Genomic DNA, 49,666 nt, shown 5'->3' with positions numbered 1-49,666 from the left:
GGCTTATCAGCCCAAGTCGTCATGGCCGACGCCGCCTATGACGCCGATCATTTGCGCCAAGCCATCGCCGCCAAAGGCGCGCTCGCCGTCATCCCCAACAATCCGTCGCGCGCGCTCAAATACCCTCTCGACAAGCATTTCTATGCCCAGCGCCATCTCGTCGAATGCTGCTTCTCAAAGCTCAAGCAGTTCCGACGCGTCGCAACACGCTTCGAAAAGACGGCACGGAACTATCGCGCCGTCGTCACTCTCGCTGCCATTGTTCTATGGATGCGCTAATGTCCACACCACCTAGAGCATGCCGCACAACGATGGATGTGAAGGCAATTCGGAAGAAGGTCGGACTAACGCAGGAGGAATTTGCCCCGCGCTGCTCTGTAAGATTGGCCAGCCTGCGAGATTTGGGAGCAAAGGCGATATGCTCCCGATCAGACCGCGCGCGCCTATCTGACGATTGTCCATCGTGATCCGGTCGCCGTGGAGCGCTGGCGCAAGAGTGTGAAGCTGCTTGAGTGGCTTAAGGGGCGCCCGCCTCGCGCACGCCCGACGTGAGGAGGCTTTCACGGCGTACACTCGACGACCTGCACCGGCTGATCTGTGCATCTGATGTCGAATTTGCGCTGACCGGATCGGCCCTTATTCATGACGACAGCACCGTTTATCGACCGATCACTCTGACCGTTTGGCCATGGCCTTTTCGATTTGGTCGGCAAGCTGCAAAACGGCCGCCGAGATGCTCGTACAGATCGCGCTTCTTCTCGTCAGTCGCACTTTTTGCTACCGCATATCCGGCTTCGGCATGAAGCTTCTTCACACTCGCCTCCATGTCCGCCATGGCGCCACCGACCCTTCAGATTACCCCCTAGAGGTTGCGCTGTAGGGCAGGTGTCGATCCGCTGGCGCCGCGGTGCATAACGCTATTCCTCGACGGTAGCACCAGCTGAGCACAACTGTAAGGCGCCTAAAGGCGGATACTTATCGCGGCAGATCGAGTAAGGAGGGAAACGGGAAGCGTCGACTTCATAGCTCCTGCGTCTTCGTCCCGGAGCCTCCAAAAGAAGCGATTTCTAGCGCTGTAAGGACTTCCGGGTGCGGGGGATCGCTGCTTGAGCCAGAAGTGAAAGGTCGGCAACAAGGCAATCGGTGAGCGCTCATTTGTGCGGCTCGGCCGTGGGTCCGAGAGTTGAGCCCGATCCCCGCGGTTGCCAAGTACCAGTTCTCCACCGGAAGGAGAAATGGAGAGTGAGCCTCGTGGCTACGAGCCGGGTTACCTACAAGCTAATTGGGTTTTTTCGGTAAGGTGGGTGATGGCGTGGCGCTTAGCTGCTCGGTGTGTGGCGGCGGCGTCGTGACCGATGGGACAGGGGACGACTGGGCTTCGCCAAGGGGGGCGCGGCCGACGATAATGGTGAGCAGGCCCTGGCCCCACAGTCGCTGCGCGACCCGCTTGGCGTCCTCCAACGTCACGGAGTCGACGACGGCGTTGTGCTTTTCGAAATAGTTGATCGGTAGCTTGTCAAGCTGATGCTGCAGCAGCGTGCGCGCAAGTTTTGATGATGAGTTGAGCGCCAGCATTTGCGAGCCCTTCAGGTAACACTTTGCGTCATCGAGTTCCTGCTGGGTCGGCCCTACCTCGGCGATGTGGCGGGCTTGCTTCTCGATCTGTTCGACCGTCTCGCCGGTGCGATCGGCTCGGGTCGCGCATTTGCCGACGAACATGGCCGAATGAGTCCTCCAGACCAGGTGCTCACGTACGAAATAGGCTAGCCCGCGCTTCTCGCGGACTTCGCGGAACAGCCGCGACCTCAGACCTGCACCGCCGAGGATGTGGTTGACGACATAGGCGGCCATGAAATCGGACTCGCTGCGGCGAACGCCGGGACCGCCGAAAGCCATGACTGTTTGCGGCACATCGAACGGAATGAATGCGCGCTGCGGCGGCTTTGCCACGATCACGTCGGGTACCGGCGTCGAGTCCGCCTTGGCTGGCAAGCCGCCAAAGGTCTTGTCGAGAAGCTTGCAGAGAACCTCTGGATCGACGTTGCCGACCACCGCGATCTTGAGCGTGTCTCTTGCGATCACGCGTCGGACATGGCTCTTGAGATCCGCGACTTCGATCTTCGGCACGCTTTCGACCGAGCCTGCGGTTGGGCGGGCATAAGGATGATCGTTGAAGGCGACCTCAAAGAACTTGCGACCGGCGAGTGATGATGGATCGGTCGAGTAATGCCGAAGGCGCGCAAGTACGCTGGCGCGGATCCGTTCGACATCGGCGGGGTCGAAGCGGGGCGAGATTAGCGCCATCCTTAAAAGGTCGAAGGCCTCGTTCCCGTTGTCCTCGAGGGTGCGCAAGCCACCGCAGAAGTGATCGTGGGTCGATCCAAAGCTTAGCTCGATCGCGCGGCGGTCGAGTCGCTCATGAAAGGCCTTGAAGTTGAGATCGCCGGAACCTTCGTTGAGCAGGCCAGCAACCATGTGGCCAACCCCGGGTTTGTCGGTGGGATCTTGGGTCGCGCCGCCCCCGAAAGCGAATTCCATCGCGATCAACGGGACGGTGGAATCTCGGACGAACCAGGCTTCTATACCGCAAGGCGAGACCAGACGCTGGATCTTGGTCGTGATGGCGGCAAGCGAAGGTGGCGAGGTGAGCATCGCGATTGAGAGCGACGCGCCGCCGAGGAGAACCTCACGTCGTGTGCAAGAATAGGTCACTGCAGCTTCTCCCCGTGCTGTGGCGCTGACTCTTTGATGAGATAACCGGTCACCGAGCGTCTCTTGTCGAGCCATTTGCGCGCGGCCTCCTGCACCTGCTGGGCGCCGACGGCGCGGATGCCGTCCGGCCAGCCTCGGATATCGTCGATGCTCCGTCCCGTCGTCAGGCCGCGGCCATACCAGCTCGCGACCATTTCGTGATTGTCTTGGGCGTAGATTGCTTGCGCAATCAGCCGGGTCTTGACCCGCTCGAGATCTTCGGCCGTCGCCGGATGATGCGCAATGTCGGCGATCACCTCGTCGGCGGCGCGCTCAATCCTGGCGAACTCGACGCCAGGTTTTGGTGTGACGGAAATCCCGAATTGCGAGGGGTCGAATGCGGTAGCGTGGTAGCCCGCCGATGTACTGACCGCGAGCTGCTTGTCGATTACCAGCGCGCGATAGAGATATGAGTTGACGCCACTGCCCATCAGTTTCCCAAGCACCTCGAGCGCTGGGCTCTCCCCGGCGGCCGCGGTGCGAGCCGACGGTACGAGATAGCAGCGGTGCAAGGCTGGTTGCTCGACACGGGGATCGGCCAGCGTCACGGTGCGCAGCGCGGCCGGGGACGGCTCCTGCGGTCGCAGGCGTTGAGCGGGGATCGACGGCTGCGGGGGGATGTCGCCAAAACTCTTCTCCACCATCGCGTGGATCTCAGTGGCTTCGACGTCGCCCGCGATGATCAGGATGGCGTTGTTCGGTGCGTAGAAACGCTTATAGAACGCGAGCGCATCCTCGCGCTGGAGCTTTTCGATCTCCTGTCGCCAACCGATCACAGGACGGCCGTAGGGATGGTTGAGGTAAAGCGCCGCCATCATCTGCTCGGCGAGCCGCGCACCCGGATCGTTTGCGACCCGCATATTGAATTCCTCGAGCACGACGTCGCGCTCGGACAGCACGTTCTCATCTTTTAGCATGAGACCGGTCATGCGGTCAGCTTCAAATTCCATCATCTTGCCGAGGTGCTCACGCGGCACATGCTGGAAATAGCTGGTATAGTCGGTTCCGGTGAACGCATTTTGGTTGCCGCCGACGCGCAACACGGTCTGGGAAAACTCATCCGCCGGATGTTTGGAGGTGCCCTTGAACATTAGGTGTTCGAGGAAATGCGCCAGCCCCGATTTGCCCGGCGGCTCATCGGCGGCCCCGACCTTATACCAGATCATCTGAGTCACAACGGGTATCCGATGATCCGGAATCACCACCACCTGCAGGCCGTTATGAAGCACAAAGCTAGCCGGTCGATCTGACGTGACCGTGTTCTGGGCGAAGACGCTCTCCTCCTCGGGAAAGTATAGGTTACCATCCGTGCTATCATCCGTTCGGTGTTCGATCGCCAGGGCGGTGCGCGTCATCGAACCGATGGCGTCAGTGGCGATACCTCCCGCCGTGGCGGTGACCGAACGCCCGTTCTTCATGGCATCGCCTTCCATTCAATAGAGATTCACGTGCTGTGGCGGACAGACCGGCAAAGCGGGAAGCTGCACACTGTTTGGCAAGCAATAGAGCAAAGGCCGGGCCAATTGCCCGATGGCCCGAGCAAGGCCGAACGACGCGCCAACCGGACGCAAAACAAACCCGGCCCGGTTGTTCTGGCCAAACATCAAGCGCCGGCATGTCGTGAGCACGACGTTGCGCACGAAAGCCCACAACGGTTGGCGCCAATTAGCAACTTACAGGGAAGGACGGATTGAGCCGCGATGATGCCGAATCAACTTTCGCGAGGGCTCGCTGGTAGAATCTCGCTCTACACCGCAAGTGGCTTGGCAATATTTCTCATGGTTGCGAGCCGTGAATTAGCGATGAGCTCCTTGGAGTACACTGTGCCGAAGTAGTCCAGGACGAAGGTGCCAGAATAGCGTAGATTTGCGCTCGCGCGGATTAGGCTATCGAGAATTGGGCCGACTTGCCCAATGCGGTCGCGATAGCGCGCGCGGATGACGTTAACAGCGTTCATCGAGTGAACCGCCTCGTCGGCAATGACCTCCCGCAGCCAATGATGAAATTTGGTGTTCCCAAGACCGTCATAAAACGGCTTTTCTGCTGCGTAGGCGCGGCTCTGCTGCGTAGGCGCGGCAAGTGCACATCTCGTCAAATGCGATCATAACCATGAGGGAGAATTCGTCCGTTAGGTGCTCAGTGATCGGACCAAAATCATGCGGTCGAGCGTCCAATCTCTCTCGAAGATCCCTCTCGGATCCATGAGCGACAAGTTCAATGATGCGGATGAAGCCATCGGTGTGGCGCTCTTCATCGATCGCCCAGGCGTCGAGAAATGCCGCAGCTTCATCGGTAGCGATGAGGTTTCGGTCGGCTAGTTCTTGTTTCAAATATCGGGCGTCATACTCCGTATACAGATCAGGCCACAATTTATCCCAGCGTGCGCGTATGGCCGATGGTTCGGCGGTGAACATCGCAGGCGTAAGAGCGTTGAACAATTCGTTTGGATTCCAGTTCCGTCGAACCGGCGTGATCATCCGAGTCCCCTCGTCGCGAGTGCTCTGGCGGACAATTGTCTTCTTGTCTTCCCGAACCCTGGTAGAACCATGTTAGCTACATACGGGCACGTCGTCGCCTCCAAGTTTTGGTAGGGGCTATTCCGGGCATACACTTCTCGGCGTAATCCAGCGTCCCCGTTAAACAGCCAGCACAAGCTCATCGCAGTGCGAAGCAAGCCGATATACTCATGATGACCGCTGATTGGCTCGAACGCCTTCTCCGCGAAGCCGACTGGACCAGGCGCACTGATCAATACGCATGGTATCGCTAGGCCACCATCGGCCGACTGCTCGGGCGCGCTATATCTTGAACCGCTACCAGTTTTCTGTCGCGCAGCTTCGAGCAATGGGGCACGCGCCCAGGCAGCGTATTGTGCTAGGATGCTGGTCAGCTGTTAAATAGATCCGAACATCGGAACGATGAGAAATTGCTCCCCGTCGATCATCATCACTGTTCGGCACGAGAGCTGCCATTCGCCCTCCACTGCTGTCGCTCTGCCGTGTCCGATTTGATACTTTCATGTCTCGACGGCGACGCCGCATTAGCAGGGGGTCCGGAGCGCTGTATCAAGCACATGTCTTTCCTGTTCGTGGACGGCAGCCTCTCAGGGATCTTTTATGGCACGTCGTTTGCTCGTCGAGCAAAGGGACCAGATTGGCCCCGCAATTGTAGGCGAGAGCACAGACGTGCCAATTGGTGACCACGAATTACACGCGGGGGCTCTGCTCAGGCGTCGTCGTCCATATACAACGACAAAGGAGATGATGATGACGAAAGGGAACGGAATAAACGATGACATCGGCATTGCAGCCGGCGCGTTTCAGGACTTCACCAAGCGAGTCATCGGAACGCAAAACGAGCTTTTGAAAAAGTACTCAGAGGCCTATTGGCACTGGCAGGAGCGCCTTCAAACCGAATCGACACAATTGACGGAGTTCTTCAAGGAAGTCTCCTCCACGACTTCAGCGCCTGACCAGATCGGCGTTCTTCAGGCCTGGATGAACGGCGCCAAGCAGCGGGTCACGGAGGATTTTATCTATTCAATTGAAACCGCGAAGGCTCTCACTAATGTCGGATTGCAGGCTTGACTGGTTCCCGGCCATCGCAAGGTAGCGGCCTCGTAAACACCTGGAAGATAGCCTGGCGATTCGTGTACCTATCGACCACATATTGTCTCTTCCTGAGTCTTAGCGGCGGCTTATAGTCAGCCTAGTTCCGACAGCCGCCGCTCAGGCATCAAGCTGGCCGCGCTATCGTGATCGGGCCACGGCGTGCCTGCCGTCGCTCTGCGGTTGTGGGCGAGCGTCGGTCTCCGTCTTCCCTTCTAGCGCAAGCGACAGCACGAGATTGTTTCGCAACATCGCAACAGCCGTTCCTGGGGTGCGCGAAGTCCCGCGCAACATTCGGCTATGCCATTTCGAGACCGAATGAAGAGATGCGAACGGACTCGTTGCGCACGCGCGTGATTGCAGATCGTCTCACGACCTGCACGCGAAGGAGGAGGACGCACGGCGAGTTCCAACTTGCTGGCAAGTCTCGCCGATGCAATCCCCTGATCCGAGACAATGACATGGCTGTCTTCGGGCACAAGGATGGCCCTTCAGCGCGCTGTCTCATTTTCATCGGCCTCGGAAACACTTGAGAACTATTGCGTGCTGAGTCGCTAATGCGGTTATACGTCGCGATTCCCATTCTACCGAAGACAACACTTCCCAAGAATTCGGTCCTCGAGCGTCGCGGCGAATAGTCGACCTTCGCTATCGGTAGGCGATGGGGCTGGCGTCAAGCATCCGTGCTTTGCTCTTGGTCGCTGGTCTATTTCGATCGGGCCAATGCCTGTCGGACGTCCGCCTGCGGTCGGGAGCTGGCGTTCTCTGGCTCTGTCTTGCCCTCAAGTGCGAGCGATAGCGTGAGATTGTTGCGCAACATCGGATTTGCCGGTTCGGTCGCGAGAGCTTTGCGGTATAGCGCTTGGGCCTCCTGATGGCGGCCCTGGTGATCGAGGACGACGGCTTTGGCGTTCAGTGCGCGCAGGTCGCCGGGTGACGCCAACAAGACGGTGTCAAGTACCTCAATCGCCTCGCCGGGGCATTTACGAGCCAGCAGTGCCCGCGCCAGAGGAATCGCCGCATCGGCGTTGTCTGGTCTTTGCTTCAACGTATCGCACAAATGCTGCTCGTCAGTGTCTCGAACAAGGGCGTGAGCGATGCGCTCTCGCATAGCGGGATCGATCTCCGCAACGCCAACCAACTCTGCTGTGGGCGTCTGCTGCGATGAAAGATCCGGGTGGTCCAGGTTAGCGCAGCCTGCGAGCAGCAAAACGGCGAGAATTGGGAGAAAGGCTGAGCACGAGTGCGGTCGAAAGCCGCGCCGGCACCGCGGAACGTCAATCTCATATAATTTCATAAGCTATCTCACATCCACAGCTGTGCTCGTCATCTGGCCGCACGGAGCAGATCGCGATGCTCTCCCGTGGGGGCCTTGTCCTTGCCAACGGAAAGTTTGACGGAGCCAATCGGCTGGACCGTGAAGTCGGCGGCCAGATCCTGATACGAGAGAACTGGCAGATCTATCCCGTTGCGAGTGAGAAAGCCGCGGACGAAGCGCCGGATATCCATCGAGCCAAGAATGACCGGCTGGCTCTGACTCCGCGCGAGGCTTGAATGGATCTGATGGAATTGTGCGAGCAGCATCTCGCTTTGCCGATTCTCCAAAACAAGATAGGGGCCGACAGCGGTTTCGCGCACGGCACCACGCACGATATCCTCGGTTTCGCGCTCGACGATAAAGGCAGCGACAACACGATGGGCGTTGGCATAGCGATGACAAATCTGGCGCTTCAGACCGGAGCGAACATATTCGGTCAGCAGCACGGCATTCTGCTCCCGTTCGCTCCATTCTGCGAGCGCCTCCAGGACTAGGCGAGTGTTGCGGATCGGGATGCCCTCGTCCAGCAAGCGGCGCAGAACGTCCGCGATGCGGGGGATCGGCGTCGTGCGCAGCACCTCCTTCACGAGATCAGCATATTCTTGCTCCATCCGTCCGAGCAGCTGACGGGTTTCTTGAATGCCCACCAGGCGTTGAGCATAGCGCCTCAACGTCGACTGGACCCGCAAGGCGATCACATCGCTTGCACGGTGATGCCCGATTCCGGCTGCTTTGAGAGCAGGAGCATGAGCTTGTTCGATCCAGATCCGGTTCGTGTCTGGGTCCTGCCGAAAGGGGATTCCGCTCAATTCAATGTTTACCGCGTCGTCGTTGAGCAAGACTTGTGTCGGCTTAAGGCTGTCCGCTTCGACGGGCACTCCCTCGACATCCACCCTGAACTGCGAATCCGCCAACTGCTGGTCGACTTGGGTTGGAATGCGCGGAATTGTGATGCCAAGATCAGATGAGACCAGTGCCGAAACCCGTTCGATGCCCTGATCGAGGTCTGCTTTGTTGATCGCCTGTATCAGGTTAGGTGCTAGCAAGAGCGTGATCGGAAGTGCTTCGGCAGGGACGGTTTGCTTCTGACGCTGTGCGGAAGTGGGAGCCGAACCGGTCGAACTGGCACCTGTCTTGATGTCCGCTTTGCCATGCTGCACGCCAACTTTGAGAAGGCTCGCCGCACCGAAGAGTGCGGCCAGCATGAAAAAGGGAGGTAGAGGGAAGCCGGGAACAAGCCCCATCACGACGAGGACGCAGGCGGCCAGCCGTAGCGCTTGTGTGCTGGCAGTAAGCTGGTTGACGATATCGGCGCCAAGATTAAGCCTGGAGGGCCCGTTGACGCGAGTGACGATGGTTGCAGCTGTAATTGAGAGCAGCAAAGCCGGAATCTGCGAAATGAGCGCATCACCGATAGTCAGGATGGTGTATTGATGCATCGCCTCCTCAAGGGACATGCCCTTCGAAAGCGAACCGATCGTGATGCCGCCCAGCATGTTGATGCAGATGACGATGAGGCCGGCGATGGCATCGCCCTTGACGAATTTCATAGCGCCGTCCATGGCCCCGTGAAGTTGGCTTTCTCGCTCCAGCGCGCTGCGCCGGCTACGGGCTTCGTGCTGGTCGATGTGGCCGTTGCGCAACTCTGCGTCGATTGCCATCTGCTTGCCGGGCAGGGCGTCGAGCGTGAAGCGCGCCGAAACCTCCGCGACGCGTTCGGCACCCTTGGCGAGAACCATGAACTGCACCATGGTCACGATGAGGAATATGACAATTCCGACGGCGATGTTGCCCGATATGACGAAATCGCCAAACGTATGGATGATGCTGCCGGCATCGCCTTCGGCGAGTATCAGCCGCGTCGTTGCAACGGTAAGAGCGAGACGAAAGACGGTGGAGATAAGGATGACGCCCGGCAGCGATGAAAAGTCGAGAGGCGTATTGAGATAAAGGGCAACCATCAGCAGCAATATGGCAAAGCCCAGATTGAAGCCGATCAGCATATCGAGCACCACGATTGGGATCGGCATGATCATCATTCCGATCGCCAGAAGCAGCATCAACGCGACCATCAAATCCGGGTGAGACGGCGCGCGGGCGACGAGATTTCGTAGGTGCGTGGCCATGTAAAGCCTTATTGTTTGACCGGAGCCGTGCTGCCCCGCAATGAAACATAGCGCTTGAAGGTGGCCTGCGCCTCGACCATGCGGCCAGCCTGACGCAGAGCATGGCTGCGTAGCAGCAGCAATGGCGGGCGCGACGATGGCTGATCATCAAGCATGTCCAGCCTGTCCAATACCGATAGCGCTTCCTCGCCGAGGCGCTCTGAGATGAGAGCGTAGGCGAGGATACGAAGCAGCTCGACATCTTGAGAATGTTCGTGAACCACGGGCCGTAAAAGAGCCAGACTGTGTGCGCTCTGTCCGCACGCAAGGTGGACATAGGAAAGCGCGCAGAGCAAATCGCGCTCGGGCCCGGAGATCGGCACCATCCCATCGGCTTTGAAAACATTCGACGACCGGGTAGGTGTGAAGTGTTGCACTTCGCGCGGATCTGGCATTGCTAACCTTGGATCAAGCCGTTGTGATTCTGCCGGAGCAGGATTAACCGCCGTAGCTCCAGCCGCAGAAGCGCGGCCCCTTCGCGTGCCACCGAGCCCTCTGGCGCGGCCGACAGCGCATCGGCCAGGCGCTCGAGGAGAAGGCCGTGTTGCTCTGGACGCACAACATGCGAATGACGCAGGCGGGGCGTGACGAAGGAGAGCAGGCTATCCGCGAGATTGGGGCCGTTCAGCCATGCAAGTTCCGAATTCGTTCCGATCTTATCTGCGTGCTCGGTGGCTTCGGTGGGATTGATCCGCGAGATTGGATCGATTGACTTGAGTTCGAGCGCGTTATCGATCGTGTTGCCAGCCAACCGCTCCTGCGCCGCGCGGTCTTGGACAACTGACGTGTGAGCGTTGCCGCCTTTTCCATGGATCTTGTCGATGCCGATGCCACTGGCCTGAGGTGTGGCCGGGGCGACGACAGGTGCATGCTGCTCGTTGTTGATTCCCTGAAAGGCGGTGCCAAGCTCTACGGACCGCTGCGGCAGCCTAGTCATGAAACGTTCCTTCGTTGCCCGAGGGCTAAAACTTTAATAAGACAGAGCAGCAAGCTGGCCATTGCGTGTCAGCAGCACACGTCCGTCCTCGATCTCCTTTACGGTCCATCCATTGCTCAAGATCGCGCCCACGAAATACTTTTGACCAGAAATGACCAGATAAGGGTCGTTTCCGCGCCAAACTGCCTGGACGGCAATCGCGGGGGGCGTCTTCTCATCCTTGATGGCGACCGCGCTGACGAGCGTATAACCACCATTGCTGTCGACATCGAATCGCTGCTGGACTTCCCGCCATTTAGCGAGCGAGGCAGGCGTAATGGTGCCATCGGCCGTCACAACGCCCGGCCCAGAACCGACTTTGATACCGAGCAGGCCCGCTGCATCAACTTCCCCTTGCAGCCGTCGAGCAGCTGCGTCGGCGGCCGGAGCATCAGGGGCGGCGAGCGCGACTTTGGGGCCAATGTCCGCGGCGGAGGACGAAGTGCTCGGTACTGCGGCGCCGTCGGACTGGAGAAGGCCCGTTGAGACAGCGCCAACTGCCGCAGAGCTGATAAGGACCAAGGCGAGCACGGTAATCGGTACATGCCGGCGACTAGTGGAGCCGGCTTGTTGAGAGCCATCGATCGACAAGCGAATGGACATCGCGCCCATACGGATGACGGCAGGAAGAGGGAGAACAACGATCTCATTTGGCGAAATAGAGTCGCGGCCCTCGATCGCGACGTCTGCGGCAAGGGCCTCGATCTCGATCGAGCTGACATGCCAGCTGACGCGAAGATGGTGCGGTTCGAGGCCTTGCTCGACGAAGACCAAATCAGCATCGAGGCTGCTGCCAATCAAGCACGAGCCGCCCCCCGCCTTGCCGGTCAGCCCGGAATAAGACCCCGACAACACTTCGAAAAGCGGGGAAGCTGGTTCATTCACGGTCGCCTCCTGAATGAAGAACGAGACCGTACGGCAAGCCGTACGGTCTGTTGCGACTTCACAGATTATGCGGCCCGCAAAAGCGGGAAGGACATAACGGCGTCCCGCTTCATCCGTTACTGCACCCGCTCGTCGGCCACCTTCTTGACGGTCGAGAGCTCTGTCGTGACGACGCGAAGTTCCACATCCCTTTCAGCAGCCTTCGTGCTGGTGGCAGTCAGTGCGGCGAGTTGCCTGTTGAATGCCGCTTCTCCGGCAGCTTCAGCTGCGGTGGAACCTGCGGCTGCAGCAACAGTACCAGCTGCGCCACCTGCAGTCGAGGAATGGGACGCACCAACCTTATCAGCCATATTGTCTCTCCTGTTTGTTCGAACATTGCCGCGACTTGCGGCTCTGATTTTCCTGACGCCGCAACATGCGAGGTCAGGAATCCTCCTCTGTCTCGGCCATGGTATCGTCGAGCTTGCCCATTGCACTACTTGCAAATTGGAAAAGGACGGCGCCGAGAGCGACGTTGAACGCTTGCTGCATAGCGGCGGCTTGCGAGCCAGCATCTGGACTAGACGTGCCGCCATCTACGGGAGCTCCTGCACCAGTCGATCGACCATGATCATCGTGCTCACCAGGGGCCCGGGATCCCTTTTTGGCGCCGCCAGCCGCATGGAGGTCGGAATCAAGGTGCCCAGCGGCGCTTGAGCTGGAAATACGCATCGGGTTTCTCCTACTTCAAACTTCGTTCGTGCGGTGGAAGGAGTCTCCATCATGTTTACTATGCAAGCGTTAGCTTTCGACAAGCTGACGAGCCGCAGAAAATACAGTGAGCCGATCTCATTGACGCTGCTTCTGCTCAGGTCGCCTCATATGTCGGCACTAGGCCGGCGAAAGCTGCAGATCAGAGAGTTGGTACAAGAACCTCGCTGATGTGGCACTTGATCAGGCAAGCCCGCTGTTCCTTCAAGCGCAGCTTTAATGAGCGGAATGTAAGCGTCCAGGACGGATAAAATGGGCTTGATCTTGATGTGGTCCAATCTCAGGGGACCCAGGCGGGACTACTCGCACCTCATTCGGCAATTTACTTTCCTCGAGCCACTCAGCGACTTGTCTCCATCCTGCCCCAAGGCGGGGCGGCAGGTTAAAGTTGCTTATGCGAGTCAGCAACGAAGAGCGATCCTCAGTTCCGCTCGTGGCAGACCATAAAAATTGGTCCACTTTGTCGGACACGATCAGACAAGGACCTTGAGCCTCACGAATCACTAATGTGCTCTCGACCCGACGACGTAAACTGGTGAGGTTCGCTGCTCCGTCCGGTTTGTGGCAGCGTAAAGTTGACAGTCCGCGATGGGGGGCGCAATCAGCCCGGCGAGATCTTCGCGTTGGCGCACGCGATGTGAGAATATCGGTCGGGCGCTCGAGTACAGCCGACAAATGCGCTGGTTTAGCTAGCGCCAAATACGCTCGCCGGTGTAAGCATCGAATGCCGGCGGAGCTTGCGGAAGCTGCACCGCGCGGACGACCCTACCGCGCGGTGACCTCGCAAGCTAGCCTTTCGTTCCAGCTTCACTCTGTGTCGATAGTGCCGCTACGACTAGGCGTAGGCACCTGCAGCTTGCGTGCGCTCGGATTCAATCCGCGCCTTGAGGTTATCCAGATAGTTCTCCGCGTAGGACTGAGCCATCGACACCGGCAGGTTGATGCCGGCCGTCGCCGCTTCTTGAATTGCCTGCTTCACCAAGCCTTCCCGTATCGCTATCTTGACCTCGGGGCCGGCGATGCAGCCCACGGCCTGCGCCGCGAGACTGAGCCCGGCTTCCTCCAGCGCCTGTTTTATGTTGCCACCGCTGATCGCGGTGTGCAGAAGATTTGCAGCTTGCGCCTCGGCCTCCATCACCATTGAAGCAAGATCCGCCAGCTCACCCAGCCCTGGAATAAAGCCGAGTACACCAACGGCCGTCGCTGTCCAGTCGAGCAGCTTCGAGCCGACCTTCAGCACGTCATCAAGTGCATGCATGAGGGCGCCACCGTTCTTCTTGGGAGACTTGATGTCGGGCTGGTCTGCCACGCCATTCATCATGTCCGCGGTAGCCTCCTGTTCGGCAGGCGTTTGAGCGGCATGCGTCTTCAACTGCGGAGCAGCGCGGTTCGCACCAGACATGTTATTGAAGAACTGCTTGAAATCATTTCCGCTGATGTTTCCGGAATCAACCGTATGGCCGCCGCCGAAGTCGAAAAACTTGTGGTGGGTTTTGTAGCCGGTAATCGCGTTGTTCATCAACCCAAACAGCACAGAATCCGAGAGCAGCTGGGAGGCCGCTTTTCGTACCTCGGGAGAAAGGTTCTTGTCGTCCACCATACTCGCGAGCTTTTCCCGGGTCAGAACGCCATTTCCAAAGAAAGCGTCCTGGTTGTTGTTTATCGTGTTTAGTGTGCTCAGCTCGGGTCGGCTGAGACTCATCGATGATGAAGCGACCTGCAAAAAGTCCTCTTTGTGGACCTTATCGATCGAGCCGCCGTACAACTGCTTCCATTGATCTGGGTGGTCGAGAAAATATTGAGCCGCCGCGAGGACCTGTGGGGGGCATTTGCCAATGTCGGCGTTGCCGTCCACGATGTGTCTGAAATCCGCAAGGCTCAAGTTCTTGGGCAGGTTATCGGAATAGCGGTAGAGCTCGCGCAGGGCATCGGTCAGGGTCATGACCGATGGCTCACCATTTCCGGTCCCGTCGGATGGTATGTAGTTCTGCTCGTAGGTCCGCGCCCGCTGCTCTTGGAACGCGGCGACTTGGGGGTGGTGATCGGAAAAGCCGCAGAGATCGCCCACCTTGATCTTGCCGCCACAGCGGCCGTCGCCTTGCGAACCGATCGCATAGAAGAGCTCCGGGTCCTGCTGCAGCGCTTCGATCGCCGCCTTTAGGTCCGGCGGTGTCGAGGGATCGTTGGCCAAATCTCCCAGGGACTTCCAATCAAGCGGACATTTGTCCTTGTGGCGGTTCAGAACAGAGACAATCTGCAGTTCTGCATTAGTCAGCGTGCCACCGTTCCAGGTGATCCTTGAGCTTTGTACGGGTGCCTCCGCAATGATTGGGCTGCTCGCAGCACAGGACGGCTGTGGGTCATCCTGATATGCATCCAGTGCTGCCCTAATCTCCGGTGGAAGGATACTTCGCGTCTCCCGCGTGAGTTCCTCTGTCAGTTGCTTGGCTGCGTCTGTGGGTACCGGCTCCTGCGGTGCGGAATGATCGCTGGTCGTGTCCTTGGACGCGAGGCCGACCAGCATCGCCTGAAAGCTGGAAAAGTCCTGCGCCGAAGAGGGCGGGGCGGGCATTCCGGGTAAAGCCACAGTTGAATTGGCGGTTGGCGATAGGTCGACTGACATTATACGTTCTCCGATATAAGGGTGCACCACAAGACGGCACCTAGTTGCGGCCCGAGATCGCGACGAACAAGGAGTGTTGAGCGGCAGAGTTCAACAGGTCCTACCACTTGCATCCTGTTGCTCGGTGTGCCTCCAGCGCTCAGTTCCGCGACCATCCATGGGGACACCGCCGTCTAGATATTCACGCCGTATGCTAGGACGGACAAGCTTTCGAGAAGCTGACGGCGCTCAGACGATTTCGACACGATTGATGACATGGCCTTGCCAGTAAGGCCGGACGGATTTTCAATGCCGGTGTCAGCTTCGTATGGTTGCGTTCACTTGGCCTGGTGCCATGTCTGTCAAGTTAACGGCCTCCCGTCTGCCGATCCGCAGCATTCGTTGATTTGGTCCAACGATCTCGCAAGATCTCCGGAGCATCTCAAGATGGGGCACTGGTTTCGCGCTCGATGATCAGCAGGTGACGAAGGCTCGTCAGCTTTCGGTCAGCTTGCGTTTCTAGGGTGCTGGCCCATTCGCGCTCACGAAGGTGCCAATCTCATCACGTGACAAAACGGTTCTTCTCATGTTGCCTGCCGTTGCCTCGATCTCTCTCAACCCGGCTGAATGGTTCTCCAGCGGCTGTTTATCGGTGCGGGACCAGTTTCATGATAGTCTTGCGCAGGCAGCTTCGAAGCAAGGTGCAGCTTCGTTGGTGGCCGACCGCCTGGCATCCGGCAGGTAAACCGGAAGGTGGGGATCATTTCGATTCGGCCTTGACGAACCTGTGGGATGTTGACGATCGCGTCATTCAGGTTTCGCTCATCTCCAAGGGCGCCGGCGCCGTCAGCTTATCTCTGAATAAGCTTCTATCGGTGGGCTGAGCGGGCTGATGGTTTCTTCGCACAACAGCAGGATCGCTCGCGCCGCGACGCGCAGAGGGGGGTGATGCGCTTGTTCACTTGCCGCTTCTGCTACCGCATCGGCGGATGTAAGGGCCTACACCCTATATAACCAAAGTGCAGGCGGGTACGAAGGCAACAGCCGTCGAGCTGCTTGCAAATGAGAGGAGACATTGCGTTGCGGATAGATTTCTCGCGCATCAATCGGTCTAAAGCTGCATTCCACGATATTTATGCTTCGGATGATCCGAGGGCATATTTCTCGGTCCTCGGAGACCTGGATTATATGATACCGGACGTGGCTGAGCCGGTTGTGCGCCAAATACTGGCAGCGAAAGCTTCGGCCACCGGCCTCAAGCCCGTCGTGCTCGATGTTGGTTGTTCGTACGGCATCAATGCAGCGGTGCATCGCTTTCCGCTGACCTTCGCGGGCTTGCGTCACCGCTACGCCCGGCGTGAGATGAGAGCGATCAGCTCTGAGACATTGGTGAGTCTCGATCGCAGTTTCTATGCAGCCTGGCCTGATGTCGGGTTGGCACGCTTTATCGGCCTCGATGTGTCGGCCCGGGCGGTCAGCTATGCGAAGAGTGTTGGCCTTTTAGAGCAGGGCATTGTCGCTGACCTTGAAAAGGAGGCGCTATCGATGGACAGCGCGCGCATTCTCCGCTCCGTGGATGTTATCATGTCGACCGGATGCATCGGCTACGTTACCGAGAAGACGTTCAGCGAGATTCTCGATGCGGCAGAGAAGCAACCATGGATCATCTCCTTCGTGCTACGAATGTTCCCATTTGAATCGCTCGCCGCGACGTTCGCAAACCGTGGTCTTGTGACAGAACGTCTTGCCGGCGCAACGTTTATCCAGCGTCGCTTTCGCGATCCTGAAGAATTTGAGAGCTGTTTGGCCAGCTTGGCGGCCCTTGGCGTGGATGCCACCGGCCTCGAATCGGAAGGGCTGTTTCACGCCGATCTGATCTTGTCTCGCCCCGAGGCGGATGCGCGCGCCACGCCTCTGGAAGACATTGTCACTGTCGCCAGCGGCAGGGGACGGCCGATCGGACCCCGTTACGTTCATGTTGAAAGTAAGGAGGGCTTGCAGGTCGCGCTGGAGCCGTGACAGGCGTGGGACCACTGTGCAGCGCGAGTCTGTTCGGGGCTGGATGCGAGGCCATTCCGGTCGACGGCGCGCCAGAGCCGATGTTGTTCGCCCGCGAGTGGATAACGAATTCGTCCAGATGCCATTTGTCGCGGCGAGCAGGAGCGCTGCGATTCAAATCAAGCGTCTGGCCGAATTGCTCCTCTACTGACGCGCCGTTTCTTAGATTCCATCAATGCGACGTGCGAGCCAGGAATTTCCTCGACCGTTGCGCAGGCTTGACGGAAACCGGTAATGCAGCCCAACGGCATATCCAATCACCTGCAGCAGAAGCCGACAGCGGCGACAAAGTCGTCCGGGCTTCGGTATGTTTTTGCGTTTTAATCTGGACCTCTCCAGTTGACGAATCCCGGCGAGTAGTGCCTATGTCTAGTCAGTCACGGTCTTCTGGCCCCAACATTTTGTGGGTCGGAAGCTAAGAGGGAACCCGGTGCGCCGAACGGCTACTCCGGGGCTGCCCCCGCAACTGTAAGCGGTGAGCGGTTGTCATCATGGTCACTGGCGCAGCACAGCGCCGGGAAGGCCGACAGCCGCGGCGACCCGCGAGCCAGGAGACCTGCCGCGACTGAACGAAAGTCCTCGGGCGGGGTGCCCCGTTGGGTCGCTTGCAGCCGGAGACGTTTGACCGGTTTCCTCGCAAGTCATCCGCGCGGTTCCCCCGCCTAACATCGCGGGGTTGCCGATGTCGCCGTCTTACGATTTCGATCAGCATGGTCATCTCATTGAGGAGCCGGCGCGCGTGAGGTCGCAGCCATTGCAGGCAGAGCCCAGCGCGCCTGAGTTGTGTCTTGTGCCGCCGCCGTCGCCGGCCCCGCTGCCGTACCCCCTTGCGCCATCGCCAAAGCCGGCCGATCTCAAGCTCGATCGGACGCGCGACGACCTGTTGACGCCGTTCGGCAAGCTGACGCTGAGCGACCGTTATCTGCTCGCCGGCGAAATGATCCAGGACATGTTCGCGCGGGTGTCTTGCGCCTTCGCGGATGATGTTGCGCATGCCCAACGTCTCTACGATGGGATGTCTCGGCTGTGGTTCATGCCAGCCACACCGGTGCTCTCCAACGGCGGCACGACGCGCGGCCTGCCGATTTCCTGCTTCCTTAACTCGGTGTCGGACTCGCTCGAAGGCATCGTGGGCACCTGGAACGAGAACGTATGGCTTGCCTCTAACGGTGGCGGCATCGGCACCTACTGGGGCAATGTTCGCTCGATCGGCGAGCAGGTGAAGGGCGGCGTTACCTCAGGCATCATCCCGTTCATCCACGTCATGGACGGCCTGACGTTGGCGATCAGCCAGGGCTCGTTGCGGCGCGGCTCGGCTGCGGTCTATCTCGATATCCACCATCCCGAGATCGAGGAGTTCCTCGAGATCCGCAAGGCGTCCGGCGACTTCAACCGCAAGAGTCTCAACCTGCATCACGGCATCAACGTCACCGATGAGTTCATGCGTGCCGTAGGCGCCGGCACTGCGTTCGCTCTGCGCAGTCCGAAGACCAAGGACGTTATCCGCGAAATCGACGCCCGCCAGCTGTGGCAACGCATCCTGGAGAACCGGCTGCAGACGGGGGAGCCTTATCTCTTGTTCATCGACACGGTGAACCGCGCGCTCCCCAAGCACCAGCGCGAGCTCGGCCTCAAGGTCTCAACGTCCAACCTGTGCAGCGAAATTACCCTGCCGACCGGCATCGATCATCGCGACGAGGAGCGTACCGCGGTGTGCTGCCTGTCGTCGCTCAACCTCGAGACCTGGGACCAGTGGAACGAGGAGCCTGGCTTCATCGAGGACGTCATGCGCTTCCTCGACAACGTGCTGACCCACTTCATCACGGTGGCGCCGGGCGTCATGAAGCGTGCCCGCTACGCCGCCTTGCGTGAGCGTTCCGTCGGCCTTGGCGTCATGGGCTTCCACTCGTTCCTGCAGGCCAAGAGCATTCCGATGGAAAGCGTCGTGGCCAAGTCGTTCAATCTGAACATGTTCTGGAAAATTCGTCGCGATGCTGATGCGGCATCCGTGACGCTCGCGCGCGAGCGGGGGCCGTGCCCGGATGCCCTGGAACGAGGCGTGATGGCCCGCTTCAGCCATAAGATCGCGATCGCGCCGACCGCCTCGATAAGCATTATCTGCGGCGGCACCAGCGCTTGCGTAGAACCGATCCCGGCCAACATCTACACCCATAAGACCTTGTCCGGCGCCATCTCGGTGCGTAATCGGCATCTCGCCAAACTGCTGGCCGCCAAGGACGCCAATACTTCGGCGATCTGGCAGTCGATCATCGCCCACGAGGGTTCGGTCGCCCATCTCGACATCCTCTCGGAAATCGAGAAAGCGGTCTTTCGCACCGCCTTCGAGATCGACCAGCGCTGGATCGTCGAACTTGCCGCCGACCGCGCCGCGTTCATCTGCCAGAGCCAGTCGGTCAACCTCTATCTGCCAGCTGACGTCGATAAATGGGATCTTCACATGCTGCACTGGACGGCATGGAAGCGGGGGGTGAAGAGCCTCTACTACTGCCGTTCAAAATCTATTTCGCGCGCGGCGTTCGCCGGCGCCATCGCCGATGGCGACAAGACTGCGCCGCCGCAACCATCGCAGCAGCGCACCGACTATGAGGAGTGCCTCGCATGTCAGTGATCGATCTCTCGTCCGTCGATCCGCGTGCGCTGATCGGCAAGCAGCGCGTCGGCCTCCTCGACTCGACCGGCAGCTACGACGTCGATCGCTACGCCTGGGCTTACGAGTTCTGGAAGCGCCAGCAGCAGACTCATTGGATGGGAGAGGAGGTGCCGCTCGGGGCAGACCTCAAGGACTGGGCGTCGGACCGCGTCACCGACAGCGAACGTGCGCTGCTCACCCAGATCTTCCGTTTCTTCACTCAATCGGACATCGAGGTCGGCGACAACTATCTTAAGCGCTACATCCCGATTTTCCAGCCGCTCACCGTCCAGATGATGATGGCAGCTTTCACCAACATGGAGACGGTCCACATCGATGCCTATGCGCTACTGCTCAAAACGCTCGGTATGCCCAAAACCGAGTTCGAGGCATTCCGCGGCTATGCCGAGATGCGCGCCAAGGCCGACTACATGCACGAGTTCGGCGTCGGCACCGTGGCCGATGTCGCCCGGACGTTGGCGATGTTCGGCGCCTTCACCGAGGGCATGGCGTTGTTCGCGAGCTTCGCGATGCTGCTCAACTTTCCGCGCCACAACAAGATGAACGGTATGGGACAGATCGTAAGCTGGTCAGTGCGCGACGAAAGCCTGCATTGTGAGGGCATCATAAAGCTGTTTCACGAATGGCACCGCGAAACTGGCGCGGTGACGCGCTCCGTCCGTGACGATATCATCGACGTCGCCAAAACCATGGTGAAGCTGGAGGAGAACTTCGTCGACCTCGCCTTTGGCCTCGGCGAGATCGAGGGTATGAATCCCGAGCAGATCCATGCCTACGTCCGCTACGTCGCCGACTGGCGACTGACCCAGCTGCGGATTGCCCCGGTATTCGGCTTCTTCGAGGCTAAGGAGGGCGGGTTCACCCGGCTCAAGGCACATCCGCTGCCATGGCTCGTGGAGATTCTCAACGGTGTCGAGCACGCCAATTTCTTCGAGCAGCGCGCCACGGAATACTCCAAGGCGGCGAGCCGCGGCAGCTGGGATGGCGAAGACGGGGTGTGGGCAGCTTTCGGCCGGACGTAGTCATGCTGGAGCTAATCATCAAGGGCGATTGTGCATGTGACGATCGCGTTGATGATCAAGGCGGCCGACTTCGTGGCGTCGGCACAGCGGGACGGAGAGACTAAAGCGACAGGAGGACGGCTGCGATCGTTCATCTCGAGCCGTGCAGCTATCCTGACTTGACCGATTCTGTACTGATCGATTGGCCTTAAACCAGGAGAATGGCAATATTCGCCGGCTGCGGGCCCGTACCAACTGCTGCTGCCGTCCGCAATTTTTAATCTATCCGCTTCCAGGACGTGGCCCAGCCAAGGTACGCCCGTCCCTAGCGGATACGCGGATCTTCCTCAGAGTCGGAGTGCGAAGATCTATTTTCAGCCGGCTCTTCAGGCCAAAGGGTTTGGTCCAGCGACGGTGTAAGACGAATGAAGCCCTCTTCTCTCCACTCGGCTGTGTGAGGCACGCCGAGAAGGGTAAAAACCTTTGTGGGGTGGTCCTTGCTCGGCTTCACTCCGCTGCGCTCAAGCATATCGATCTGAGCGGCTGTGGCCGTTTGGCCAGTGAAAACCCAGTAATCCTTGGCGAGACGTCCGTTCAGCATCCGGAACTCGGAAAGTTCTGGTGGTGCAGCTTCGGACGGACCAGCCTGAGAGGGGCCCGCTTGCAATGGCCGAGCGTGGGTGGGACCGGCGTGCGATGGCCCGGCATGGGACGGTCCCTCCAGCAGTGGTCCAGCGTACGATGGCCCTGCATGCGATGGCCCAGCGTGTGAAGGGCCGGCCACATTCTGCCATATCAGATCCTGATCGACACCAGGATGTGCCTCGATCGCCTGAGCGATCGTCTGCTGGGGGAGATATTGCGGGCTTTCCGGTTCTGGCGCGACGTGCTCCGCGCCTGGCGTAAACGGATCATCTTCCCGATCCAAGTCCGGCCAGGGATGCGCTAAATCCAGGTACGGAGAATAGGGGTGACCAGCATCCAAGTACGGTGAATAAGGATGACCTGCGTCCAAATATGGCAAATAGGCGCCTCCCTGCAGGACTGGCGGGGCTGCGTGTTGTGGCAGAGCACCAGCTTGCGCGCCACTGAGCCGCTGCTCAAAGCCGGTCGCGTCCATAGACGGTTCTGGTAAGTCGGGCTCTGGCCTCGTATTCGCTGGACCGATTGCATTGAAATCCATCCTGTTACTCCTTTTCGATGATGGAGCGGATCGAGCGAGACATGCCCTGCGGCTCTGACGCAGCCGGTTCGAAGGCTCTCATCGATATTTGAGGCCCCGAGCTTCCGTCAAAGATGGCGCTGCCAACTTCCGCTCGCGTCAAGGGTGGCTAGGTTGCCCACATCCGTTGCGGTCGGTAGGAGGCCCGCCGTCCAGCATCCGCACGCCCATGCTGGGAGCACTAGCTTTCGAAAAGCTGACGATCAGAAGGATTTGAGCCGATGCAGATTGGATCGACTTCGGCTCAAGCTGCCTCGCATCAATTAGGTCATTTCTGGCCTGTGTCAGCTCCACGCACGGTGCCGTCCTGACGCGGCGCGTCGGACGCATAATGCCCTTCCGGGCGCCCATCTCGAATAACCACGCTGGAGGAGCCACGAAACAACATCAAAACGGAATCCCGCGGCGGCCTTTCGGCGATGGCGGGATTGCGCCGCGCCTGCTCCTCCGCCACAAGACCCTTCAGCGTCTGGTCCACCAGCGCGATGAAGCGTGGCGGACCCGAAGCCAGGACAAGACCATCCCCCGGCGCCGGCTTCACGATATAGCGCTCATCGGAGATGTTGAGCGCCTCGAGCGCGGTCTTGAACGCATCGAAGCTGATCGGGTTCAACACAATCAGCCGGCTCTGCGCCTCGTGGGCTGCGGATATGTAAAGCACGAGGCCGTCGTAGTACCATTGAAGATTGTACAGGTTGGTCAGACGCTCGAGGAAGTCGCGCGGCGGCAGGTCCGGCATTCGCCCGCGAATCCGGCCCTTCACTTCAGTGCTGACATTGACCCTGATATTGAGATTGTTGCCGAACTCCTGCAGCGCGGCAGCAAGGTCCTGATCGAGAACCGTATAGCTATAAGGAGTCGAAGGCAACGACAGGGGCGCGCCAAACGCGCTCACCATTGCAAGACAAATGAGAGCTCCGGCATAGAGACTGCTCTTCAAACTTTGCGCCATCGTGGATCGAACGAGCATTCCCGAAGGCCTTCCACCTGAGAATTAAACCTGGAATTTCGTTCCAGCTTGGAAGCCAAACGTGATCATTAGATGGCGTAATAACCTCCATCTTCGTCAGGTTTTCGTCAGCTCACCAATCTACAGATTTTGATCTGTTCATCCGTCGAGAACGCTTGGTCTCATCAGCGAGCACAATGACTCCTTATATGATGTTAGGCGCAACGCCGATCTCTCCCAATTCAGCCGACTGCCTTTCCAATGCCTGTTCGCCGGCAGCTCCCGTCGAGCAGGCACACTTTGAGCAGTCTCTTGCGCAAGCGGTCTCAAGTCAGGGGCCTGCCTCACCAGTCGCGGACAGAGCTGCAGTCGTTTCGCCGGTACTGGAGGTGCAGCGCGCGAACACGCTGGCGGTGGCGCCGGGCGATCGCGTTCTTCAAACTCTTTCCACCATGTACCACAGCCATGCCGTTGCTCCCGCGGTCGGTGGCGCGTCTTCTGCTGCGAGTGCCGTACAAGCCGGCCCCGCCGCGCGGCCGCTGTTCCCGCCGGTCGACATCAGCGCGCATGCGGCGGTTAAACCGGTGGCTGCGGATTTCGATTCGATGGTGGTAAATCTGCGGGATGTCTACCGGGACGTCGTTCAGGTTTCCCTCGTCTCCAAGAGCACCAGCGCCGTGAGCTCCTCGTTGAACAAGCTGCTATCGGCGGGCTGAGTGGAGCTGATGCCTGGTGTGATGCACAGTGGGGGTTGCGGCGGCCGTCAATGGTGGCGGCGGCTTCGCATTTGCCTTGCTCTGCCGCTTCTTGTTCCGTTGATCGGCTGCAAGGCTGATCTCTACAGCAAGATTCAGGAGCGTGAGGCCAATGAGATGCTTGCGCTTCTCCTTGGCAAGGGTGTCGATGCTGTTCGCGTTGTCGCCAAGGATGGAACCAGCACGATCCAGGTCGAGGAAAGGCAGCTCGCATATTCGATTGATCTGCTCAATGTTGAGGGGCTGCCGCGTCAATCTTTCAAGAATCTCGGCGAGGTGTTCAAGGGATCGGGCCTCGTTGCCTCCCCGATCGAGGAGCGCGCCCGTTACGTTTATGCCCTCAGCGAAGAATTGTCGCGCACCATTAGCGACATCGATGGCGTCCTTTCGGCGCGGGTGCACGTGGTTCTGCCGAAGAACGATCTTCTGCGGCAAGACGCGACCCCATCGTCGGCGTCGGTTTTCATCCGACATGGTTCGAACGCCAAGCTCTCGGCGCTGTTGCCTCAGATCAAGATGCTCGTCGCCAACAGCATCGAAGGGCTGTCTTACGACAAGGTGGCTGTGGTCTTTGTGCCGGTTGAGCGAGCGCCACTTGAGCAGCCGGCGCAGTCGGCAGCCGCTTCGTCTCAATCAACAAGGCCGGCTTCAACGCCGTGGCTTGCGCTTGGGGTCGGGGGCGCAAGCGCCGCATTCGTCATTGCATCTTATCTGTTGCTTGGCGCGCGTCTTCGTCAGTTCGGTCAATCATCGCGCAAACTTACCATGTTCGGCAGGCGTTCGAATGTGACCGCTGTCCAGGCTGCTGGCAAAAAGATCACCTCCGATGCGACATAACCAGGACGCTCATGTCGTCATCGATATCACCCACCGAACCCAATCGTTCGATCACGCTGGCTTCAGAACGGCTGCGCGAGCTTATTGCCTCGATCCATCCGAGCCGTTTTGCCGCGTGTCTCGATCCGCTGCTGTCGCCCGCCACATTACTCCGACTGCAGCAGAGTTCCAGGTTGCAGCCAAGGCTGGCCGAGCTGCTGCTCGGCAGCGACGTGGATGTGAGCGGAGCTGGCTGGAACGACGACCTTCTGCTCGGGCATGATCCACGTCGGGCTGCGCTGCTCGCCGGCGGTATCTGGCATGCTCATTCCGTCCTGAAGCTGGTTTCAAAGCGCGATCTTTCGATCTTGGTCGAGATGATCGGTGCCGAAGCGCATGCCTTCGCCATCCGGCATTTACCCAGCGCGGTTGCAACAGCACTCATTGCCGATCCGGAACACCTGTCGCGACAGATTGAACGCGATGGACATGCCTGTCTGGGCGCCTGGCTCGACCGGGCTCCAGCGATTGAGCGTATCCGCGTGCTTCTACGCTTGCCTCGTGGGACGGCCGCGGACAATCCGGCGGCTGAGCACCATCGTGCTTCAGGCCCGCTGCTTTCCTTGGTTGTGGCCCATTTAGGGACGGAGGCTGCCACGGTATGACAGTCGACTTGCCAGCATTGCCTGTGGCCCCACAGATCCGTCCGCTTGGGCCCCTGATCCCGGCAGCCGAGCTCAAGATCTGGCATGACGCCGTGCACGCGCGGGCCACTGCTGAGCGGCATCTGCAGCGTGTCCGCGGCTGGGGACGCAAAGCTTTTGAGCGGGAGCGGGCGCGCGGCCATGCCGAGGGGGTAAAAGCGGGCGCAGAGGAAATCGCACGCCTGATTGCGCAGGCTGCTTGTGAACTCGCGCAGCGAAAGGCCGTTCTGGAACAGGAATTGCCCGAGCTGGTCATCGAGATCGTGCGAGATTTGCTCGGCGCCTTTGATCCGGGCGAGATGCTGGTGCGCAGCGTTCGTCACGCGATTGAGCAAAAGTACAAGAACACGGAAGTCTGCCTTCACGTGTCCCCCCTGAAAGCCGATCTGCTTGCCAGTGAATTCGCAGCCTACAACGGACAGGAGGGCCGGCCCAAGGTCAGGATCGAGCCGGATCCGGCGCTCACGGCGGACCAATGTGTCTTGTGGAGCGAGTTTGGCAATGTCGATCTCGGACTTGCCGCGCAGCTCCGTGCGCTTCGTGTGGGGTTTGGCTTGCCGTCGCAGGAAGGTGGACCGTGACCGCGCAACGATCGACCCATGGTGCTGCGGCTGAAGAAGAGGCTGTCCACGCCGCACTGTCTTCCTTGAGATCTTCCGCCAAGCATATCGACACGCGTGCCGTCCGCGGCCGGATCACGAAGGCTATCGGTACGCTGCTCCATGCCGTCTTGCCGGAAGCCCGGGTTGGGGAGCTATGCCTGCTGCAGGATCCCCGCAGCGGGTGGTCGCTCGAGGCGGAGGTGATCGGCTTGTTGCCGGACGGGGTGTTGCTCACGCCGATCGGTGACATGGTCGGCTTGTCCAACCGTGCCGAGGTCGTCACGACTGGGCGAATGCAGGAAGTTCCGGTCGGCCCCGATTTGCTCGGCCGCGTGATCGACAGTTTCGGTCGTCCACTCGATGGTAAGGGGCCAATAAAGGCTGGCGAAGTGCGCCCGCTGCGCGGCAAGGCGCCCAACCCCATGAAACGGCGCGGTATCGAGCAGCCTTTTCCACTCGGCGTTCGTGTCCTGGATGGGCTTCTGACATGTGGTGAAGGCCAGCGGATCGGAATCTATGGGGACGCCGGTTGCGGCAAGTCGACGCTGATGTCGCAAATCGTCAAAGGCGCAGCTGCCGACGTCACGATTGTCGCGCTGATCGGCGAACGTGGCAGAGAGGTGCGTGAATTCATCGAACGTCATCTTGGCGAGGCACTCCGCCGTTCGGTCGTCGTCGTGGAAACCTCCGACCGTTCGGCGATGGAGCGGGCACAATGCGCCCATATGGCGACGGCGCTGGCCGAATACTTTCGTGATCAGGGGCTGCGCGTCGTTCTGATGATGGATTCCTTGACGCGCTTTAGTCGTGCGATGCGCGAGATCGGCCTTGCCGCGGGAGAGCCTCCGACCCGGCGCGGATTTCCGCCCTCCGTCTTTGCTCTGCTGCCGGGTCTGTTGGAGCGGGCCGGCATGGGCGAGCAGGGCTCCATCACGGCCTTTTATACCGTGCTAGTCGAAGGTGACGGCACGGGCGATCCAATCGCCGAAGAATCGCGCGGCATTCTCGACGGACACATCATTCTTTCGCGTGCGCTGGCTTCGCGGGAGCATTTTCCGGCCATCGACGTGCTGTCGAGCCGAAGCCGCATCATGGATGCGGTCGTGTCTGTGCCGCATCGCAAAGCGGCATCTTTCTTTCGTGATCTGCTCTCGCGCTACGCCGAGGCCGAGTTTTTGATCAAGGTCGGCGAATATAAGCAAGGCGCTGATCCGCTGACCGACCGGGCGATCGCCTCGATTGAGGAGTTGCGGACGTTCCTGCGCCAAGGCCAGGACGAGGCGTGCAAATTTGAGGAGACGATCGCATGGATGTCACGTTTGACCGCCTGAACACCGCTCATGCGTCGAAATTGCGGGCGGTGAAGGACATGAGGGAGCGAAGCGCCCTTCGTGAACTGTCCAACATGGAAGCCAAGCGCCGCATCGCAGGTGAAGCCGTCGAACAGGCTTCCGAGCAGCTTGCCAATGCCGAAAGACACCGCGCAAGGGTCGAAGCCGAGCTTTATCGGGAGATGTTATCGGCCGATGCGATATCCGTCAGCGAACTCGAGCGCCGCCATCATCTTATCATTGGGCGGCTCACAGAGGATATCGCGGCGGCGCAGCTACTTCTTGACAAGGCGCACACCGCTCAAGATCAGGCCGAGGCGGCGGTCCGTGAGGCGCGGACGCTATGGGCCAAACGTTCCGCTGCGTGCCACAAATGGCAAGAGATCGAGCGTGATGTTGAGCGCATCACCAATGCTCATGTTGAAGCCGCGGCGGAAATCGAAGCCGATGATGAGGTGTTGCTTCGCTACCGCAGAGGCGCGCCCGTCCAAGCGGGAGGCGAGCCGAGCTGATGGCCAATTCTCCTTTGCCGGCGTGCTGCGATGGGCAGGCGCCCCCTGCGACACAGAGGCTGGGTGGACCCGTACCATTCAGGCCACAGCTGACCCTATCTCGTGCTGTGGTCTCGTGGCTCAATGAGATCGCAGCTTTCCGCGGACCTCTGCAAAGCCGTTTCGGCGATAAGCCGCTATCGCTGCGCATGGTCCGGCTTGTCTGGCAGGTCGAGCCACCTGAGACATCGATGCTTGACTGCGTCTTTGACGCAGGCGGCGAAACGCTCGTCCTGTCCTTGCCCAGGTCGTTTGCCGAAGCGCTGATTGCGACGGTGCAGAATGGCCTGACCTTACCTTCCGAGCCAACGCGTTCGCTGGTCCTTGAACTCGCGCTAGACCCGTTGCTCTCTTCCCTGGAGCAGCTGACGCAGCGGCATTTGCAGCTTCTCCGCACCGATGAAGCGGCGAAATCAGGTCCATTCCTTGAGTTCGATGTCGCCTATGGTCCGCTCACGAGCAAGGTTCGCCTCTTCCTATTCTCGTCTCTTGACGGTCTGGTCCCGCCAGCGTTCGGCGTCCTAGGCGAATTGCTTGGCCGACTGCCGCGACAGGCGCCTAACGTTTGCTCTGAACTCCCTGTGGTCGTTGCAGGGGAGGTTGGCTCGCTCCGCATTACAATCGGCCTTGTTCGTCAAGCCCAGCAAGGCGATGCGCTGCTGCCAGACGCAATTTACCTTGCTCGTGGCCAGATCATCCTCACTGCCGGCACTTTGTGGGCCCCTGCGGAGGTTGCCGGCGACCGACTGGTCCTGCGGGGACCATTCCGCTCGCAATCTCACCCCTCGAAAAGTGGACACATGACGACACAACCCCAGGCCCAGCAGCCTCCCTCCGAGGCCGATATCGACAGCCTCGAGATCACACTCGTATTCGAATGCGGCCGCTGGCCGATGCCGATTGGAACCTTGCGGAGCATCAACGAAGGCCATGTGTTCGAACTCGGCCGGTCGCTTGACGGCCCTGTTGATATCCTTGCCAACGGGCAGCGCATCGGCCGTGGCGATATCGTACGGGTTGGCGACGAACTTGCCGTCAGGTTACGCGGCAGGTTGGCGGTCAATGACTGAGATTCAACCCAGCATCCTCGCGCTTTTGGCGATCACGGTCGGTCTCGGCCTGCTCGCCTTCGTCGTCGTGACGACGACCGCCTTCATAAAGGTCTCCGTTGTGCTTTTCCTGGTGCGCAACGCGCTCGGGACACAATCGATACCGCCCAATATCGTCCTGTATGGGGCGGCACTGATCCTGACCGTCTTCATCAGCGCGCCGGTGTTTGAGCAGACCTACAACCGCCTGACGGACCCGCAACTCCGCTACCAAACGTTTGATGACTGGGTGACGGCCGCCAAGGAGGGGCAGGAACCGCTGCGCGCGCATTTGAAGAAGTTCACTAATGAAGAGCAGCGCCGGTTTTTCCTGTCATCGACCGAACATGTCTGGTCGGAGGAGATGCGCGGCAGCGCCACGGCTGATGATTTTGTGATTCTTGTGCCGTCGTTCTTGATTTCGGAGCTCAAGCGCGGCTTCGAAATCGGCTTTCTTCTTTATCTTCCCTTTATCACCATCGACCTGATCGTCACGACGATTTTGATGGCCATGGGGATGTCGATGGTGTCGCCGACAGTGATATCTGTTCCGTTCAAGCTCTTTTTGTTCGTTACCATTGACGGCTGGTCACGTCTCATGCACGGGCTGGTTTTGAGCTACACGACGCCGGGAGGTTGATAATGAACGAAGCCAGCATCCTCAAGTACCTGAGCGAATCGCTCGTGCTTTTCATGATCTGGGTTCTGCCGCCGCTCCTGGCAGCCCTGATCTCGGGATTGATCATCGGCCTCATCCAGGCGGCAACCCAGCTCCAAGATCAAACCTTACCCCTGACGGTGAAGCTTCTCGTCGTCGTCGCCGTACTCGCCGGGTTCTCTCCGGTCCTCAGCGCTCCGCTCATCGAGCAGGCCGAACGCATTTTCAGCGAGTTTCCTGCACTCACCGCAAGATACTAGCAGGGCTTGGATGGCCGGCCTGTCACCCACAGATGCGCACGCCTTCGTCCAGGGCGGAATCGAACTTATCGCAGCAACCGGCCTGAGCGCGGCCCGCGCCTTGGGCATCATGCTTGTGCTTCCCGTCTTCACCCGGCCGCGCATCAGTGGCCTGATCCGCGGAAGTCTGACGATCGCGATCGGGCTACCGTGTCTGGCGCAGATCAAGCTAGGACTGGAGGCGCTAGATCCGAACACGCGTCTGGTCAGCGTAACCATGCTCGGTTTGAAGGAGGTGTTCGTCGGCCTTCTGCTCGGTATCCTGCTCAGCATTCCCCTATGGAGCATCCAGGCAGTCGGCGACATCATCGATACGCAACGAGGAATCTCCAGCCAGGTCGCAGCAGAAGATCCTGCGACGCACAGCCAAGCGTCGGGGACCGGGCTTTTTCTCGGCGTCACTGCGGTCACGATCTTCGTTCTGGTCGGCGGCCTGCAGACCATGGTGAGCAGCCTTTACGGCAGCTATCTGATCTGGCCCGTGTATCAGTTCCTGCCTGCGGTGACGGCACAGGGAGCAATGGAATGCCTCACTCTTCTCGATCATATCATGCTGACGACGCTATTGGTCGCCGGGCCGGTGCTGGCCCTGCTGCTGCTGATCGACGTGTCGGTCATGATGCTCGGCCGCTTTGCATCGCAACTCAAGCTGAACGATCTTTCGCCCACGATCAAGAATGTTGCCTTCGGCGTCATCATGGTCAGCTATACCGTCTATCTCCTCGAATACGCAGGAGCTGAAATCCTCACGTCGAACAACGTGCTCGAGTCCTTCAAGAAGCTCTTGAAATGAGCGGCACGAGCGAGGAGAAGAAGCTTCCCCCGACCCCCAAGAAGCTGCGCGATGCGCGCAAGAAAGGGCAGAGCGCGCGCAGCTCCGACCTGGTGAGCGGGGTCAGCGCCTGCGCCGGCTTTTCCTGTCTGTGGTGGAGAGCGGGTGCGATCGAAGACAAGTGGCATGAAACGGTCCGGCTGATCGACAAACTGCAGGAGCAGCCCTTCACGAGCGCGGTTCCGCAGGCGCTCAACGGGTTGCTGGAACTTTCGATGGCAACGGTCGGGCCTTTGCTCGCGGCTGCCGTCGCAGCAGCCCTTCTGGCCAATGTCGTGGCCAATGGCGGTTTCATGTTTGCGTTGGAGCCGCTCAAACCGAAGCTTGAGAAACTGGATCCGATCAAAGGCTTGACGCGGCTTGCATCTAAACGTTCGGCCGTCGAGCTTGGCAAGACGCTGGTTAAGGTGCTGCTCCTCGGGACGTGCTTTTTCCTTACCGTGACCGCAAGCTGGAAGGCACTGGTGTATTTGCCGGTCTGCGGCATGGGCTGCCTCGGAATAGTCTTCACCGAGATCAAGCTGCTGGCCGGGATTGCTGCCGGGGCGTTCCTCGTCGGCGGGTTGGCCGACCTTCTGATCCAGCGGTGGTTGTTCATACAGGAGCTGCGCATGACCGAAACCGAGGCCAAGCGCGAGAACAAGGAGCAGCAAGGCAATCCGCAGGTGAAGAGTGAACGCAGGCGTCTGCGCCAGGCGTCGGCGAACGAGGCTCCGCTTGGCGTCAATCGCGCCAACTTGATACTAAGGGGGTCCGCAGCCTTGATTGGGCTGCGCTATGTTCGCGGCGAAACCGGCGTGCCGGTTCTGGTCTGTCGGGGTGAGGGCGAAGCTGCTTCCAAGTTGCTAGGCGAGGCGCGCGCGCTGCGCCTCAAGATAGTGGATGACGACGTCCTGACACATCAGCTGCTCGGCAAAGCAAGACTCGGCAACCCGGTTCCGTCTCAATATTTCGAGTCGGTCGCAAAAGCCCTTTACGCTGCCGGGCTGGTCTAGAGCGGTTTCCAGCGAGGTGGACGCCGGTTCGCGCGAAGGAAATGCGTCAAACAAGAATCTACAGCTCCGTTCCGATTCAATCGGAACGGAAAAGTCTCTAGACTAGACGGCTGTCGAGCGAAGTTGTGTACCGGTTCGCGGAAGAAAGCGCGCCAGAACAAAAATCCGGCCTGCGATTCAATCGGCACGGGAAATTGCTAGATCATTTTGATCAGGCGGCGGCGATGCAACGCCCGTCACCGGGGAGGCTGTACGTCCCTCGTTGCCGCCGCGGGAGCTTCCGACGCGGCCCCATTGCTCTGTCCACCTTCTCCGTTGCTCTTGTTGCCCGGGCCAAACGTGCCATAGCTGGCAACCGGAATGGCGGCGCGATCGCCATTACTCGTCATGACCGAGCGATTGTCCAGCAAGTCGAGCGGATCGTTGACCATGACTGCCAGATTGCTTCTGGTCGAGCAGCCAAGCGTCGGGTCGAACGAATTATCGTTGACCGCAGGCCCGACGATGGAAAGCGACGGACAGACAGGAGGCTGGGCTTCAAATGTGATCGCCTCGATCCTTACCCCGAAACGGGAGGGCAGATCGAGAGGTGAGGCGGACAGGCGAATATTATAGGGGGCAACGCCCATGGCACGGGCCTCGTGGGCCACCTGTGCAATGAGCCGGGGCGTGCCGGTGACATCGACATGGAGTGCGTCCCGCCGGCCGCCACTTGCACTCGCAATGAAACTCCGCAGCCGGTGCCTTTCGGAGCCACGAAGGCTCTGTAGGAACAAAACACTGTTCTTCTGCTCCACTTGGATCGCCTGTTCAGCCGGCCCGGGACGGATCGAAGCACTGTTTGCGCATCCGCCCAATGTTGCCGCAACAACGATCAAATGGCACAAATGTCGCAACGTCATTTGACGATCCTCATTCGATGATAAAGCCGGCGCTGCCGGTCAATCCTGGTGCGCTCGTGCGGGGCGCATCGCGGTCTTTTGGCGGCCGCGCCAGCGTGTTCGTCAAGATGCGGCCCGTGTCTGAGGGCGGTGCTATGCGGTCGGTCGGTGCACTCATCCGGGTCGGGTTCGATCCGGGCCGCACGATGTAAGGCGTGACAATGATAACCAGCTCGGTCTCGCGCTTTTGAAACGATGAGGAGCGAAACAGCGCGCCAAGGATCGGCACGTCGCCGAGCCAGGGAAACTCGCCAATGTCGTTGTTGAAGTTGCGCCTGATCAGTCCGCCGATGGCAAAGCTCTGACCGCTGGCGAGTTCGACCACGGTGCTAGCTCGTCGCGTCGAAAGCGCAGGGACTTCCATGCCATTGATCTTGACTTGGCCTTCGCTCGACAGTTCGCTGACTTCGGGCTTCACACGGACATTGATCTGATTATTGTTGAGCACTGTCGGGACGAATTCGAGGCTCACGCCGAACTGGCGGAATTGGACCGAAACCTGCCGATTATCCTGCATCACAGGAATGGGGAATTCGCCGCCGGCCAGGAAACTCGCGGACTCGCCGGACATCGCCGTCAGATTCGGCTCAGCCAGGATCGAGGCGAGGTGCTCGCTGGCGAGCGCGTCGAGAACAGCGCTCAGATTGGTATTGCCCGCGCTGAATCCGATACCGATCGTGCCGCCACCGTTCGCCGCGGCGGATCCGCCATCCTTGCCGCTGATAAGGAAAGCGCCGTTTGGACTGGAGGCCGTGAAGTGGATATTGAGATCCTTGACGGCACTGCGGGACACTTCTGCGACCCGTACGCTGAGATTCACCTGCAGCGAGCCGGCCACCTGGATCTTGTTGACGACGAGCGCACCCGCCCCGAGAAACTGCTCGGTGACCTTCTTGGCTGTCTCGACGACCTCGGCATTGGGCGCGGTACCGCTCAGGATCGCTCCGCGCGGGGTATAGCTGACCTGGATCGGATAGTCGCCGACCTCAGCTCGAAGCATGGCTCGCAGGTCCTCGATCGGTTGTGTGACGACCACGCGTAGCTCGGCGAGAGCCTCGCCGTTTTCGTTCAGGGCAAAGAGGCTGGTGCGTCCTGATTTCTTGCCAAACACGAAGATTGTCGTATTTGACGGCGCCTGATAATCCGCAATCGTCGGGTCGGCAACAAAGATGCTCGCCGCCGCAGCGGTCAGATGGATCGTCTTGCCCTGTGAGGAAATCAGGTTCAGCGTGCCGGAGGTGCTGCCGGGCGCGCTATGCGGCGGTTCTGCTTTGCCATCCCGCTTGGCTTGGGCTGCCGCAGCAAGCGGAAATAGCATAGCAAGTCCGCACAGGACGTAGCAGAGGCGAGGCAAAACGGCAGAGCGCGTCGCCCCAGCTACCATCGACGGCTCATCAGCGCGCGCAGCATTGTTATCGAAATTCAAGGGGTTATTGCTTTCAAGTTGAATCGGCTAAGCAGCCGACGCTGCGCCAATGAGTTCAAGGGTGTAACCGACGCCGCGCGCCGTCTTGATCCTGAGCGTCGCACCCGACTGGCTCAAATGCGTACGCAAGCGATAGATGCCGACTTCCAGCGCATTGGTCGAGACCTCGTCGTCGAACGCATAAAGGCTATCCTCCAGAGATGCGCGCGGCACGGTACGACCGGCACGGTTGAGCAAATGTTCGAGAATGCACACTTCGCGGCGGGCAATCCTCAGTATCCGACCGCCGACCGCGACTTGCCTCGCGATCGGATCGAAATGCAGATTGCCGAATGTCACGACCGGCGCCGTCATTTGCGTTGACCGCCGCAGAATGGCTCGCATGCGCGCGATGAGTTCTTCGGTCGACACGGGTTTGGGGAGGAAGTCGTCCGCACCCGCGTTAAAGATCGCAATCCGCCGCCCGAGGTCGTTGAGGCTGCTCATCATGATGGCCGGCATTGAACAACCCTCGCGCCGGAGTTGCTTCAGCCAGTCCAAGCCGTCTCCATCGGGCAAAACCAATTCGAGCAAAAGAATGTGGTAGTTCGCGCAATCCAGCGCGGCCGACGCCTCGTCCAGTGTGCGTGTCACGTCAACAGCAAACCCGCAATCGGGGAGCGCTTCCTTCACAGCACGGGCAAAGTCCGCATGATGATCAACCAGGAGAATTCGCATTTCATCGCCTCTCGTCCATCCGCGCCAGGACCTTAGGCGCGTCACGGTTGACCAAGAGGTTTGATGAAGCTGACCGGCGCCCGCTTCGACATGAGCGGAAATGTCCGGCGGCGAGGAAGCAGAGCATGGTGACGGGCGATCAATCCCGGTGAATTCCTTGTCACCGGGTTGGAAAGCGCGATGGACCGCCGGGGGCTGCATGTGCCGTCGGCGATGCCGAGCAGATCCCTTGGACCGGGAAGACTTTCGAAATCATTCACGAGGGCGAAAGCCGTCGCAGCAGTTTGACGCATCTGCGCGTCAATCGCGTCCGTGTTTGCACCTACTGCACAGCAGCCTTCGATCTTTATAGCGCTGGACCTCGCAATCGACATCGACACCCAAGCGCAGGAGCGAGCGGATGGAGTCGTGGTTGAATAGTCTAGTGAAATCGGCATTGGGTACTCCCCACTTTTCCCCAGTCCCGCGGTCAGTACTTGCTGTGCTGTCGAACCATGGTGTCGCGACAAGGCAAGCTGTTCCGCGTGAAGACAGTTTCACGCTACGCGTCCGGACGATGTCTCCAGAGCTGCGTTGCGCGACGAACGAACGATGATGCGCCTCCGGGCTACTGAAAAAGCCTTTCCCCAGCCGGTGATGGACGCGCAGGACGCCGACGCTCCCAACTCTCGGTCGGCTCCGATGTGCGATCCCCTCGAAAGTAGCGAACAAGAGACGGAGGGGACTGCCGCATTTCTGGGCGATGGCCCATCTGGCTGATATGGCTATGCCAGTTGCATCGCTTCACTTGCGATGATCGACTGCAAAGTAATCCAAGCGCAAATTTGAGGCTGCGTGGTGCGCGGTCAGGCCAAGGCAAATGGAATCCGAGTTCTACTCGGCCGCTAAATGCTGCTCGGGCCGCAACAGGGGGGGCGCCGGCTTCTCTGTCCTGCACATAGACGTTACGGAGAACACGTCGTCCACAGCAGTGATCGACCCACGTGATGGGGTGGAGCGGAGCGTCGTTAAGTTTGAAAGACATTCGCAATTCTTGCTACCTGTCAGGAAGTGTTCGCGCGCGGGTTCGGTATCGCGAAGCTGTCGGAAATCCTACAATCTGACGTCAGGTGAGGATCAAGTGTCTTTAACAGTTGGTTACGAGTACCCTCCATCTTGTGCGCGTCTTGACTCGGTCGCGACACAGTTTGAACACGGTCATAGCCTTGTGGGTCGCTGTCGCTCTCGTGTTTTCGAAGGTTGTGAGCATTTCGCCTCTCCAAAATTCTGCGATGTGCAGCTTCAGCTTCAGCCGCAGCGATAGCGTGAGTCGGTCGTTCTCGCTGCGCGTTAAGGCAAGCCATAACGCGCGCGAGCATGAGATTGCCTGGTTGCCTCACACGTGGCGATTGGCAGGCGGACTACGGCCGGCTGCCAGATGAGCAGATCTGATGCATAGAGCTTAACGTCGTGGGTGCAGAGGCGCGGTTGCCAAGTCGAATTGACTGGCAAAGGATTGAAGAGAGGGTCGACTGTCACACCACGTTCCTGAATGCTGCTCCAAAACTGCGGCCGACTATGGGGGCTTCGGGCAGGATCGGAAAAATCAATTGTTTTGATGGAATGCATTCAAGCGGCGGATAGGCGCGGCGCTCGCCGCCGCCTGCCATACCATGGGTGATGCAGCTTTTAGTGCGCTGGCCATGCGGTCGCGTCCACCGGTCTTCTGGTTGAACGCCTCCGCGTCAGGCCAAGCCGCCCATGGGTAGAGGCGGAGTTTTCACCGGCTCAAGCCGCGAGCTCGGTGACGAATGTGATCGCGGCGATTGGATCGATGTCAGGCAATAGCCGAAAAACACGAATGAGCACCGCCAAAGAATCACTTGGAAGAGCGAGTTGAATGGGCTCCGGGTGTCGAGTTCGCTCTCATAACGGCGCCGATTGAGGCATTTGATAGCTCGAGGCGCAGGCTGCTCAAGCTATTGTTCGTGAAGCCTGCGCGCGTCCTTCAACTCGTCCTTAAGGGAGGTGCCTTTGTGAATGAACGAGGACACCGCTGCAGCGCGTGCTTAGCAAGTACCTAATCAGCGCCATCGCGCTTGTACGGATTTGCCGCGCTGTCCGTCCGGTAATCGTCGAGGTTGCCGCCTAGAAACAATCGTTCGGTCTCTCGGGTTGGCGTTCTGCCCAGCGAGCACATCAGATCCACGTCCCCATCGATGGTGTCCTGGTCCTCAGCGTTCATTCCAAGCCCGATACTGCTCAGCACATCGTCGGGCGTCCAGACCGCGGACTTCGGGACGGTGTAGGTGTGCAGCGTGTTCGCATTGTTGGCGATGGCTCTCGCCCAGTGGTCGCGCGAAACAAGCAGTTTTGAGGGATCCTCACCAGCGACACGAAAGGAGATGCTGCTGTCTTGCCGCGCATATGCCATCCGGCTTGCCGCGCCCGGTCCATAGTATATCGCTCCAGAGGATCTCCAACGGAAGAATGATCCCGAGCCGTGTTACGGATATGCGAGATTGCTCTCGTTTTTTCTTCCGCGCGCGGCTTGCAATCGTTGTCCTGATTCTGAAAGCGCCGCAGTGTGACATATGACGACCCCGCCACGTCATCGAATACAAGGTCCCGATCGGCGGGAGCTGCGGTCGCCGGCGACCAACGTGCTGATTGATGCGCGGCGAGGTCGATCTCGTTTCTGAGCGCTTCAAGCGTGGCGCCTGTCAGCGTCGCGGCAAGTTGAGCGCGCGCACTGATAAATAATGTGGCTGGATAGGGGCCGGTTTCCGGGGAGCTCTCGTTCGGCGCGGTCGAGGACGTAGCAGTCGTATTATTTGCCGCCAAGGAGGCAGGGTAGACCGAATTCAATTCATCTGGATCCAAATCATCTAGCGGCTGCTCAAAGCTTGCCTGATCCTCCGAGCCGGATGCCGGTGTGCTGGTTTGTGCGCTCAGCTCGTCTGGCTGCCGGTCCGTCCGATGTGGCTGCTCCAGCACGTCCTGAAGCTCAAAGGGAGTGTATGTAGCGTTCCATGGTTCAACATTCATTTCTCTCTTCCCTCGAGTGCCGGCTATTAGTGTAGACTGTTGCAGGTGCAGCTTTCGAGAAGCTGACGGACCAGACGGTGAGTGTCGGTTTGACGGTCACCGGCTGAATTCAGTTCAGTGAGGCGAGCGCTGAGCCAGGTGGAAGCGACGCTAATCGACGGATCACAAATCGGCGCTGCTTTGTGCTGTCTGCCATTTGTGACGAGGCCGAAATTGGGCCTTGAAGAGCTTTTTCACTGCGCGACGCCAGATTCGCTTCATTGTTGTCTGTCGTCTGAGTGGCAGGGAGCCCCAGGTATCAACGTGGACAAGCAGGCAGATGTGGCTGCTCCAAATGTTCGTTGGAAATCGTCCGTTACGCGCGCGTGGAACCGCATCGTCGCGATCGTTAGTCTCCATTGGATCAGCGCGACCGCTTGCCGTTTGTGGTTTCCGAGCGGCTGCTACTTGATCAAATCGTTCCAGCGATGTCGCACGAGGATGGGCCGCTTTAACAAACCTGACCTACGAGGTTGTGAGGTAGGGATAGCCACCACAACCACTTGCGCCTGGTTGCGACAGGTTGTTTTCCTCGCAGGCGCGCGTGCGCTTGATGTCTGGTTTCCACCAAACAGTTTGCGAGCACGGCATCTTGCCACGTGTGATCTGTGGTACTTATCGAGGGAGAAGAGCATATGAAGTTTATTGGCAAAGGGCTGGCGATCCTGCTCTCTTTGCTTTCGGCCATGAGTGTGAGCACGATGGCGAGAGCCGATGAGCCCTCGCCGAAATACACTGAGGTGCTCAATGCCCTGCAGGCCGGCAAGAACGTGAAGCTCATCCTGGACATGAGTCGCTGTGCTGCCGCGGAGGGTGGCAAGCCAGCTTCGGCGACACAGGCCGGCCTGGTCATCAATGCATTCAGGGTGACCCCGCAGAACGGCATCAGCTTCGCCAATGCGCACCAAACGGTGGACAGCTCCGGACATGCGGTGACCGAATACATTCGCCATAGCCTCAGCCGCGAAGGTAAGCTCACGGTGCGGGCCTCAAAGCTTGTCGTCGGGACCACCGAACTCGTGAACCAGGGCGAATTCATCTGTGAACTGCCGGATGGCGCAAAGTTCATCTGGTAAACGAAAGAACACAGGGACGGGGATGCGCTTCGAAACCTCGATCCTTTAACCGTGCGGGCATCTTCGCAAGCCACGACACGAATAATATCGATCATGAGAGACGGCCAGATTGTTTCTGGCCGTCTTTTCCGCGACGCTCATCGAGTTGCTCGAGCTTGTTGCAGTCGCTCAAGATACCGAGCGAATACCCGCCACGACAGCGGGGTCCCGGTCCTGAAGATAGCGAGATCGGAGCGAGCGGAGAAACCGCTGCTCCGGCGTTGGCCGTTTGATGGCTCGTGGCCCTTCCTTCGCAGCTATTCGTGCGAAAATGCTCCCGGATGAACCACATCAAGGAAAACCTGGCTGCACTGCACCTCCGAGCAGGAGTTGGCCCGCACGCTGAAGTGTCCCCTCGTTCAAAGCCGCATGCTGAGCAACCACGAAGCTGTCGCACATCGCGCGCGCCAGATTGCTCGTCGTGTACAGCGAGTCAGTGCCGGCGAGACGGCTCGCGATCTTACAGACCTCGGCGCTTTGGAGCGCGGCGTTAGTCGCGGCGAGCCGCATCAGCGTCGCCGTATTCGGATTTACCGCGTCATTGAGCGCCTCGTTCCACAGCTCCTCGGTAGCCTCATAGAAGAAGGACCGCGCGGAACGCAGCATAGCCTCGGCTCTGGCCGCTTCTAGTTGGATGTAGCCCCGCTCTCCCATCACAGGCGCTCCGGTGATCGAGGCGCGGTTCCTGCTCATAGCGATCACCTCGTTCAGTGCGGAGCGCGCAATACCGACGCCAACGATCGCATGCGCCTGGGCGGCGAACGTCACTGATGGATAACGGTAGATCGGCCGGTCGATTGTCGGCGAGCCGCCGCGGATCAGGGTCCATTCCTCCGGCACGACGACATCTTCGATAACTAAGTCATGGCTGCCGGTTCCCTGCAGCCCAATGACGTCCCAATTGGGGCGGATAGTTACCTTTTCGGCCGGCACTACGGCTACACGCGGAAGGTCGCCGATAGGGTCGTCTTCCACCCTGATGCCGACGCCAATCAAAGCCGCCCCGGGCGAGCCGCTGGCAAATGGCCACACGCCGTTCACGACAAATCCGCCGGCACTGCGTCTGGCGGACTGTAGCGGAAAAAGCGCAGCCGCGTACACCACATCGGGTCCATTCGCGTAGACTTTGGCGAGCGTTTCATCCGGAAGAGCAGCGAGATTGCAAGCCCCATCACCGAAGCTGGCGACCCAGCCGGCCGATCCATCCGCCTCGGAAATGCGCTCGATCAGCTGACAAAACGCGGCGGGCGTTTGCTCCTCGCCGCCAAAACGCTTGGTGACCATAGCTCGATAGACGCCAACTCGTTTAAAGCCATCGATTATGTCGTCTGGAATTTGTTGCGCGACCGCGAACGTGTTTCGACGGCTTCGGATCTCGGCGAGCAACGAGGAGAGGTTATCCCCGCTGACGGGCTCGACGTCGGCTTCTGACGGGATCATCTCTGGGGAAGCGTTCATAAATTCTCCTTGGTGCCTATACGGGTGACTGCGCGCCATTGACGAAGAGTGGGGTATCCTTCCAGATCGTAAATGCGGCGGATTCGTCTTGGGAACATAATCATTACGCAATATCAGACGGTTGGAGGCTCGCATTGCGAGATTGCATTTTCGCGGGTGACCGCGGCGCATGATTTGTCTGGTCTTCTCGAATTAGGGGCGGTCGCTTTCGTTGCCAGGCTCACGGCCGCTCACGCCCGCGAACTGCTGGCGACCCAACCGAGCGGCACGCATCTGCCATCTTCTCAGCAGTCGGCTTCTCAGCAATCGGCGTGCCAATGAGATATCATCTGGCACCCTTGCTGAAGAGACGCAGACTACGTGATACGCTCTGACCTTCGCGGCTCCATGTCCGACTTCTGGCATAGAACGTTGTCAAACGAACACGACGGGCGGAGCAGGACGGAAGCAGGCCTCGATTTCCAATTTCGACCGCTCGGAGGTCCAAGTGATCCGACAGGAAGCTGTTCCTGCAAAGACATTCAGCCTAGCGTCAGAAACCGTGAAAGTTAGCTGCCGAATGCGATGCACAAGGCGATTGAAATCGTTCAGCTTAAGAATCGTGTTGGCGCTGGCCGCATTGGGGTTTGCTCACTGGTTAAGCTGTCATTCGGATGCGGTTCTAACATCTCTGAAAGCGAAAGCTCCGACCTAGGCTCGGAAGGCTTGAGCAGCTGTCCGAGGCGCCGAGCACCTCGTTCAGCCAAATTGTGGCCGATGGAAGAGAAGAACGCGGCCTCCGGGCAGGCTTTCGGCCGTGTAGGGCTGACCGTGGATTAAAAATCGTGTCATTGGGACATACTCGCTCGGCAGAAGACCTAGATTTTGGAGCATGTCGATCACGGCAGGCGAAGCCTCTTGGGGGCCGTGCCTCCAGTCGCGGGGGAACAACTCTCCGATTTCAGGCACTTGCCGGAGCGGCTGATGGCCCGATGCCTGCGCCGCAGACGGCTTTGGAGGGTTTGCCGCCGCCTTTTGCAATTCGAGCGATGCGGGCGGATCAAACCCGGGTAGAAGGCCGCCGTACGTATGCGCGAGAGGCGTCGGCGTCAAAAGCGCAGCATCACCCAGCAAAGCGAACTTGGGGTGATGAATGAGTTGAACGTCGTTGGATCCGCTCGGTCCCAACACAGCCGTGTAGCGTTCGCCGCCAATCTCATAGTTCATGATCGGATGTTCCGCATTAGGCAAGAAGTCCCACTTGCCCAGGGTGGATAGCATCATGTCGGGCGCCAGCTGCGTGCCATGGGAAAAGTCCCTTGGCACTGCGAATGAAACATCAAACGTGTCACCGGCAGCGGGAGACCGCAGATGGATAAGCTGAACATCATTGCGCCCTCCCGGTCCTAACACGGCCGTATAGCGCTCACCGGCAATGTCGTAGGTCTGTACCCGCTGTGCCGCGTCGGGCAACAGACCCCAGTGGCCCAGTTTGGAGCGCATCATATCCGGCGCGGACTGGTTGCCGTGGGAGAAGTCGTCTGGAACGGCCCAGGAAGCATCAAAGCTTTCGCTGCCTGGGGGAGACCTCGTGGCGATGATAGCACCGCCTTGGTCCATCATCCCTGCAAGGTACTCTTCAGAGGCAGGATTCTGCGGCCGCGAGCTCGGCTGTGAGGGGAGGACATCGAAAAACTCTTCCCCACGGACACTTTGCATCCCTGGGCGGTCAGGCGAGCCCACTTCCCGCCAAAACTCCGGTACAACAAGACGGTCCGCGGTCACGGAGCCCTCCCGATCCGCGGCATCGAAAAGATCTTCCTGGGCGAAGCTTTGCATGGGCGAGGCGACGACTGAACTTGGCGGCGGCCACAGTTCAGGTGCATCGAAAGTTGTGCCTGGCAGCGCGTCCTCTCGATTCACGGCATGGAAAAGCTCATTCTCGTCGACACTTTGCGGGTTAGAGTGGCCGGCGGAGCTCATCGTCGGCCAAGACGCCGATGCATCGTAGGGCATGGCTGGCAGCAGGCTCTGGCGATCCGCGGCATCGAAATGCTGTTCCTGAGCGAAACTTTGCACGGGCGAGGAAGCGGCATCGCGCATTCCCTGCCAAAGCAGCGATGCATCGAAGCTGGAAGGCGTAAGCTCGCCGCTCCGCTCCGCGGCGTCGAAAAGCATGTCCTGGGCTACACTTTGGATGGGAGAATAAGTGGCTAAACCCATTTCATGCCAATCCTGCGGAGCATTGAAACCGTCAGCCGCCAATGCGCTCCGATCCGCAGCGTTCCCAAAAGGCTGCTCCTCGAGAACCTGCAGCGGTGAATGGGCGGCTGGCTGTGTCGGCAGGCGCGAGCTGGCTGCCTGTCCTCCCAAATTGTTCGGCCCGATGATCGCGCGATAATTGCGGAGCCCGTTCAAGGCGTAGACAAGTTTATCGTCATCCCGAAACAATGCGTTGGCATGACCGAGCAGCGCTTTGTCGCTGAGCTTAGCCATTGACAGGGGGCGCAGTGCTGCCGCTAGCTTCCGGAGACTGCTAGCATAATTTCCGGCCGTTTTCGCGTCGATTGCTCGACCGAAGCCTGCCTCAGCGGCCTCCCTGATGAGCCGTTCACCTTCCTTGGAAGTACGGTAATGTGTTGCGGTAGCGAGGGCGTCAGGATCGCGGTAGCGGCTGACCATAAACAATGCTGGAGCGATGATTTTGTCCGTTGGCAGCAGCTTCTTGGCATAAGCGAGCAACGTATCGTCATTGAGCTCAGCAATCGATTTACCTGACTGCTTCAGCAACTCGGCCAATTTGCGAAGTCGGCGATCATAAATGCTCACGGTGGTAGAACCCGGCGGTGGCCCTCGCTCGAGAGCAGCGCTGGACGCTGCCTGGATCAGGCGATCGTCTTCGTCAGAGACATCATAAAGCTCTCGGTGTGGATATATAGGGCCAGCCTGACCCGCTTCTCCCAAGTGCTGCTCAAATTCGGCTTGCTGCCGTTGCGGTTGCTCCACCGTTGCTTCGGACGCAGCGGGTCCGGTATCGGCTGGGTTGATATTGTTGAATCGGTCCATGCTCTCGTCTGCTGGTGTCGCCCTCGTGTTCTCTCGCTAGTACCCTCAGCTTTCCAAAACCTGACGTGGGCTCGCCAGATGTGGGAATCAATGGGAGTCTGCAAATGCCTTCTCCGAGGTGCTGCTGCGTGGTCGTGCTGCCCTCAAGATAAAGTTGGCGACAAAGAGGGGAGGAGCACGGCAATTGGCCAACACACTTGCCTCCTAGAAGAGCAAGTGCATAATGTTGGAGTTGATTTCTATTGCCGCCAGCCACGATGTGTAGGTCGAGATCATTCATGATGATGGACAGAACGAGTTCGTCGGATGCACGGCAATCCCAAATCGCACGGCTTGTGGGAACTGACGGCACCCGCGCCGCCGAATACGGGTCCTCTTGTGGGCGATGCGAGAGCTGATGTCGTCGTGATCGGCGGTGGATACACCGGTCTCTCTGCAGCCATTCACCTCGCGAAGGCTGGCGCGCGCGCCGTCGTGCTGGAGGCATACGAAATTGGGTTCGGTGGTTCTGGGCGCAACGTTGGGCTCGTCAATGCGGGCATGTGGGTCATGCCCGACACGCTCTCGGGTACGCTTGGCCCTCCGTTTGGCGAACGGCTCATCGAATTGCTGGGTGGAGCACCGCAGGAGGTTTTTGAACTGATCGAGAGAGATGTGGTCGACTGCGAAGTTGAGCGCGCGGGGACCCTGCATTGCGCGGTCGGCCATAGGGGCTTGCAGGAAATCCAGATACGTGCCGAGCAGTGGCAAAAGCGCGGTGCTCCGGTCGTCGTGCTTAACGCGGAGGAGACCCGCAGAAAGATTGGCGGAGGCAACTATACTGGCGCGATGCTAGACAAGCGCGCCGGTACAATACAGCCGCTGGCCTATGCGCGGGGTTTGGCGCGCCTTGCGCTTGCAGCGGGCGCGAGGATATTCACTCGGACTGAGGTTCTCACAGTCAGCGACATGGGTTTGTGCTGGAGGGTCGGCACGGCAATGGGATCCGTACGTGCTGAGTGGGTGGTCGTCGCCACCGACGCTTACGGGAACAGACCTCGGTCGCAGGTCCGTCTTCCTTACTTCAATTTGGCCACGCGGCCGCTGTCAGATCGTCTCAGGACCTCAATCTTGCCCGAACGGCAGGGAGCATGGGACACCAGCGCGGTCCTTTCCTCGTTTCGCTTCGATCGGTCGGGCCGTCTGGTGTTCGGCAGCGTTGGCGCTTTACAGGGTATCGGTGCCTTGGTTCACCGAGCCTGGGCGATCAGATCGCTTCGCAGGCTGTTTCCGCAGCTCGATGAGCTTGAGTTCGAAACCGGTTGGTTCGGGATGATCGGCATGACTTCCGACCACCTGCCGCGCTTTCACAAGCTCGACCGTAACCTCGTCTCCTTCGGCGGCTATAACGGACGCGGGATTGCACCCGGCACCGTCTTCGGCCGTGTGTTGGCGTCCTACATCCTCGGCCACCTTGCAGAAAAGGATCTACCACTTCCAGCGGCGCCTGTTGAACATCGGCGGTTTCGTGCCGCCCGTGAGGCCCTCTACAGAGCAGGCTCCCAACTGGTTCACCTCGCTGGAGCGCGTCTCTGATCCACCTAGTGGCAGTCGTATATCCGATCAAGGCGAGTTTCCCCGTTGGTATGGCCATTTCCGGCACGTAGCGATCTACGTGAATTCTTGACAACCGCAGTCGCGTGGCCCTGCCGTCAAGCTTGTTGGTCGGCGTCCATACGCCGTCCTGACGTCTGCGAATTGGCAAACTCGCACCTCCTGCAGAGCAGAAAACCAGCCATTCCGTTCATGCGATCGACGACTTCGCGAAAGATTGTTCCTTCAAAGAGATGTTCGTACTCGTCGCGCAAAAGATTGCCCAAGACATGACGCCGCTCGAAATCCATGCAGCACAGAGTAACATCGCCGTTTGGAAGAAGGATATTGCGATATTGTTGTTTGCCAAGACATGTCAAGGCTCCGATGACCGGCCGTCGTGGTTTGATGATATCCGGATCGAGACATCCTCGCGTGCTGCTCAGTGGCCGCAAGCGCTCAAGCTTTTTAGCGGGAATGATGTCGGCGAGAGCGGGATGGATTGTGCCCAGCACGACGAATCGAATTGAGGGAATGTTCGCCTCGAGAAGTTGGCCCATGACGTTGAGATAGGACTTTCCAACGAGGCGTCTGTTCATGTAACTGCCGTCATCAGGAACATGGACGACGAAAGCCCTAAACTGGAGCATTTGCAAGCGCCGGACGTCACTCCCGTTCATCCCGACAAGGGTCGTGAAAATTCGGATGTCATGGCCGCGTGCGTAAGCATGCTCAACCATGCTGGTGCACGACGGATGCAGCCAAGGCTCCGAGTAGCCGGCAAAACTGATGTCGGTAGCCGTGGGCACGCGTGCCAAACATCGCTCGAAATCGTGCAGGCCAAGATGCTTCGCTAGAGACACAGGTCTTTGACGATCGGCGAACTTGTCCTGGGAGCAATATGAACATCTGACGATGCATCCTGCGGTCGTGGTTATCTCCAACACCCTGCGACCAGGATTGACGGCGCGTAAGCTTTGTAACACCATGGGATATGCCATCATTCTGTCTGGTCCTTTCAGGTGCCGGAGAATTAAAGAAAGAGCGCAGCATTTGGTGTGCAGCGGCTTGCCTTGCTTCTCACGGATTGCAAATCCAGGATAGGTCGTTTGGCGAAACGACCTAGACCAAGATCCTGCCTCAACGCTAACAACGCGCTGAGTTCGATAATGCTCAACCAAGGTGGGGCTGATCTGGCGCGTCAACTCCTCCTCTCCGCCACGACCGCCACTTGGTACCGTTGGCCGTCATTGGCATCATAGTTTCGTTTCGCACAACTTGATGCTGGACTCGGTAACCTCGGTGGGGACGCTTACGCAATCCTGGCGAAGCGGAACGAGCATCTGACCCGCCCGCCCCATCGGGACTTCGTATTTCCTCTTGACGGGCGGCGCGGACCCGAGGCCCTCTTTTTTATGTCAGGCGGAGCGATAGCCTCCCGAATGGCCCCGACGATGTGAACGTGATGGCGCGGACGATCAATCATCGCAGCCCTCGACGGCAATCGTCCGCGAGAGCTCCCGCCCAAATGCAAGTTGCTGGTCAGGATGATGGATGAAGCAGCCTTGTCGCATACCGATGAACAAACTAGCTGTTCCCGGCGGAGCGGCGGTAACCGTTTTCGTGGGCAGGATCAGCGCGGGCGGTGGTCACCGCACGATCCAGCGCCAAGCAAGGAATTGAGTGCGGCCGTTAGGAGCTGAAGACTTCGCATTTTGACCTCTTAAAGAAGGGGGGAGCTGCGGTCGCATTGCGTCCTGTTTGATAGCTTGAGCAGCCACTAGCTGGAGCATTAGGCACCGCTTACGTAGCGCGGATGGTTCTCATCGCCCCACTGGAGCGGACGGAGTTAGGAAGTCAATACGATACTTACCTGCCGGAAATGGTAGGGGTGACTGTCCGGTTTTTGCGATACTCTGCTGGAGCAGCGACCCGCTCGCAACCGGCACGCCACGGCAGCTCGAAACTATCGATCGCGATCTGTGGATCCCTCATCTCTTGAGAGAGCAAAATCTGCGGAGACGATCATGAAAACGCAATTGGCGGACTTTCGAGTCGACGTCGACGCCTCCAATGTCCCGCTGAGCAAGCTGGATGTGAGCGAAGCCAAGCGCTTTCAAGACGATAGCATATGGGATTACTTCGAGCGGCTGCGAAGGGAAGATCCCGTCCACTACTGCCAAGAAAGCCTCTATGGTCCATATTGGTCGCTAACGAAATACCGCGATATCGTAGAGGTAGATACCAATCACAAGATATTCTCGTCGGAGCGGGGTGTTACCATCGCCGACGTGCCTGACAAGCACTGGACGCAAAGTTTCATCAAGATGGGTCCTCCTAAGCATCGCGAGCAGCGTGATACTGTAAGTCCGATCGTCGCGCCGGAAAACCTGACGAAGCTCGAAAGCTTGATCCGCCGTCGCGTCAGAACGATTCTAGACGGCTTGCCGCGCAACGATGACTTCAATTGGGTGGATCGGGTCTCCATCGAGTTGACGACGCAGATGCTTGCTACGCTATTCGACTTTCCATTTGAGGATCGGCGGCTCTTGACCTATTGGTCGGATGTGGCTGTTGCAATTCCGAAAACCGGCCAGCCCATCGACAGCTGGGACAAGCGAAGCGCGATCTTGTCTGAGTGCTTGGCGTGTTTCGCGCGGCTTTGGAACGAGCGCATCAATGCCGAGCCGCGTCTCGACCTGATTTCAATGATGGCGCACTCGCCTGCAACTCGACACATGGAGCCGAGCGAATTTCTTGGCAATCTAATTCTTCTGATCGTGGGTGGAAATGATACAACGCGCAATTCGATTACCGGCGGTCTTCTGTTCATGAACCAGCATCCCTCCGAGCTGCAAAAGCTACGCGATAATCCCAAGCTGGTCTCAAGCGCCGTGTCCGAGATTATTCGGTATCAAACGCCCATCGCACATATGCGCCGCAACGCCACGGCCGATATCATCGTAGGTGGGAAACATATCAGGAAGGGCGACAAGGTCGTCATGTGGTATATTTCTGGTAACCGGGACGACGAGGTCATCGAGAATGCCGATAGCTTCGTCATCGACCGCAAGAACGTGCGGCAACATCTTTCGTTCGGATTCGGGATCCATCGCTGCGTTGGGCGACATCTTGCAGAGCTGCAGTTGAAAATCCTCTGGGAAGAAATCTTGAAGGCGCGGCTGGAGATCAAGGTTGTCGGCGAACCCGAGCGAATTGCGTCCAACTTTGTCCACGGGTATTCCGCTCTTCCTGCGCAGATTGCAGCTTAGGTCGTGATGCTCCGGCTAACAGCCGCTCAGCTGCGCGGTCTCGTCTCCCTGTTTGACCACTCTCCGCCGCGCAGGACCGAAAGCGGTGATCCGCGCGAGGCGTCTCGGGAGCCGGGCGGCTTTCGGCAAACGTTGAGCGCCTGCGACAAGCGACGAACGGAGGTGCTCGAGGGCGTCGGGTTTTCCTGCTGTCTGAGGCAGGCCAGAGACCGATCCCAGATTGGAAACAACCTTTGACAGCAATTTCGATGTGTCAAGCGATGAGCTCAACATTGAAGATTGTAGCGGTGGGCGCGATTTTCTTTGGAGAAGCGCTTTCGATCATTGCAGAGTTGTTTGCCTCAAAGCAGTTCGGAAAGGACGGCGGCGATTTGACAACTCTCCTGCCGATGTTCCTGCTGATAGCGTTCGGCGGCATCCTTCTCGTCTTCGGATATGCACTGGGTTACATGTATCTTGAGAATATCTGGGTCATCATCGCGACATCGGTGGGAGCAATTTTAGTGGTGGAACCGATTCTCACGCTTCTGCTGTTTCGAGACGTGCCGACGGTAGGTTCGCTGATCGGATTGGCGCTCGGTGTGCTTGGCACGCTCGCCGCGTTATTTTTATGAGGATATTCCAAGTACGCCTAGTCTGACTGAGTCACAAAACCGCAGGCTCTAGCCGGCCAGAATCAGCGATGGTTGCAGCATGGACCATTAGCCGATGAGGCCGACATGAGCGGGCGAGGCACCAAGACGAGCGAGAAGCGATTTGCGGCATATTTGGAAGGGCTTGCCAGTGTCATCGGTCATGCTGCTCGGAAGGCGCCGCTGCGCGACTATTGCGTCGGCCTGATGGCCTGTCGCGGTCGCAAGAGCGTGGAGCCGATGGCGGCGGTGACGGCTCCGGAGCGGACGGCGGCCCAGCATCAATCGCTGCTGCATTTCGTCGGCAGCGGCGCCTGGTCGGATGAGAAGGTGCTGGGCAAGGTGCGCGAGATGGTCCTGCCGGCGATTGAACGCCAGGGCCCTATCGAAGCCTGGATCATCGATGACACCGGATTTCCCAAGCAGGGGCGACATTCGGTTGGAGTTGCACGGCAATATTGCGGGCAGCTCGGCAAGCAGGATAATTGCCAGGTGGCGGTATCGCTGTCGATTGCCAACCACCACGCCAGCTTGCCTGCTTTCAATTACCCACATTTGACGTCGGATTTGAGCGAGGCGCCGCGGGCGAAATCTTGAATCGGTAGAATCTGTTGTGATTCGTTGTTGAGCACCTGATTCGGAAGCGCGGGGTGCTCGATGGGCTTGGTGAAGGAACGTGCCGGGGCGCGTGCTCAGCGATTGACGACTGGTATCGAGACGTGGGTTGATCGGGAAGTTGCGGGATGCGAGTTTAAGGATGAGCGGCTTGGTCGCCGGTTCTGCAAATTGCTCGCACAAATCGGGAGCGACATGGGTCAAAGCATCCCGCTGGTTT

The 49,666-nt window shown here is 59.1% G+C and carries 41 protein-coding genes, 1 pseudogene and 1 riboswitch; of the genes and pseudogenes, 23 read left to right on the top strand and 19 right to left on the bottom strand.

Going from position 1 to position 49,666, the window contains the following annotated elements; translation table 11 throughout:
• Positions 1–279: transposase (locus J6525_RS36915; protein WP_225646291.1), on the top strand; the 279-nt coding region annotated here is incomplete at its 5' end.
• A 379-nt stretch (positions 280–658) separates the two neighbouring features.
• Here the strand turns inward: J6525_RS36915 and J6525_RS36910 are convergent.
• The 4 genes from J6525_RS36910 to J6525_RS36895 all read right to left on the bottom strand — a co-directional run bounded on the left by J6525_RS36910 (position 659) and on the right by J6525_RS36895 (position 5,228).
• Positions 659–835 carry a hypothetical protein gene (locus J6525_RS36910; protein ID WP_225648313.1) on the bottom strand — a complete coding sequence of 59 codons (177 nt, stop codon included), beginning with the start codon at positions 833–835 and terminating at the stop codon, positions 659–661.
• A gap of 443 nt (positions 836–1,278) precedes the next feature.
• Positions 1,279–2,652 carry a M16 family metallopeptidase gene (locus J6525_RS36905; protein WP_225648320.1) on the bottom strand — a complete coding sequence of 458 codons (1,374 nt, stop codon included), beginning with the start codon at positions 2,650–2,652 and terminating at the stop codon, positions 1,279–1,281.
• A 56-nt stretch (positions 2,653–2,708) separates the two neighbouring features.
• Positions 2,709–4,184 carry a M16 family metallopeptidase gene (locus J6525_RS36900; protein ID WP_225648312.1) on the bottom strand — a complete coding sequence of 492 codons (1,476 nt, stop codon included), beginning with the start codon at positions 4,182–4,184 and terminating at the stop codon, positions 2,709–2,711.
• A gap of 591 nt (positions 4,185–4,775) precedes the next feature.
• Complete coding sequence (locus J6525_RS36895; RefSeq protein WP_225648311.1) at positions 4,776–5,228, bottom strand: hypothetical protein; 453 nt, start codon at positions 5,226–5,228, stop codon at positions 4,776–4,778.
• A gap of 789 nt (positions 5,229–6,017) precedes the next feature.
• Here J6525_RS36895 and J6525_RS36890 point away from each other — a divergent pair.
• Positions 6,018–6,338, top strand: coding sequence for a hypothetical protein (locus J6525_RS36890; protein ID WP_225648310.1), 321 nt, complete (start codon positions 6,018–6,020; stop codon positions 6,336–6,338).
• 727 nt (positions 6,339–7,065) lie between these two features.
• On the opposite strand, the gene J6525_RS36885 is transcribed toward J6525_RS36890, so the two are convergent.
• The 7 genes from J6525_RS36885 to J6525_RS36855 all read right to left on the bottom strand — a co-directional run bounded on the left by J6525_RS36885 (position 7,066) and on the right by J6525_RS36855 (position 15,076).
• The gene (locus tag J6525_RS36885; RefSeq protein WP_225648309.1) at positions 7,066–7,656 is read right to left on the bottom strand and encodes a tetratricopeptide repeat protein; all 591 of its coding nucleotides are present in this window, start codon (positions 7,654–7,656) and stop codon (positions 7,066–7,068) included.
• Positions 7,657–7,685: 29 nt separating this feature from the next.
• The gene (gene sctV / locus J6525_RS36880; protein ID WP_225648308.1) at positions 7,686–9,803 is read right to left on the bottom strand and encodes a type III secretion system export apparatus subunit SctV; all 2,118 of its coding nucleotides are present in this window, start codon (positions 9,801–9,803) and stop codon (positions 7,686–7,688) included.
• 8 nt (positions 9,804–9,811) lie between these two features.
• On the bottom strand, positions 9,812–10,237 hold the full coding sequence (gene sctY, locus J6525_RS36875) for a type III secretion apparatus assembly chaperone SctY (RefSeq protein WP_225648307.1): 426 nt from the start codon (positions 10,235–10,237) through the stop codon (positions 9,812–9,814).
• 2 nt (positions 10,238–10,239) lie between these two features.
• Positions 10,240–10,779, bottom strand: coding sequence for a hypothetical protein (locus J6525_RS36870; protein WP_225648306.1), 540 nt, complete (start codon positions 10,777–10,779; stop codon positions 10,240–10,242).
• A 33-nt stretch (positions 10,780–10,812) separates the two neighbouring features.
• Positions 10,813–11,703 (bottom strand): SctD/MshK family protein, encoded by an 891-nt coding sequence (locus J6525_RS36865; RefSeq protein WP_225648305.1) that lies wholly within the window; start codon positions 11,701–11,703, stop codon positions 10,813–10,815.
• Between the two features lie 116 nt (positions 11,704–11,819).
• Positions 11,820–12,053, bottom strand: coding sequence for a hypothetical protein (locus J6525_RS36860; protein WP_057018243.1), 234 nt, complete (start codon positions 12,051–12,053; stop codon positions 11,820–11,822).
• 1,235 nt (positions 12,054–13,288) lie between these two features.
• Complete coding sequence (locus J6525_RS36855; RefSeq protein WP_376708607.1) at positions 13,289–15,076, bottom strand: HrpF/NolX family T3SS translocon protein; 1,788 nt, start codon at positions 15,074–15,076, stop codon at positions 13,289–13,291.
• Between the two features lie 647 nt (positions 15,077–15,723).
• On the opposite strand from J6525_RS36855, the gene J6525_RS36850 reads away from it, so the two are divergent.
• From J6525_RS36850 to J6525_RS36835, 4 genes are all read left to right on the top strand, one after another.
• Positions 15,724–15,939 carry a nodulation protein NolB gene (locus tag J6525_RS36850; protein WP_156436310.1) on the top strand — a complete coding sequence of 72 codons (216 nt, stop codon included), beginning with the start codon at positions 15,724–15,726 and terminating at the stop codon, positions 15,937–15,939.
• A 202-nt stretch (positions 15,940–16,141) separates the two neighbouring features.
• Positions 16,142–17,074 (top strand): class I SAM-dependent methyltransferase, encoded by a 933-nt coding sequence (locus J6525_RS36845; protein ID WP_225648318.1) that lies wholly within the window; start codon positions 16,142–16,144, stop codon positions 17,072–17,074.
• Positions 17,075–17,476: 402 nt separating this feature from the next.
• A riboswitch (cobalamin riboswitch) is annotated at positions 17,477–17,691 on the top strand.
• Between the two features lie 161 nt (positions 17,692–17,852).
• Positions 17,853–19,742, top strand: a complete 1,890-nt coding sequence (locus J6525_RS36840; RefSeq protein WP_225648304.1) for a ribonucleoside-diphosphate reductase subunit alpha — start codon at positions 17,853–17,855, stop codon at positions 19,740–19,742.
• The gene (locus J6525_RS36835; protein ID WP_199805282.1) at positions 19,733–20,806 is read left to right on the top strand and encodes a ribonucleotide-diphosphate reductase subunit beta; all 1,074 of its coding nucleotides are present in this window, start codon (positions 19,733–19,735) and stop codon (positions 20,804–20,806) included. Before J6525_RS36840 ends, J6525_RS36835 begins: the two co-directional genes overlap by 10 nt.
• 1,469 nt (positions 20,807–22,275) lie before the next feature.
• On the opposite strand, the gene J6525_RS36830 is transcribed toward J6525_RS36835, so the two are convergent.
• Complete coding sequence (locus J6525_RS36830; protein WP_375167005.1) at positions 22,276–22,977, bottom strand: secretin N-terminal domain-containing protein; 702 nt, start codon at positions 22,975–22,977, stop codon at positions 22,276–22,278.
• A gap of 176 nt (positions 22,978–23,153) precedes the next feature.
• Between J6525_RS36830 and J6525_RS36825 the strand changes: the two genes are divergently transcribed.
• The 11 genes from J6525_RS36825 to J6525_RS36775 all read left to right on the top strand — a co-directional run bounded on the left by J6525_RS36825 (position 23,154) and on the right by J6525_RS36775 (position 31,587).
• A complete protein-coding gene (locus tag J6525_RS36825; protein ID WP_312010028.1) occupies positions 23,154–23,672 on the top strand; it encodes a nodulation protein NolB in 519 nt (172 codons plus the stop codon).
• Positions 23,673–23,681: 9 nt separating this feature from the next.
• Entirely contained in the window at positions 23,682–24,548 is an 867-nt protein-coding gene (sctJ, locus tag J6525_RS36820) for a type III secretion system inner membrane ring lipoprotein SctJ (RefSeq protein WP_283848666.1), read from the top strand.
• A gap of 11 nt (positions 24,549–24,559) precedes the next feature.
• Positions 24,560–25,192 carry a nodulation protein NolU gene (locus tag J6525_RS36815; protein ID WP_081334766.1) on the top strand — a complete coding sequence of 211 codons (633 nt, stop codon included), beginning with the start codon at positions 24,560–24,562 and terminating at the stop codon, positions 25,190–25,192.
• A complete protein-coding gene (gene sctL, locus J6525_RS36810) occupies positions 25,189–25,812 on the top strand; it encodes a type III secretion system stator protein SctL (protein ID WP_225648303.1) in 624 nt (207 codons plus the stop codon). The genes J6525_RS36815 and sctL overlap by 4 nt, the downstream gene beginning before the upstream one ends.
• Positions 25,809–27,164 carry a type III secretion system ATPase SctN gene (gene sctN / locus J6525_RS36805; protein ID WP_312010027.1) on the top strand — a complete coding sequence of 452 codons (1,356 nt, stop codon included), beginning with the start codon at positions 25,809–25,811 and terminating at the stop codon, positions 27,162–27,164. The genes sctL and sctN overlap by 4 nt, the downstream gene beginning before the upstream one ends.
• Positions 27,140–27,676, top strand: a complete 537-nt coding sequence (locus J6525_RS36800; protein ID WP_141342533.1) for a YscO family type III secretion system apparatus protein — start codon at positions 27,140–27,142, stop codon at positions 27,674–27,676. The genes sctN and J6525_RS36800 overlap by 25 nt, the downstream gene beginning before the upstream one ends.
• Before the next feature lie 107 nt (positions 27,677–27,783).
• On the top strand, positions 27,784–28,785 hold the full coding sequence (sctQ, locus tag J6525_RS36795) for a type III secretion system cytoplasmic ring protein SctQ (protein ID WP_225648314.1): 1,002 nt from the start codon (positions 27,784–27,786) through the stop codon (positions 28,783–28,785).
• Positions 28,778–29,443: a type III secretion system export apparatus subunit SctR gene (sctR, locus tag J6525_RS36790; protein WP_225648302.1), complete on the top strand. Its 666-nt coding sequence runs from the start codon at positions 28,778–28,780 to the stop codon at positions 29,441–29,443. The genes sctQ and sctR overlap by 8 nt, the downstream gene beginning before the upstream one ends.
• Positions 29,444–29,445: 2 nt before the next feature.
• The gene (locus J6525_RS36785; RefSeq protein WP_057018251.1) at positions 29,446–29,721 is read left to right on the top strand and encodes an EscS/YscS/HrcS family type III secretion system export apparatus protein; all 276 of its coding nucleotides are present in this window, start codon (positions 29,446–29,448) and stop codon (positions 29,719–29,721) included.
• A 10-nt stretch (positions 29,722–29,731) separates the two neighbouring features.
• Positions 29,732–30,553 carry a type III secretion system export apparatus subunit SctT gene (sctT, locus tag J6525_RS36780; protein WP_225648301.1) on the top strand — a complete coding sequence of 274 codons (822 nt, stop codon included), beginning with the start codon at positions 29,732–29,734 and terminating at the stop codon, positions 30,551–30,553.
• The gene (locus tag J6525_RS36775; RefSeq protein WP_225648300.1) at positions 30,550–31,587 is read left to right on the top strand and encodes an EscU/YscU/HrcU family type III secretion system export apparatus switch protein; all 1,038 of its coding nucleotides are present in this window, start codon (positions 30,550–30,552) and stop codon (positions 31,585–31,587) included. The genes sctT and J6525_RS36775 overlap by 4 nt, the downstream gene beginning before the upstream one ends.
• A gap of 236 nt (positions 31,588–31,823) precedes the next feature.
• Here J6525_RS36775 and J6525_RS36770 read toward each other — a convergent pair whose 3' ends face one another.
• The 4 genes from J6525_RS36770 to J6525_RS36755 form a co-directional block, all read right to left on the bottom strand.
• Complete coding sequence (locus J6525_RS36770) at positions 31,824–32,489, bottom strand: CpaD family pilus assembly lipoprotein (RefSeq protein WP_225648299.1); 666 nt, start codon at positions 32,487–32,489, stop codon at positions 31,824–31,826.
• A gap of 10 nt (positions 32,490–32,499) precedes the next feature.
• Positions 32,500–33,912 (bottom strand): type II and III secretion system protein family protein, encoded by a 1,413-nt coding sequence (locus J6525_RS36765; protein WP_376708608.1) that lies wholly within the window; start codon positions 33,910–33,912, stop codon positions 32,500–32,502.
• 69 nt (positions 33,913–33,981) lie between these two features.
• A complete protein-coding gene (locus J6525_RS36760; RefSeq protein ID WP_092087161.1) occupies positions 33,982–34,671 on the bottom strand; it encodes a response regulator in 690 nt (229 codons plus the stop codon).
• A gap of 2,059 nt (positions 34,672–36,730) precedes the next feature.
• Positions 36,731–37,084, bottom strand: a complete 354-nt coding sequence (locus J6525_RS36755) for a hypothetical protein (protein ID WP_225648297.1) — start codon at positions 37,082–37,084, stop codon at positions 36,731–36,733.
• Positions 37,085–38,372: 1,288 nt separating this feature from the next.
• Between J6525_RS36755 and J6525_RS36750 the strand changes: the two genes are divergently transcribed.
• Complete coding sequence (locus J6525_RS36750; protein ID WP_225648296.1) at positions 38,373–38,813, top strand: VirK family protein; 441 nt, start codon at positions 38,373–38,375, stop codon at positions 38,811–38,813.
• Positions 38,814–39,143: 330 nt separating this feature from the next.
• Here J6525_RS36750 and J6525_RS36745 read toward each other — a convergent pair whose 3' ends face one another.
• Positions 39,144–40,310, bottom strand: coding sequence for an acyl-CoA dehydrogenase family protein (locus J6525_RS36745; RefSeq protein WP_225648295.1), 1,167 nt, complete (start codon positions 40,308–40,310; stop codon positions 39,144–39,146).
• Positions 40,311–41,048: 738 nt separating this feature from the next.
• Positions 41,049–43,355, bottom strand: a complete 2,307-nt coding sequence (locus J6525_RS36740) for a hypothetical protein (protein WP_225648294.1) — start codon at positions 43,353–43,355, stop codon at positions 41,049–41,051.
• Between the two features lie 306 nt (positions 43,356–43,661).
• Between J6525_RS36740 and J6525_RS36735 the strand changes: the two genes are divergently transcribed.
• Positions 43,662–44,930, top strand: a complete 1,269-nt coding sequence (locus tag J6525_RS36735) for an NAD(P)/FAD-dependent oxidoreductase (RefSeq protein ID WP_225648293.1) — start codon at positions 43,662–43,664, stop codon at positions 44,928–44,930.
• Between the two features lie 116 nt (positions 44,931–45,046).
• Here J6525_RS36735 and J6525_RS36730 read toward each other — a convergent pair whose 3' ends face one another.
• Positions 45,047–46,132, bottom strand: a complete 1,086-nt coding sequence (locus J6525_RS36730) for a radical SAM/SPASM domain-containing protein (protein WP_225648292.1) — start codon at positions 46,130–46,132, stop codon at positions 45,047–45,049.
• Positions 46,133–46,954: 822 nt separating this feature from the next.
• Between J6525_RS36730 and J6525_RS36725 the strand changes: the two genes are divergently transcribed.
• The 4 genes and pseudogenes from J6525_RS36725 to J6525_RS36710 all read left to right on the top strand — a co-directional run.
• On the top strand, positions 46,955–48,199 hold the full coding sequence (locus J6525_RS36725) for a cytochrome P450 (RefSeq protein ID WP_225648291.1): 1,245 nt from the start codon (positions 46,955–46,957) through the stop codon (positions 48,197–48,199).
• A gap of 272 nt (positions 48,200–48,471) precedes the next feature.
• Entirely contained in the window at positions 48,472–48,813 is a 342-nt protein-coding gene (locus J6525_RS36720) for a hypothetical protein (protein ID WP_225648290.1), read from the top strand.
• A gap of 105 nt (positions 48,814–48,918) precedes the next feature.
• Positions 48,919–49,368, top strand: a pseudogene (locus J6525_RS36715) (transposase); the annotation flags it as partial.
• A 120-nt stretch (positions 49,369–49,488) separates the two neighbouring features.
• Positions 49,489–49,666 (top strand): IS4/Tn5 family transposase DNA-binding protein (locus tag J6525_RS36710; RefSeq protein WP_225647044.1); only part of this gene is annotated, 178 nt, incomplete at its 3' end.

The sequence above is a fragment of the Bradyrhizobium australafricanum genome, assembly GCF_020329495.1.
Taxonomy (GTDB): Bacteria; Pseudomonadota; Alphaproteobacteria; order Rhizobiales; family Xanthobacteraceae; genus Bradyrhizobium; species Bradyrhizobium australafricanum.
This window is presented reverse-complemented; position numbering and strand designations above follow the sequence as displayed.

Bases quoted from the DNA above. Each gene is read 5' to 3' on its own strand.
- J6525_RS36910 (WP_225648313.1), bottom strand. From the start codon at position 835: ATGGCGGACATGGAGGCGAGTGTGAAGAAGCTTCATGCCGAAGCCGGA.
- J6525_RS36905 (WP_225648320.1), bottom strand. From the start codon at position 2,652: ATGCTCACCTCGCCACCTTCGCTTGCCGCCATCACGACCAAGATCCAG.
- J6525_RS36900 (WP_225648312.1), bottom strand. From the start codon at position 4,184: ATGGAAGGCGATGCCATGAAGAACGGGCGTTCGGTCACCGCCACGGCG.
- J6525_RS36895 (WP_225648311.1), bottom strand. From the start codon at position 5,228: ATGATCACGCCGGTTCGACGGAACTGGAATCCAAACGAATTGTTCAAC.
- J6525_RS36890 (WP_225648310.1), top strand. From the start codon at position 6,018: ATGACGAAAGGGAACGGAATAAACGATGACATCGGCATTGCAGCCGGC.
- J6525_RS36885 (WP_225648309.1), bottom strand. From the start codon at position 7,656: ATGAAATTATATGAGATTGACGTTCCGCGGTGCCGGCGCGGCTTTCGA.
- sctV (WP_225648308.1), bottom strand. From the start codon at position 9,803: ATGGCCACGCACCTACGAAATCTCGTCGCCCGCGCGCCGTCTCACCCG.
- sctY (WP_225648307.1), bottom strand. From the start codon at position 10,237: ATGCCAGATCCGCGCGAAGTGCAACACTTCACACCTACCCGGTCGTCG.
- J6525_RS36870 (WP_225648306.1), bottom strand. From the start codon at position 10,779: ATGACTAGGCTGCCGCAGCGGTCCGTAGAGCTTGGCACCGCCTTTCAG.
- J6525_RS36860 (WP_057018243.1), bottom strand. From the start codon at position 12,053: ATGGCTGATAAGGTTGGTGCGTCCCATTCCTCGACTGCAGGTGGCGCA.
- J6525_RS36855 (WP_376708607.1), bottom strand. From the start codon at position 15,076: ATGTCAGTCGACCTATCGCCAACCGCCAATTCAACTGTGGCTTTACCC.
- J6525_RS36850 (WP_156436310.1), top strand. From the start codon at position 15,724: ATGATAGTCTTGCGCAGGCAGCTTCGAAGCAAGGTGCAGCTTCGTTGG.
- J6525_RS36835 (WP_199805282.1), top strand. From the start codon at position 19,733: ATGTCAGTGATCGATCTCTCGTCCGTCGATCCGCGTGCGCTGATCGGC.
- J6525_RS36830 (WP_375167005.1), bottom strand. From the start codon at position 22,977: ATGCTCGTTCGATCCACGATGGCGCAAAGTTTGAAGAGCAGTCTCTAT.
- J6525_RS36825 (WP_312010028.1), top strand. From the start codon at position 23,154: ATGACTCCTTATATGATGTTAGGCGCAACGCCGATCTCTCCCAATTCA.
- sctJ (WP_283848666.1), top strand. From the start codon at position 23,682: ATGCCTGGTGTGATGCACAGTGGGGGTTGCGGCGGCCGTCAATGGTGG.
- J6525_RS36815 (WP_081334766.1), top strand. From the start codon at position 24,560: ATGTCGTCATCGATATCACCCACCGAACCCAATCGTTCGATCACGCTG.
- sctL (WP_225648303.1), top strand. From the start codon at position 25,189: ATGACAGTCGACTTGCCAGCATTGCCTGTGGCCCCACAGATCCGTCCG.
- J6525_RS36800 (WP_141342533.1), top strand. From the start codon at position 27,140: ATGGATGTCACGTTTGACCGCCTGAACACCGCTCATGCGTCGAAATTG.
- sctR (WP_225648302.1), top strand. From the start codon at position 28,778: ATGACTGAGATTCAACCCAGCATCCTCGCGCTTTTGGCGATCACGGTC.
- J6525_RS36785 (WP_057018251.1), top strand. From the start codon at position 29,446: ATGAACGAAGCCAGCATCCTCAAGTACCTGAGCGAATCGCTCGTGCTT.
- sctT (WP_225648301.1), top strand. From the start codon at position 29,732: ATGGCCGGCCTGTCACCCACAGATGCGCACGCCTTCGTCCAGGGCGGA.
- J6525_RS36775 (WP_225648300.1), top strand. From the start codon at position 30,550: ATGAGCGGCACGAGCGAGGAGAAGAAGCTTCCCCCGACCCCCAAGAAG.
- J6525_RS36770 (WP_225648299.1), bottom strand. From the start codon at position 32,489: ATGACGTTGCGACATTTGTGCCATTTGATCGTTGTTGCGGCAACATTG.
- J6525_RS36765 (WP_376708608.1), bottom strand. From the start codon at position 33,912: ATGGTAGCTGGGGCGACGCGCTCTGCCGTTTTGCCTCGCCTCTGCTAC.
- J6525_RS36760 (WP_092087161.1), bottom strand. From the start codon at position 34,671: ATGCGAATTCTCCTGGTTGATCATCATGCGGACTTTGCCCGTGCTGTG.
- J6525_RS36755 (WP_225648297.1), bottom strand. From the start codon at position 37,084: ATGGCATATGCGCGGCAAGACAGCAGCATCTCCTTTCGTGTCGCTGGT.
- J6525_RS36750 (WP_225648296.1), top strand. From the start codon at position 38,373: ATGAAGTTTATTGGCAAAGGGCTGGCGATCCTGCTCTCTTTGCTTTCG.
- J6525_RS36745 (WP_225648295.1), bottom strand. From the start codon at position 40,310: ATGAACGCTTCCCCAGAGATGATCCCGTCAGAAGCCGACGTCGAGCCC.
- J6525_RS36740 (WP_225648294.1), bottom strand. From the start codon at position 43,355: ATGGACCGATTCAACAATATCAACCCAGCCGATACCGGACCCGCTGCG.
- J6525_RS36735 (WP_225648293.1), top strand. From the start codon at position 43,662: ATGCACGGCAATCCCAAATCGCACGGCTTGTGGGAACTGACGGCACCC.
- J6525_RS36725 (WP_225648291.1), top strand. From the start codon at position 46,955: ATGAAAACGCAATTGGCGGACTTTCGAGTCGACGTCGACGCCTCCAAT.